This is a genomic window from Peribacillus sp. NPDC056705, from assembly GCF_043656335.1.
In genome coordinates this window covers 173,014-230,684 of record NZ_JBHTYI010000004.1, presented here as the reverse complement: position 1 = coordinate 230,684, position 57,671 = coordinate 173,014, and the positions used below count along the sequence as shown (strand labels likewise).

Genomic DNA, 57,671 nt, shown 5'->3' with positions numbered 1-57,671 from the left:
CTAAGACCATCTTTACAACGAACGAAAATCATCGCAACATTCGTTACATCCGCCATAGCCATTGCATCGTGACCAGCACCACTTACAAGGCTGATGACGCTTCCATCTTGTTCGATTATGGATTCTTCGATTACTGTAATCAATTGTTCATCACAGTATACAGGATCGGCTTCCATGACTTGTTCAAAATGAATTTGGAGTCCTCTAGCTTTTGCTACTCTTTCACTTTCAGTTAATATGGCATCAATAGCTTTTTTCTTTCGATCAACATTTAAATCACGGATATCCAGCGTCCCTGTTACAAGGCCAGGTATTACATTACTAGCACCCGGACTTACAGTAAGTTTACCAATTGTCGCTACTAATGGTTCATTTTGGATAGCGATGTTCTCAATGTAGGAAATGAGATCACTAGCTCCTAAAAGTGCATCTTGTCTAAGGGCAACAGGAACTGTCCCTGCATGTCCAGGTTTCCCGATAATTTCAAAATAAAATCTTGTAGCACCAGCAATCCCACGAACTATTCCGACAGGTTCATTCTCCTTCTCAAGCACAGGCCCCTGTTCGATATGAAGTTCCAAATAAGCGAGAAGTTCTTCTGGAGTACGACTAGCCTTTTTATAAGCATATGGGTCAGCAATACCAATTCCTTTTAACGCTTCAGCAATTGTTATTCCTTGTTCATCTGCCCTTTCTAAATCTTCAGCAGTAAAAGTTCCTGCAATCGCTTTACTACCGAGGAAAGTTGAGTGAAACCTTACTCCTTCCTCATCACAAAAACCTACCACTTCGATTGGATTGTATAATATAATGCCATTATCCTTAAGAGTTTGAACCACTTCTATTCCAGTTATAACTCCTAAAATACCGTCATATTTACCTGCTTCAATCACGCTATCTAAATGTGAACCAATCATTAAAACTGGAGCTGCAGGATCTTTCCCTTCATAACGTCCGATTATATTGTTAAGAGCATCTTTTCTTACCGTCATCCCAGCTGCTTTCATCCACTCTTCAACTAGTATTTCTGCTTTTAAACTTTCCACTGTGAAAGGTAGTCTAGTGACACCAACAGATGTAGATGAACAAGCAGCAAGTTCTTCGGTTCTATTGTTGATTCTTATAGCATCAACATCCTTCTGAAGTTTAACCAATCGATCACTTCCTTGCCAATTAATCTCTTAAAAATTTTTGTTATTTATTACAAATTCCATTTTTTTAATGCAAGGTCATATTAACACCTTATTTAGTTGTTGCTCAATAGGAATTCTGCATGATAAGCTTAATAAATTTTAGATTAAACGGTGACAGGCAAAAGTGCTTGTCACCGTTTAATACATATAGTAAATATATAGGTAGGCTAACTAACTAAACGCCCTTTTTTTGAATGTAATAATGACCATGCATCAATGAGAGTACGTTTTGACTGTGCAATTACAATATCTGATGATTCTGTACCTACAGGTTTCACTTCAAAAGCGACTATATTCTTTATACCTTCACCGATGTAACCAATTTCTAATAGAGATCGTAAATACTCCGCTAATTCAGAAACATCAACTTCACTTCCTGGATACCCGAAACGCGGATGCTGATCTCCGTAAGCAGGATCAGAAGTATCTTTAATATAGCAATTTCCGATATGGGCATGGTTAATATAATCCCGAGCAACCGTCAATGCATCATAAGACGTTTCACGTTGCATTGGTAAATGACTTAAATCAAGCATTAAACCGAAAGTAGGATCTACTTTACGAACTTCTTTTGCAACTTCAACAGCAAGTTTATTCGAGCCGATTAGACATTTCTTATCAGTCTCATCATCAAATGTTTCAAGTGAAAGTACTAAATCACCTTTAGATTTTGCATAATCGCATAATTCTTTGATGGAATTCGTTAGTAATTGTAATGCAACATCTTGTTGAGTATCTGGTTTACCCCCACTTAAGAAACCAAGTTTAGCAGCATTTACTTCGTAAGCTTGGTCAATTCCGCCTTTTACTAAATCGATAGCCCTTCTACGCTCAGCTTCATCAAAAGAATTAAGGTTTCCTTTGTTTCTTAATAGAATCGGTTGTGCACCGAATCCTACAGTCATTCCACCAGATTGTAGAATTTGAGTAGCCTCTTTACGTTCTTCAGGATTGTTAATAGATGTAATTTCAATTCCGGAGAAAAAATCATCTTGTACAATTTTCTTAATTGTTTCAACAGTTGGACCATCTCCACCCATCGTTTCCGGATAAGCCATAAAGTGAACAATTCCGACTTTCATAGAATTATGAAGATTTTCTGACATTGTTTCGCCGATTTTTCGGCTTCCCTCCTTTAATAAACCCATTATTTAAGTACAGTCTATACTACTTTTTATTACTAATATGTTTTTTGAAGCAATAGGTTAATATCCCATTGCTTCAAAAAAATCACTTCCACCGAAGGTAATGATTATTTAGAATAATCAATATCTTTGGAGTATTTGAATCCATTAAGTGCACCGTTGTTAGAGAATTCGCATGCGTTTTTAGGATCTGGATCAACTATAACTTCGATTAAATATGGTTTACCTGAGTCAACTGCACGTTGTAGAGCTGGTTTGATATCATCATAATGTGTAACAAGCTCACCACGAACACCCATACCTTCAGCAGTTTTAACAAAGTCGATTCCTCGCTCTTCATTATCACATAATTCATTTTTGTAAATTAAGTCTGTAGAAATTTGGCGTTCATTATAGAACCAGTTTTGTTGTTGACGAATTAATCCCATTAATGAGTTATTCATACAGAAAATAATTACCGGAATATCATGTTTTGCAGCTGTAGCAATATCTTGCAATGACATACCTAAGCTTCCATCACCAAGGATGTTTACACTTTGTCTTTCAGGGAATGCAAGTTTCGCTGCCATTGCTGCACCAAGCCCCCACCCCATTGTACCCGCACCGCCAGTTAATAAGTATGTTCTTGGTTCATACGTTTCAAATAATTGACTAGACCAGATCTGGCTGATACCACAGTCATGTGATACGAATGCATCGCGATCTAGGAATTCACGAAGTTCTCGCAATGCACGCTCTTGTCTGATTGGAAGTGTTGTGTAATCAGTTTTACGTGCCCATTTCTTACGCTCTTCAGCTAAGTTAACTTTAGTACCTACTTCGGCAGTTGCAGCGACATGAGCGCCAAGTGCTTTATGGGCTTCTGTAAGTTTAATCATGAAAGCTTTAACATCAGAAACGATACCTAAATTAGTTGGTACAACTTTACCAATTTCTTTATTATCAAGGTTTACGTGGACAATTTTCTTACCGTTTTGTGTGAATACCGAAACATTTCCAGTAGAACGATCAGCGAAACGTCCGGCAAGGTTGATTACTAAGTCAGCTTCAACAATTGTTTTGTTACCGAATGGAGTATCAAGCATCGTTCCCATACGTCCAGCGAATAAAGGGTGATCGTTGGGGAATGTATCCATACCCATGCCAGAAGTCACTACAGGGATTTGCAGTTCTTCAGCTAACGCTTTTAATTCAGTAGTAGCGTTTGCAATGTTAACCCCTCCACCAGAAAGTAAGACTGGTCTTTTAGCGTCTTTTAATAATTCTAATGCTTTCTCTATATCAGCATCGGAAGCTTGTGGTAAGTTATCGACTGGAGTAGAAGCGATAAGCTCATCTAAGTCTACTTCTATTTCTACCTTTTGTTGATCAATTGGTAAATCAAGAAGGACTGGACCTTTTCTACCAGTAGTTGCTGTTACCCATGCTTCGTGAATGAATTCAGCGGTTTTCGAGCCGTCAGTTAAACGGTAAGCAGCTTTCGTTACAGGTTTCGCCATTTCAACGATAGGCGCTTCTTGGAATTGCATGGTTCCAATTAGACTATTTTTTTGTTGACCAGTAATTGCTATCATTGGTATGGAATCCATCCATGCACTATAAAGACCTGTTAAGAAGTTAGTTCCACCAGGACCTGATGTGGCAGCACATACACCCACTTCACCAGTTGCTCTTGAATAGCCGTCAGCCATGAAAGCACCAGTTTGCTCGTGACGGACAATATATGATTCAATTTTAGTTAATTCTTTTACTGCATCATAGAATGGTAAAATTGCAGCTCCCGGTATACCATAAACGTGTTTCACTCCTCTTTTTTCTAAATACAAGGCAATTAGCTCAGCAGCTGTCATTTTTTGTTTAGCCATTTATATCTCTCCCTTTTGATCCTTTTTTATATTTTCAAAGATTTGAGCAATCGAATCTTTATCCCCAACGTTGCCTGGAAATACGATATAAGGTGTATCTTTGAACTTAGCTTCACTTCCGGTTAACCATACTGGAACACCGGCGATCGCTTGCCCTAAAACTTTTGCATATTTTATTTCTAAGCCGTCAGTTGCCACATCACTCGAAGTTATACCACCTTTTGCAATGATAAATTTCGGCTTTACTTTTAGTGAGCGAATAACTTTAACTAAAGAACTTGAAACAGTTTGACTAATTTTTAAGTTTTCTTCCTTATCTTTTGCACTAATTAAATCCCTACTTGTATAAACAAGCGTATCGCGATTAGAAGAAATATTACGATCTACTAATTGACATACTCGTGTTAACTCTTCAGTTCTTGTTTCTTTATTCAGAACTTTAGCGACATTAATTTCAATTTGTTCAATCGGGTATTTATTCATTAGTTCCTTAATTTGATCCGTAGTTTTATTCGTGTGAGAACCTACTATAATAAATCCACCATTGTTTTGGTTTTCATCATTTGAAACAATCTCATTAGCTGATAAATATGGACGATCCTGAATTCCCGCAATCGATTTTACAATAGATGCTGCAGTTCTAAACAAGAATTGCTTGCCAGATTCAATTGCTTTAAGGACAGCTAATGATACGATGTCTAAATCATAGTAAGATTTTGCATTTACTATAATAGGAGAATTATTGTTGGCAGATAGTAAAATCTCATAAACTTTATCAATGCCACCATCATGAATATCTTCAAGTGAAATGATCAAAGCTGACTCTGAATTTACGCTTCCATTTGTCTTCTCTTCAATCCATTTCGGCAAATTAGCAGTATTGAACCCGAAAACTGAATCATTCGCAAATTCTGTTTCATTTACTGGGACAAGCTGACCATCCATACCTAAATAATGAGTATTATCCAAGGTGTAACGATGTGCTTCAAAAAAAGCCGGTATGATTAAATGACCTGAAATTTGTACATTAGCAGTTTTTAATAATTCATCTTGGAGCACATTAATTTCAAGTGGATAATGCCCTCTTAATGTTGAGTCACTTCTACTAATAATCGAATAATTAATACCCATTTCCTTAGTAACGTCAACAATGTTTTGGACAATCTCTCTATTGATGTTTTCCGTTTTTTCTGCATTATAACTTCTTGTGTTTGTTAAAATATAAAGTACACTTCTCTCATTAGATAACCCTTTTTTAATCCAATCTTTTCCCCAGTCCGTGATGACAAAAATATCATGTACCGTTTGGACACCAGTTGGATCATCATCTAAAACGATAAACTTATGTTTTGTTTGTTTTAAATGAGCTTTGATTTTAGCACGAAGGCTATCATCCGTTTTAGAGAAGAGAGGATTTTCTAAAGTATCCTTTAAACTTGGATAATGGCTTACGTTTGACAAAAACCCTCCCCCTTTCATTATCTAAAAATGTGATTAGCTAGTTACTCTATGCCCTAATAATTCATTTGCAGTAGAAACAATACGGTGTGCTCTTAATTCAAAGAAATCAAGTAATTCATCCATTTTTCCAGAAACTCCAAAACGGTCATTTGTACCGATTCTTCTTAATTTAGCTGGTTGGCTTTCTGATAATACTTCAGCAACAGCACTACCTAATCCACCTATAATTGAATGCTCTTCAACTGTGATAACATGTTTTGTTTTCGCAGCAGATGCAATAATGGCTTCTTTATCAATTGGTTTAATTGTATGGATGTGTAAAAGTTCAGCGCTTACACCTTGCTTTTCTAATTCACCTACTGCTTTTAGTGATTCATCAAGCATTATCCCAGTACTGATGATTGTAATATCAGATCCTTCACGGTAATTAATTGCTTTACCTATTTTGAATGGTTCTTCCTTTTTTGTAACAATCGGTACTGGTAATTTGCCAACACGCAGGTAAATAGGTCCGTCATGGTAATAAGCAGCTTCTACTGCTTTTTCCATTTCAACCGCATCTGCTGGAACGATTACAGTCATACGTGGAAGTGAGCGCATTAAAGAAATATCTTCAAGCGGTAAATGTGTTGCACCTTCTTGAGCAGCTGAAGTACCAGCGTTATGACCAACAATTTTCACATTGTTATTTGAATAACATACAGAAATTCTCATTTGATCAAATGCGCGCCCAGTCAGGAAGTTTGCATAAGCATTCGCAAATGGTACTTTACCTGCCACTGCCATACCAGCTGCAGTACCCACTAAATCACATTCAGAAATACCGATGTTGAAAAAGCGTTCTGGAAATCTATTTTTATATAGATTTGTCATATTTGATTTTGCGCAGTCCGCGTCAAGTACCACTAAATTGTCATGCTTTTCTCCCAGTCTAATCAGTGCATCAGCAAAACCTTTACGTGGTGCTTCTTGATTTGCCATCTTAAGCCAACTCCTTTAAAGCGATTTCTAATTGCTCATCATTCGGAGCCATTCCATGCCAATCATGTGTATCTTCCATAAATGAAACTCCCTTACCTTTAACCGTATGAGCTAGAATTGCAGTAGGTCTACCTTTAGTGCGTTTAGCTTCTTTATACGCTTCATTAACTGCATTAATATCATGACCATCAATTTCAACAACGTGCCAACCGAAAGCTCTAAATTTATCACCAAGATTTTTTACACCTTTTACATTTTCAACAAAATCATCAAGCTGAATTTTGTTCCAGTCGATAATCGCACAAACGTTATCAAGGTTGTAATGTGCAGTTGTCATTGCCGCTTCCCATACTTGACCTTCTTGTAATTCCCCATCACCAATCATGCAATATGATCTTCTATTGCTACCATCTAGTTTTGCAATTAGTCCAACACCATTAGCTACTGATAATCCTTGACCAAGTGATCCTGAAGATATGTCTACACCTGGAATATGCTCTCCACATGGATGTCCATGTAGCCTACCGTCAACATCCCTGAATGTCATTAACTCTTCAACTGGGAAGAAACCTTTTTCAGCTAATACTGAATAAAATACAGGTGTACAATGACCCTTAGATAGGAAGAAACAATCTCGGTCTTGCCAATCTGGGTTGTTAGGATCAACATTCATGTGCTCAAAAAATAGAACGGACATTAGTTCAGTTGCTGATAAAGAACCACCGGGATGACCACTTCCTGCATGGTTCGTCATCTTAACTATGTGCCGGCGAATTGTTTTCGTTAGATTATTATAAAATTTGCTTTTCTCTTTAGAAAAATCCACTATTACTCCTCCTTTTAGTTTCGTAATAAGCAACGTAGTTTCATTTAATAATTAAAAAAAATAAGCATTCTGTTGCTTATTAACTAACCATGTTTCTTATTTTGATATTATCACCGTTTTTTGAATATTTCAAGTATTTTTGTCAATAATTTTTTTATAAAATTCTTCGAAGGACAAAAGATCAGAGTGCCCATTCGAAGATAAACTTGAATCAATAAATTGCCACAAAAAAAGAATTGGTCTGTTACCAATTCTTTTTTCACATTATTTAATTGTCTGTGTAACCAAGCCTTTTGGAAATCTTTTTACCAATATCCATTATAATTGGTTTAATTTCAGTTAATCTTTCTTCAGTCATTCGGATGCTTGGTCCTGAAATACTAACGGCAGCAGTAATTTTCTTCCGATTATCAAAAATTGGCGCTGCAATACAGGTGATTCCTTGTTCATTTTCTTCAATTTCTCTACCAATACCTTCGTTCCTTATTTTCCCCAATTCTTTAAAAAAAGATTCTTTATCTGTAATCGTTTGTTCAGTATGCTTTGGTAAACCATGCTTGTCAATTATATCTACGATCTCATTTAATGGCAGATGGGCTAAGATTACCTTCCCGACTGCCGTACAATGCATTGGGGCCCGTCTTCCTACTTGTGAATGTGTTCTAAGGGTTTCACTTCCCTCAAGTTTTTCAATATAGATTACCTCTCCTTGATCATATACGGTCAAGTGGATCACTTCATTAATATGTGATTCTAACTCTTCCAGAAAAGGTTTAGCTTGAGTTCTCAAGTCAATAGATTCAAGCAGCATCGAACTTAATTCTAAATATTTATAGCCTAATCTATATTTTTTAGTTTCAGGATTTTGTTCGATGAATCCATGATCTACAAGAGTACTTAATAATCTGAATATGGAGCTTTTATTTAAATCTAGATTGGAGGCAAGCTCAGTAACCCCAATCCCTTCTTTACGCTTGCTTACTAATGAAATAATTGTTAACGCCCTATCCACTGACTTAACCATTTGCATTACCCTCCGATTAAATCCTATATTACTGATCCTGTTTCTTATCTTACCACAATAGCAATCCCCAAACATAATACCATTCAAAAAATAAAACAAAAAGAAGGTATGACGCCATCAAGAGCAACTTAAGTGCCCTTTTAGGTCAACCTTCTTTAGAGAATTTTATGCTTTTACGAAACTACTTTTTGCTGAAATAAACTTCCCGATTGGCTGACCTACAATCCCTTTCTCAAAATCAAATACTAGTTGTCCCCTTACAAACGTTTTCGTCACTCGACAATTAATTTTCCTTCCAACATAAGGGCTTTGTTGATGACGGTAATACAAATCTTCTGGCTTAACGGTGTACGATTTATTTGGATCAAGGAGAATGATATCTGCGTCATAGGAAACTTTAATGCTTCCCTTATTTCTTAAGTTAAATATTTCTGCAGGCTTTGTTGCAATCATCTTTGAAAATTCACTTACAGAAACCCCTCGATTCTTAACAGCCTCGTCAAACATTAAATCAACATTATTTTGGCAGCCACTAATCCCTCCCCACACATCAAACATATTATTTGTGTTGCTCTGCTTCATATCTGGAGGACATGGGGAATGGTCTGATGTCAGGATATCAATTTTCCCCTCCTTAAGAGCTTCCCATAATTTATCTTGTTCTGTATTAGAACGAAGCGGCGGAGCGCATTTCGCAACAGGTCCTATCTTTTCAAAGGTTTCCGTATCTAACATGAAATAGTGAGGACACGATTCTATCGTAACCTCTTGCCCTTGTTTACGTGCTTTAAGGATTTCTTCAACAGCCTCTACACTACTAATATGAACGAAATGTAATGTACATCCAGTCTCTTTACCTAATAACAAAGCACGTTTTACAGCATCAACCTCAGTAAAAATTGGGCGGGACTCGACATAATCTCTTGCTGTTGTCTTCCCTTGTTTTTTCTTTTCAATTGCCAGTTTATCAGTAAGCTCTGCATTCTCGGCATGTATAGATAAAATATGCCCCAATTCCGATAGTTTTTTCATACCTTGATATAGAGTAAAATCATCAACATTTTTAAAATCTCCAATTTCCTCACTACCACATGTTGCCATAAAACATTTGAAGGCCACAACACCTTCGTTAGAAAGGTCCTCTAAATCTTCGAGATTATCAGGAACTAATCCACCATACAAAGCATAATCAACATACGCCTTATTTTCAGCAGATTTTAATTTTAAATGCAGTGAACTCTTTGTAGTCGTTGCCGGCAAAGCGTTTAATGGCATATCAACAAATGATGTTGTCCCCCCTGCAGCTAGTGCTTGAGTTCCTGTTACAAACCCTTCCCACTCCGTTCTTCCTGGCTCGCAAATATGGACATGGGCATCTATCATCCCAGGCATGACATATTGATGAGAAGCATCTATAATTTCAGTAGCTTCCCCGACTATTTCTTTTGAAATTCCTGCAATTTTACCATTAAGTATACCGATATCTAGTTGTTCTACTGTATGTTCAATTACTACATTTCCGTTCTTTATAATTAAATCAAACTTCATTCTTCCAACCCCTTTTTCAAAATTTTCCGTATATTCACATTACTCAACCACCTTGTTTATTTCATCCTCAGATTACATCAATCAAATATAAATAGACAGAGTGAATAACCCCTAGAAACCTAGAAATACAGGTTTACTTTTCAAAAATAGTACCCTTTTTGAATTTTGAATCTTTAAATGCAAATTTCATCAAAAGCAAATATGTAATACCTGCCACAAAAACACCGATAATCCATGCCAGCTCCACTTTCATGAAGGCTGCTCCGGCGCCGATAAGCAATGCAAGCACCGCTGCCGGATTATACCCGGCAAATGGACCGTCTTCCTTATACAAATCTGCAACATTTACTTTTTGCTTTCTTAATATATAATATTCGACTAATAATATAGAAACAATAGGACCTAAAAATGCGGAATATATAAGGATGAAAATACCAAGACCCTTTGCCGAAGAATCCTGTACAAGAACCCAAGGGAATGAGCAAAATGCAAGCAGCCCGGTTATGGTAACTGCAGGTTTATATTTCATTTTTGTAAGCAGGGTAATAACATAGGTTGGCGGAATAATATTGGCAACCATGTTTACTGCAACTGCACCCAAAACAATAAATGCGGATACAAAGAGTGTAATATAAGAGTTATCCACCACTACCGCAAACGCTTTCACAGGGTTGTTGATGCCGGTTGCAGAAGCAAGCATTCCACCGATTGCAAGTGTCAAGCCGTACGCTATAAATATAGGAAGAAAGTACAAAAACCCGCGTTTTGCGTCGCTAATACCAGATTTTAGCTCTCTTGAATAGTCCGCTGCACTTAAAAAGATAGCCGCATAATTCCCCATAAACATCATTATCAATGCAAAGAAAGGTAAGCCCCATGATCCTTCTGCATGAACCCATTTTTCTGCAATAACCTCGCTATGGGAAGTTAGTAGAACGCCAAATACATAGAGAAGAGCTAGTACAATAACAATAGACGCAAGAGTTTCCACCCATTTAATGGCATGGAATCCATACAGCGAAAGCCCAATTTGCACCAACTGTAGCACTACAAAGCAAATGGCAACATTATCAAAGGCGCCGCCCGTAATAATCTTCGCAATTTCATTTAAGGCAGTACCTCCAATCCAACTTTGAAAACCGTACCAAACGATGGCGGGAATACCGCGCATCAGTGATGATATTACGGAACCTTTCAGCCCAAAGGACATTCTAAGCTGTACTACATATGGTATTCCCGTTCTGTATCCGAGCCTGTCATTTAAAGCAAAAACAGTTGAAATGATACCAATTGCCATGATAGCTGCGGCAAATGTCTGAAAGATGTTTAACGTAGCGATTCCCGCTACAATTATACTAGCTCCAAGCGTCATATTACCTAGATTAACACCGTCTCCAACCCACATAAAAATATAGTTTAACGGACTTACCGTCCTACCTTCCTCGGTTTTCGGATTAAGTGATTCATCCACACCCGTATCATGTTGGATCTGCGTTTCTTTTTGAACGTAACTTTTTAAATTTGTAGACATGATACATCCAACCCCTTTTTTATTGTTTTCCGCATTTCTTACATATGCATTGGTTAACAAGTTAGGTCTTAGATGTTTGCCAAGGCTATGATATGATGCAATCTTTCTTCTAAGTGTTCTTTTCTGTTCTTCATTCACAGGAATTAAAATACGAATTTGTTTTGTTAAAAGTACTATTTCCCATCGATCCTCCACCATCTTATTGCGTTTGACTCGAGGTATCGTCGCATATTAAGCAACATCGTTTCTTAAAAATCGAAAAAAAATAACATGACAACTACATTACGTTTGAAAATGATTTCGATGGACTGTATCACCTCCTTAAAAAATTTAATAGTAAGCGCTTTCAATGAATCGTATACCAATTTACAATTAAAGAAATATATCTGACAAGGAAGACGAGATCTGTAATTCCTCATTAAAATGAAGATTCGACTCAATTTCACTAAGATGAATGAGAGATAAGCGTTCTGCAAGATCACCATCCCTTTGCCTAATAGCATTAAAAATTTGCAAATGATCGTGAGAACCACATGTTTCCATTTTACCTCTTCCATAGATTGCTATGATCACATAAGTTAGGGAAATTAAGTCTTCGAGATATTGATAAAAATACGAATTCCCTGCGATTTCAGCTATTTTCAAATGAAAATCCCCAGATATTTTTAAAGATTCATAAAAATCTAGACTACCATAAATATGTCGTTCTTCTTCAACCAGAGTCTCTAGCTCTTGTAATTGTTCCTCGTTAAAGAGTCTGCAAGCTCTTCGCACTGCCTCCCCTTCTAAAATTCTCCTCATTTCAAATACTTCTTTTGCTTCTTCAATTGTTGAACAGGATACAAAGGTACCTTTATGCTCTTTAATTTTCACTAATTTTTCATATTCCAATCTGCGCAGAACATTTCGAACAGGGGTACGGCTTACCCCAAACGATTCAGCAAGATCCTTTTCTATTAGCTGCATATTTGGCCGAAGCTTTTGCTGGATAATAGCTTTCTTGATTTTATTATAGATATCCATTTCTAAACTATTCAACACTTTATACCTCCCCTCAATGAAGAATTCAAAATTGAATGCAGTATTGTATACAATATTGGGTAAAAAAATATTTAAAATTGGAAATGATAGAATCCAAATTTTATACAACCTGGTCATTTAGATTAAGTTCTTTAACATACTTCAATCTATCCGTTTTCAAATATCATTGCCAAAATTTAAAAGTCTAGCCGCCCCTTTCCGTCCCTTAATAAACAACAACGTTTCGTTAAATGAGTATAATATAGCATTTATTTCTATATTTAGTAAATTCTTTGCATTTTTATACTATCACCACTATCTTAGTTTTTCAACAAAAAATCACAAAATTCAGAATACTACCTACTCCTTTTTAACAAAAATTAATTTAAACTTTAACCCTATTCCTTTAAGGTAATAATAACTTTTTTGTCTCAATGTTTGTACCTCACCACCCCATTAATAAAACCATTAGTAGAAGAGGCTGACCTTTTGTGAGGCAGCCTTTCTATTTTGGGATTAGAATAAAATAAACTGAGAAAAAAAGATTTTAATGCAATAAACATTTTACTTCTTAGGATTAATGAAAAATAATATATGTCCTTTAAGCATAGTGTATATTGCTTACTTATATCACTTTTTAACTTTTATCAATGACTTAATTGCTTCTATAGCTGCTTCATACTTTGGATGTTCCGTAATTTCCGGAACGTATTCAACATACTGTACGACATCCTTTTCATCTACAACGAATACTGCACGGCATTCTAAACGATGTTCCTTTATATATGTGCCATAAGCTGTTCCAAATGACATCTTAAAATGATCTGAAAGGGTTTGGGCTTGTTCTATTCCTGCTGCTCCACACCATCTTTTTTGTGCAAATGGAAGATCCGCACTAATTGTTAACACTTCTACATCATTTCCTAGATTGCTAGCTAATTGGTTAAATTTCCGTGTTTGTGCGTCACATACTCCTGTATCAAGAGAGGGAACACATGAAATAAGGCGGACTTTCCCTTTTGAATCTTCAAGTGTAACTTTTGAGAGATCGTTTGCTAATATTTCAAAATTTGGCGCTTTATCACCAACACGAATTTCACTCCCAATCAACGTAACTGGATTACCTGCAAAGGTTACTAAACTAGACCTTTCTATAGACATTTTATTTTTCCTCCTATTACCTTAGCAATTCTTCTAAAAAGTTATCTTCGACGATAATTAGTATAACCATCCATTATGTGGTTAAAGAGTTTATCTTATGTGACTAAAATAAGGGGGGTATAGTTCAAAGTTAGTATAATATTACTTCTTAAACATAATAAGAAGCGCTATCGCTACTTATCAAAAAGTTTTCAATTTTTTCTTTTACTACGTTCTGAACTGCGTTTTGGACTAAAGTTAATGTTTCAGTTGGCAGTTCCGACCACTCTTTTTCTGTAACATAATTTTCTCGATTAAGGGTTTTTATCATCATATGTTCTATATCTGTTGCAATATTCACTTTACTAATTCCACCATTAGGAATTTGAATTGCATTCCTAATCATCTCTGAAGGAGTGCCTGAACCGCCATGTAACACTAAAGGTACAGATGTTAATGCACGAATTTCTATTAAACGTTCAATATCAATTCTTGGATTTTTAACAAGATAAACACCATGTGAAGTTCCGACAGAAACCGCCAATGCATCAATACCTGTCTCCTCAACAAACTGTTTTGCTTCTTTAGGCTCTGTAAATAGCTCTTCATCAACGTCGGTTTCAATAAAGTCGGTTGTCCCTATCTTGCCTAATTCAGCTTCAACAGTTACGCCTCTTGAATGTGCATACTCAACAACCTTTTTTGTTATCTCAATATTTTTCTTGAATGGTTGCTCTGATGCATCAATCATAACAGATGTAAAACCAACTTCGATGGCTTCAGAAATTACATTGAAATCCTTCGTATGATCTAAATGTAAAACGGCAGGGATCGTAATATTCTCCTCTTGGATCACACGATAAAACTCTCGGCTAAATTCCGCTAAACTAATTCCGTATCGTTCCTGCTCTCTCTCAGAAGTTTGAACAATAACCGCAGATTTCTTTTCTTGGGCCGCTCTAAGTATAGGAGTTACCATCTTTGTAGCTCTAGGAGTAAACGAACCGACAGCAAATTGATTTTGCGTAGCTACTGCAAGTACCTTTGTTAATGAACTAACATTGCTTGGTTTTAAATTTACTTTCATTCATTCAAACTCCCTTTAAAATGATTTAATTTATTTCGTTTATTCACACCCTTTCTGTTACTTAATAAGCAACGGTGTTCCTTTTTAATTTTAATTACTTTTCTGAAAATTACAATACTTTTCTTCCTCTTTCTTACCCAATATCTGAAAAAAAGCGTCTGCATTGTGTAGATTATACAATTTTCAGTCATGATTTCACTGAAATTAAAAAGCGCCTGCCATCTGACAGCCGCTTATCAAGGGTTTTGTAAATATACTGCTATTACCATTTTAAAAAACATCATTTTTATTATATTGCCATTCTCAGCATAGATGAATGAACCCATTTACTTACTGATGAATTTGCAATTCAAATTAAGCTTCTACTATTGTTTCTGAATTCAATGAATTTTCTTTTTCGGTATTATTGCCAATCGTAAGGGCAATAATTGCTGCTACAATAATTGCTGCAATCATTAATATGAAAGATGAATTGTAAGAACCACCGCTGCTTTCAATCATATATCCCATTAAAAACGGGGCGATAAATCCTGCAATTGATCCGAAACAGTTAACAGTAGATGAGCCTGCAGCCATTATTTTCGCAGGAAGTGTGTCAACGACCAGACCCCAGAATGCTCCTTGAGCTAAGAACATGAAGAATGCTGCAACACATTGATATGTAATGACCATTGCAGTGGAAGAAGCTTGAAGCATCAATAATAATGCTAAACCACCAATTACAGCATTAGGGATAAACACCCATTTTCTTTTTCCTTTTACTTTATCTGACAAGTACCCACCAAGAACAATTGAGACTGTACCAACTAGATACGGTAAGGCACTGAAAATACCAGTATCCATTAAAGAAAGTCCTCTAACATTTATCAGATAAGATGGAAGCCAAGAAGTAAATCCCCAGAAAGTAATATCAAAGAAGAACCAAATAAGCGCCATTTGCCATAAAATAGGCTTTCTTAAAAGTTCCTTAAAGGAAACTCCAGATTTCTTTTCTTCTTTCGAATTTTCTGTCTCACTGTCTTCTTCTAATTCTGCAAGCTCTTCTTTCGTCATTTTAGGATGATCTTTCGGATTATCTTTGAATTTAAACCAAATATACAGACCGATTATAGTGCCTGGAATACCCATTACGATAAACACTGTACGCCATCCAAATGCCGCAATAATTGCTGCCGCAGCAATAGCAGCAAGCGCCGGTCCTAACGTATTAACCGTTGACTGAATTCCTGTGGCCGTCCCGCGTTGCTTACTAGGAAAGTAATTAGCTATTCCTTTGTAAGCAGCACCTGGTAAACATGCCTCACCTAAACCGAATACGAATCGAATAATTAACATAAGTGGATAAGAAAAAATTAAGCCAGTCAAAGATGTAAATATTGACCACCATACAATCGCAATGCTCATCACACGACGAAAGCCAAATTTATCTGATAACATCCCGCCCGGTATTTGGAACAGTGCATAACCTGCAAAGAAAATACTTAACAATAGCCCTTGAGCTGTCGCTGTTAGATTTAGATCTTCACCAATAAAAGGCAATGCAATAGTGATAACCATTCGATCAAGGAAAGAAAACAGCCAACATAACCATAATACAAATAAGACAGTATAACGAACTTTCCATTTAAATTTCTTATTCATCTGAAGTTGTTTGTTCATTAATCAAAAACCTCCTGAATGATTTCATTTATATGGCTAAATACACTGGACATTACCCACTGAACTTTCATACAAGCGCTTACAATTCCACCACCCAAAAAATAAATCATTAGCATATTTACATCGACATAACTTTTATTTGTGCTGTTAAGCTGATTTTAGATATTATTTTCCGTTAAATTTTCTATAGTTCGATATCGATGAAGCGCTTTCAAATTATCTCTCACCCCTTCATAAATAGATTTGAATAATATTAAAACTGAAGAAGTAACCAATGGTCATTGTTTCACAATAAGCAACGACGTTTCCTTTTATTGCCGAAAAATCTTTTATAAAAAGAATTATTAGCTAAGTCGTTATGCATAACAATCATTGTGCTGATTTTTGATGTTTTAAGGTAGATAGTATGACTGGATGCTTGGATGATGTAAATAGAGGAGATATTTTTGCTTTTAAATAAGGAATCGTTTATTTTTTACCAATTCCCGTAGACTTTATTTCCTATATAGATTCTCTTCAATCCTTCCTTATTGTTTTGTTGCTTATTAAGAAACGAAGTTTCACCACAATTCCAATATTATTTTATTTATAATATTCTTACCTGAAATGAATTCTAACATGTGCAGGGATTAATTTCAAGAAAATTCTGAATTTTATGTTCTTACCTACTAAAGTTTAATACACAGCTTTTTTCCTTCATAATAATGTAATAGTAAATGATATTTTATTGTTTTGATTTTACAAGAAAATTGCGGTAATCCAAAAAGATTGATCTTACTTCCTATCATTTTCGTTAGTCAAATTATCCTACTAATTAAAAATAGCCTCTTAAAACACATGACAAAACCCCACCTGTTCCCAATGGCAACTAGTGGGGTTTCTAACTGGCTTCCACATCTACATCAACCGGGAGATCCATCTTGTGCAATCAAGTCCTTTCATTTAAACGGCTAATTTACTGTATTCATCCAACTGATCTTTGGTTAAATTTTTGATGAAGTGATCAAAGTTTATCGACTCGATTTGGTACCTTTCACAAATCTTTAAATAACTTTCATAGGCTTTATCCTGAATGTTCATCATCTTGACTCCTCCCACTGTTATATAACAATAAATTTAACTTATTAATAATATATAACAACTGCAATTTCCCGTCAATATATTTTTCTGAAAATTCGGTAACATTTTCATTCTCTTAGTATTTCCCACATTGTTCTTCTCTAACCGTCTCACTTAACAAAAAGTAGTACGTTAGGTGTTAAATACCTCCTCCTTTTATTTCTGCTTTTTTGCTCAAAAAAAGAAGCTGCCTTAAAGACAGCTCCGATCTAAATTAACCTTATGGAAGTCAAAACTATACAACATTGGCCAAGTATACCCGACTTTGAGAAGAAAGATACTGCCTTATTTACGATATGGTAAGCGTAAAATAAGACAGCAATCCCTACATTGAAAACAAATTTAGCTTGATGGATATATGATGTACCTGATAAGGAAAAACACCTGCTTTATTATTTATTGATTAACTGAACAGTGCTTTGTTCGCTCCCTTTTTTGAAGGAGATGGGGTTTTGAAGTATTTCTTTTTGTAAAATAGGGCCGTATGTATCGACACGACGGTCTCTAAAGAATTGCAGCATTTTTCTAGTCTCTTCTATCTCTTTTAAATCAATTTCCTGCACAATAATTCCTTCTTCATCATCAAGTGAAGCTAAAATATTCCCTAATGTATCGCTAATGAATGAACCACCGTAAAAATTCATGTCCTTTTCCTGGCCCACACGATTTGTTGCAGCAACAAATACACCATTCGAAATGCCATGAGCGGAAATTGCCTTTTCCCAGGATGATCTTGTCGATATCTCGGGATGATCTGGCTCTGAACCAATAGCGGAAGGATAGAATAATATCTCTGCACCTTGTAAGCTCAAAATTCGCGCAACTTCTGGATACCACTCGTCCCAACAAATCCCGACTCCTATTTTTCCATAAGCCGTTTCATAGATAGGATACCCAGTATTGCCTGGAACGAAATAATATTTTTCATGATACTGGGGACCATCCGGAATATGATTTTTTCTTGTAATCCCTAAACATTCTCCATCAGCATCAAATACAGCTGCACTATTAAAATAAATACCAGCACCTGCTCTTTCGTAAAAAGGTACAATCAAGACAATTGCTAATTCCTTTGCTAATTCACCCATTTCGGCTAATGTACCGCTATCTACATCTTCAGCTAAATCATAATTTTTCACACTGACCGTTTGCGGAAAATATTGCGAAGAAAATAATTCCTGTAAACAAACGATTTGTGCACCTTTATTTACTGTTTCTTTTATTTTCTCTATCGTTTTTTGAATATTTTGCTCAATGAATTCTCCGCAATGAATTTGGACAAGACCAACTTTTACTTTTGACATCTTCTCACTTCCTCACTTTTATTTTTTTATCTTATACAGTTTGGACGACCGGGTTTTCATATACGATCTTTCCATCCATGATCGTCATCTTCACTTCTGTTTCAAGAATTTCCTCTGTTGATATGCTAAATAAATTTTTATTCAATACAGCGATATCCGCTATCTTCCCTGCTTCCAATGTGCCTAATTCATTTTCTCTAAATGACCCGTATGCCGGTATGGCCGTGTAGTATTTTAAAGCTTGTGCCAATGTTACTCCTTCCGACTCTTGCCACGCCTCCCCTGTTAAATCTTTTCTCGTGATTGCCTGATAAATGCCCATCATGGGATTTAGGGGCACTACAGGAAAATCTGTACCAAAGGCAATTTTAGCACCAGTATCCACTAGTGTTTTGATCGGATAATAGAGAGGTTGCTGTGTTTCACTGATTCTGGCTGTATATGCCTCACTTTCCATTAATTCAATGTGTTTAGGTTGAAAGGAAGCAATTACATCCAATTCCTTAAAGCGATGAACATCATCCGGATGCAATACCTCCACATGTTCAATGACATGTCTAGCATCTCTTTCTCCATTTACGTTTCTCGCTTCTTCAAATGCATCCAATGCTAAACGGACTGCACCGTTACCAATAGCATGGAAACGAATTTGAAAATTTTCCTTATCTGCCTTTTTTACTAATTGTTTAATTGTTTCAGCTGGATAAGTGGTTCCGCCTTTTGTATCTGGACGGTCTTTGTAAGGTTCCAATAAAAAAGCAGTATGACTTGTCACAACACCATCTATAAATTGTTTTAATCCAGAAAAGGTGAGCTTGTCTGACTGATAATTTGTTTGTAATTCCTTTGCTGCAGCTAAATCCATTTTTAACTCCGGCGAAAAGTGAATTCTGGTTGTAAGTAACCCTTCTCTCTCAAATTCCTTAAAAATTTCAAGATCATCTAATGGATTTGGCGCAATTTTAGCTCCATATAAATCATTAACAGATGTGATTCCCAATCTTTTTGTTTCATTAAGGAAACCTTGGAATAGGCTTACACGTTTATCTTTCGGTAATTTGTATGCATGTTCCGATGCATACCCAATTGCCTGTTCAAATAGAAGGCCTGTCAGTTCCCCATTTTCATCTTTTCCAATTTCCCCATATTCCGGATCTGGGGTATCCTTCGTTAATTGAATCATTTCCATCGCTTTACTATTGATCCATGCGTAATGCACTTCTGCATTGAATAATAAAACAGGGCGATCACTAATATATTTATCTAGTGTTGTCCTATGTGGCAGTACTTTGTTCTTCCAATTGGTATGATCCCAACCCACGCCGAATATCCACTCATCATTTGGTCTCGTTTCTGCAAATTCACCTACTATTTTGGCTGTATCCTCTTCTGAAGCTGCAACAAATAATTTGGCACTGTCCTTTTGTAAAATGCTTCCCATCATAATGTGCATATGAAAATCATGAAATCCCGGAATAATTAGTCCGTCTTCCATGTCATACACTTTCGTTTCACTTCCAAGGAATGACATTATATCTTCTTTAGAACTGATTTTAATAATTTTATTACCTTTAATAGCGATAGCTGCTTTTATTGGCTCATCTTGTAACCCAGTGAATACATGTTGACCAGAAAGAATGATGTCTGCACTTACCATTTTTGTCCTCCTTAATGAATATAGCTTTTATGCTTGAATTTCTTTTTCAATCGCACTATCAATAGAAAGCTCTGGTGGCCGCTTACTAAACATTTTCGTATTAGAAAGGAGCATGATGAAACCAATTCCTAACCATCCCAGTCCGAGTAAAAGCGCCTTTGAATCAAGACTGGTCCATAACCAAATTGTGAAACCAGTACCAATCAGCGGCAATATCAGGTACTTTAGTGTGTTAATCCCGCTTCGCTGTTTTTCTTTAATGAAATAATGGGAAATAACCGAAAGATTAACAAATGTAAAGGCAACGAGGGCCCCAAAGTTAATAAACGATGAGGCAGTTACTAAATCAATAAATAACGCAGATAAAGCAAAAATGCCCACTAAGATGATGTTGTGTGTTGGAGTTTGAAATTTTGGATGAATATGACCAAAAATTCTCTTTGGAAGAACTCCATCTCTCCCCATCGCATACAAAAGTCGCGAAACACTTGCATGAGCTGATAAACCAGACGCCAGCCCCCCGGTAATATAACCTGCTAGAAAAATAGATTGAAATAAATTACCCCCGATATACATAGCAATTTCCAAGGAAGCGGAATCTGGATCTTTAAAGGCTTGGAAATTTGGGTAAATAAGGTGACTGATGTATGAGATGGTGACAAACAGACCACCCCCTATTAATGCGACGAGGAAAATAGCCTTTGGTATTATTTTTTTCGGATTAATGGTTTCCTCTGAAAATGTGGTAACAGCATCAAATCCTAAAAAAGATAAACACAAAATGGAAGATCCTGCCAATACTAAAGATAGTGGTATATCTCCATTCACAAATGGAGAACTCATGAATAATGTTCCTGAGCCCATTCCGTTAAGTAACCCTTTAATCGAGAGGAATGTAAAAATAACTATTATTAAGAATTGACAGGCAACTAATAAAAGATTTATTTTTGTTGCTATTTTCACTCCAATTATATTTACAGTGGTGATTAAAATGACAAAGGTAATTAACCAGAAGGAAAAAGGAACGGAAGGAAAATATGCGTTTAAGTAAATGGCGATCAGTAATCCATTAATCATTGGCAAAAATAAATAGTCCAATAGGATAACCCAGCCTACCAAAAACCCAAGGTGATGATTAAAAGCCTTTTGAGTGAATGTATATGCAGAACCGGCAACAGGGTAGGCCTTAACCATTTGACCATAACTATAGGCTGTAAATAACATACCAACTAAAGCTATGATATAAGCAGCAGGCACCATCCCTTTCGTTATTTCCGCAACAACCCCATAAGTAGAAAAAACTGTTGTAGGTGCCATATAAGCCAATCCAAATAGCACTAAAGGAAACACTGTTAACGAACGTCTTAATTTTGCATTCTCCATGTATCACTCCACCCTTATTCGTGATTAATTAACTAATATGCAAATACCATACCAAGTGGGGATTGATTATTTGGCGATTTAATTATCGATATATTCCCAATAATTACAACATACAGATTATTAATTAGATTACTAGTGTTATGCAATATTACATAAATTATTTATAATTGCATAGGTAGTCGTTAGCTACCGAAGATGTCTCACCGTGTATTTTCTTGGTTGTTTCGAATAAGGTTCAAAAAAAGCTACGTGCCGTAATACAATAAAGGTTCGCTGTTAAGCTGTTAAATTGTTTCTTGAAATCTTGAATAGCTGCCCTTACCGGCGTTCTTGAAGTATTTAAGCCTTCCGCTAATTGAACTTTTGTAAATACTTCATCACCGGTAATGCCACCAAATAAAATCGCTTTTTTAATTTGCTTATAAACTATCTGCGTGGTTCTTTCCTTTTCGATTGGTAAATGTCCCGACCATTTATATAACAGAATAATCAAGAACATGATAAAACAGACCATTATGTTATCAATTCAATTAACCTCTTTGTTAGCAATAAATTTCCAAACGGTTAATACTACAAAATACATTAAGGGGAACCTGATGCTTTGCTTAAACATAATATCGCCGACTTCATTCAGATTTTTTCTACAATTATCTGTTATTCATCTATCCTGCCCCTCGAGTTCCATAAGAAATGAGCTGCTGATCAGCTCCTGATAATGAAGTAAAGCACCCATTACTTGAATTAGAAATTTAATTAGCTTTTCTTGGTCTTCTTAAACAATAAAAAACCTTCAACACCTAAAATAGAATCTATACCTCCGAAAACAATAACTTGATATATCATATCCCCTAACCTTACCTGTTCCCCTATTCAAAAATACATTCCCTTATCCATATACAAGATTTTTCAAAAAAAGGGTTCAACTGATAGTTTTATAAGAAAAAGAGCTGCCAATTTCGATAATATAAGATTTATTAGGAAAACTTGGAATTTAAGTTGTTGTATATTAAGATAGTATATGATGAAAATTTTCCCATATATAGGAGGAGACATATGAAAAAGAAAATTCTACATACGGTACTTTCGATTGCAGTAGGAGCAGGGATATTGTCCGTTGGCGGTGTTCCTATCCAAGCTAAGAGTCAAAATCAAGAGATGAAAAACACATACGCAATAGCTTTTAAAAGTGGATTACCAGAGAATTATCAAGAGGTAATACGGAAAGCTGGTGGTAAAATAACCAAAGTTCTTCCCGAAATTGGAGGAATAGAAGCTCAATCTGACGAGCCTTCTTTTCTTAAAAACCTAAAAGGTAATTCTTTAATAGAAGCTGCTAACAGAGAAATTCCCCTAACCATAGACAAAACAGAAGTCAGCCCTTTTAACCATGAGTCTAGCATCATCAGCCAGCAAGATTCAGAAAGTTATTGGGACTCCCAATGGGATATCCAAAGGGTTACCAACGAAGGGAAATCATATGATTTAGAAACAGGCGGATATAAAAATAAAGATGGTAGTATTACTCATAAAGCAGTGGTTGGAGTGATTGATACTGGAATTGATGAGTCTCACCCAGACTTAAAGAATAATATAATAGGTGGTCGTAATCTTGTTCCTGCTGGAATGGATGAATCTGAAACAGGTGATCCTACCGATATAAAAGATCGCAATGGGCATGGTACTCACGTTGCCGGGATCATTGGAGCAAATGGTAAAGTAAAAGGTGTAGGACCAGATTTAGGAATCCGATCCTATCGCGTATTATACTCAGAGCAAGCCCTTGGATTACCAGCTTGGATTATAGATGGAATTATTGCAGCAACAAATGACAAGGTGGATGTTATTAATATGTCTCTTCGTTTCTACAATAATACCAAAATGACAATTGAGGGAGAAAGTTATAAATCAGTCGCTGAAACGTTACTTTGGAAGAGAGCTATTCAATATGCAGTAAAGAATGGAGTAACTGTAGTAGCCGGTAGTGGTAATGAAAGTTTAAATTTAGATGACAAGAAGGAAGTAAACGAATTTTTAAATAAATTGTATGAACCATATGGAATGAGCGTGAAAGGTCCTGCAACTGTAGTACCAGCTCAAATGCCAGGAGTCATTAATGTGTCTGCCTCCACAAGCTGGTCAACTCAACAGCTTGCTTTCTACTCTAATTATGGAAACAGTGCTATTGACGTGGCAGCTCCCGGAGGAGATTATGGGCCTAAATATGCAGAAACCAATGATCCTGCGGCGGCTGATCCAAGTAACTTAATCCTAAGTACATGGCCTACCTATTTAGGTACTTCATATGAGTTTAATGCTGGTACTTCCATGGCCACTCCTCAAGTAGCTGGAATTGCAGGAGTTATTAAGGCAGCCCACCCGGAGTATAAACCTGCCCAAGTAACAGCACGTGTTAAGCAAACAGCTCTTGACTATGGAAAGAAAGGACAAGATGCTTTATTTGGTTCAGGAGAAGCAAATGCTTATAGAGCATTAGAAAATATAAAGAAGTAGCTTATGTTTCTAAATAAGATGAAATATTAAAACTACAAGAAAAGGAAATCATCTTTTCAAAAGGCTCTTTTCGTAAAGATTGTAGTTTTTAAAACCAAACGATTTAACGTTGAGTGGAGCGCAAGTGCGAGACTCCTGCGGGAGCAGCGGGACAGGTGAGACCCCACAGGCGTTTACGCCGAGGAGGCTCACCGCCCGCCCCGCGGAAAGCGAGCATCTGGAGGGGAAATCAACACACCGCTTTACTTGGTAAATAGCAACAAAGTATGCGAAAACAGCTTTTCAAAATAAATAAAGAGGCCACTGATTAGGTGAGTGGCCTCCATCTTTAACTCTTGCGCCCGTTAGTTCTATAAATTCAACAAACATTATACATTTCTCCGCGATACGCTTCCCACTCCCTCCCAATCTGGGCAAGGTGTTCTCGAACATGCTCAACACGGAATTCCAGCAATTGCTTAAATGTTTACCGCTCTGCATCGTCATCCCCCCATCCGCCCACTTTGTTCATTTGTCAGATGGTCCAGAATGGGCTGTATACTGGAACGCAGCAATTGGAACAGGAGCAAATACTGTTCAAGGTCCATCGGATCATCCCCCAAGCCATTCGCCCCTCCATCTTGGTCAAACGAAAGCAGAAGTGGCTCGTGCTCTGCCATGACTTTTTTCAGCCGATGTGTAGACAAGACCTCAGCACCCGTCACTTGGATGGGAATTTGATGGATGCTCCACTTGTCCGGTGCGGGCTTGAACGAAGCTCCTCCTTCGCTAATCATTCGATTGCTTTCCGGATCATTGCGTATCCACGACCATACTCTTCAATTAACGCTTCCATTTTTGTCCCACCTTTTCTTATTCAACTTATCTGTCCCAATAGTTCTATAAGATTTATCATGTTTATAACCGGTTAAACATTTCTGATTGGATGTTGTCAGGCGCGGATTCCTACTATTGCTGTACTAATTCTAAAATGTTTTCTATATTTTTAGCTGTAGTAACAAAGGAAAAGTTTTAAAACCAAAAACCTTCTTATAAGTACTATCGTCTATATATTTAGGGAAGGAAGTGTGAACTGTTTTGGAGGAGTTTGTGTTGAAATGGCATCAAATGAAAGATGACGAATTCTTACTGGATGAAATTATGTCCCTTTATGGCCAGGATATTCTGCAATTAGTCTATTCCTATGTAAAAGATCCAGTTGTGGCAGAGGATCTGACACAGGAAATTTTTATCAAATGCTATAAGTCGCTTTCCACGTATAACCAGCAATCAAATATTAGGACGTGGCTTTGGAGGATTGCAATTAACCATTGTAAGGATTATAGGAAAAGCTGGTATTTCCGAAAAGTTTCGACTGCGGAAGAGGAGCATGAATGGACTTCTACCGATGATGTGGAAGAAAAGGTCATTCAGCATGATGAAGACAGGCAGCTAGCAGTTGCCGTTATGGAGCTGCCTATCCAGTATCGCGAGCTTATTTACCTTCATTATTTTCAGGAAATGAAGCTCAAGGAGATTTCTGAAATTACTGGGGTCAAACTTGGAACGGTGAAGACCAGGATGCGCCAGGCGAAAAGACGGTTAAAAACCTATTGGGAGGAATCCACCGATGGAAGATAAATTATCACGCTTGAAATCGGCTATGGAAAAGCATACATTTCTTGATTTGAAATTCACGGAAAAACATAGAAACTCCATCCATACTGCCATCGAAAAGCAGGATGTAAGTAAGGAAGACATTTTGATTGGTATTTTCAGATCTTTGGATAAGGAAAAAAGTGGTTATCAAATTAATGAATCTCTTTACCAGAAAGGCATCCGGAAATTTGAAAATAACGAAGGCTCCTTGTATGCTGCGTTGCATGAGCTTGAAAAGGAAGGCTGGCTCCAGTCTTTTTGGGAAACGGAAGAAAGGAAGCTCTATTCCTTGGATGAACGTGCGAAAAAGTGGCTTAAGAAAAAGGAATCCAAAAGCGGTTCCGCTTCTGCTAGTTGGCGGACAGCGTTTGAAGGAGGAAGAGCCGATTGAGAAGCAATCATTTTTTAAATGAAGTTTCGTCGTATATCCGATCAAAAGAAGCAAAAAAATATATAGAAGCTGAATTAAAAGCCCATCTGCATCAAGCTAAAACTGAACTGGTCAAAAAAGGATATACAGAGGCTGAAGCAGAGGAACTCGCTGTCCGGAATATGGGAAGCCCCTCTGACATTGGGCAGAAGATGGACAAGCTGCACAGGCCGAAGATTGATTGGAAGCTAATGAGCATGTTTCTGTTCATGTCAGCTACGGGCCTGTTTTTGTTTTGGTTCTTGTTTAAGGATGGTAATTCATTTTCAGTGCTGAAGCAGGTATATTCTGTCATAGGAAGTGTAATTTTGGCCTGTGTCCTTCTTTTTTTCGATTATCGGAAATTTCAGAGATGGGGCTGGTTTTTCTTTACGATAGGATGTCTGATTCTTTTTCAGTTCCAATTTTCCAATGTATTTGTGAACGGCAGTCCTCGAATTAATATTACGGGTTTATTGTCGGTCGATTCTATTGTGGTTCTGCCACTTTTTCTGCTTGCCTGGGCCGGAATGCTTCAATCAAGAAAGATGAATGTTTATTTGGCTGCCATTTTATACGTTTGTTCTGCCTTCCTGTTTCTGAATACAGTCAACTTACAGGCGTCAATGCTTTATTCATTGATGGTTGCTGTTATGGTCTGGAAGAGCGGCCTAAATAAAAGGAAAATCCTTGTCACTGCAGCGGTCCTGCTTACTGCATGTGTTTCACTTCTGCTTATATCCTTGAAAGATATAAGGGCCTATCAATTAGAAAGACTTTTTGCGTTCGTTACCCCTGAAAAATTCAGTGAGACATCGGGGTATATGTATTTGGAACTGGAAAAGCTAATTGAGGATGCCGGATGGTTTGGCCATTTTAATTCCCTCGGGGAGTTTTATTATTCAAATGAAATGATGACGGATTTCATCTTTGTAACGATTACCTATACGCTTGGCTGGGCCGGGTCCTTGCTCATTGGTCTGCTGTTTTTATGGATGATCTGGCGAATTTCCCGTATATTCCAAACTGTGAAAGACCCATTTGGGAAAATGCTCGTTTCCGGCAGTTTTGCCATATTCACTGCACAGGTAACTGTCAGCATCGGAATGTCTTTCGGCTTATTACCAATAACAAGCGTATCCCTGCCATTTATGAGTTATGGTGCTTTATCAGCTATGATTAACGCCTGCTTGTTTGGTCTGGTTTTAAGTGTATATCACAAAAAAGATATTATACTGATGAAGAAAATATGAGGTACTGTAGCTCATATTCTCTTTTCTGAAGAAATTTGGAATGGGCAAACCAGAACCCCCACAGCGTAAATAAAAAGAATCATTTTGAAAATAGATTGATTGAAATGGATTATTTTCTTGCGATACAGTATACAGTTTTTATAAAATAGTTTGATTATTTTTAGTAATCGTTAAAAAACTAACGCATAGCTTAAGCATTACATTGTATAAAATGTTTATAGATTGAAGAAAAATCAACTTACCGGAAGTTCAAGCATTAGCAAAAAGGTAATTCTGCTGAATTACCTTTTTTAAGTTTCGTTGTTCACTTTCCGGTAGTCGAGCTAATAAACCCTTTATAACCTCTTCACTAGATATTTACGTTGTTCCATGGATTATATCCCCCATTCCCCCTCGATCATGAAGTGCGAATAATAAGAGAACTATTAAATTAAAAGAAATGAATAAAACGGAATTAGAACATACCATAAAGGCTGTTGGTCAATATTGAATGGGAAAATCGTGCTTAATGGTGAATAATTTGGTACACCTAGCACACAATCACAATTAACGGCAAAAAAAGAGTGCCGGCTGCCATGCGTTTGGCATTCACGAAATAAGGTTCGCGAATATTCCAATATGACTTTTCTTTGTTATCATGAACTGTGACAAGGTGTTTTTTGTTTGGAAGGAATTTGTAACTTTTAAGAATAATTATGAAGATGATCAGATAATAAATTTTTACACATAAGGAGATAAAACTATGGCAAAAAACAAATTACTAAGAATGGACAATGTCGGCATCGTTGTAGAATCCCTGGATGACGCAATCTCTTTCTTCGAGGAGATTGGCTTGACCCTCGAAGGGCGAGCCACTGTCGAAGGTGAATGGGCTGGCCGCGTAACCGGACTGGGTTCTCAGTGCGTAGAGATTGCTGTGATGGTTACCCCAGATGGCCACAGCCGACTTGAACTTTCGCGATTTCTCACCCCACCTACTATAGCAGATCACCGGACTGCTCCTGTAAACGCCCTCGGTTATCTACGCGTCATGTTCACCGTTGAAGACATTGACGAAATGGTATCCAGACTCACTAAGTATGGTGCTCAGCTCGTTGGCGAAGTGGTTCAGTACGAAGACTCGTATCGGCTCTGCTACATTCGTGGAACCGAAGGACTTCTAATCGGTTTGGCGGAACAAATCGGTAACAAATAGGTAAGTGACGTTTTATAAAAAGCCTTTACTGAAATAAAAATTGAAACAGAAAAGCAGTGTGAAAGTAACTCGAAGAAGTCGGGTATGTCATATAACACAGCATTCACGCTGCAGGACTCCCCGAGCCACTGGTAGCCAGGAGAAGAAGCAGGGAAGAGATTCAGGCGACACCCCTGCGAGCCTAAGAACTTCGTTCCAAGGCTCGCAGGGTTCGTGATTGAGAAAACGTTATATGCCAATCCGTCTCGATTTGAAGAAAATTCTTATTCAATAAAAGGGCGCGATTGCGGAAAAAGTAGTACAGAGTGATACATATTATACATGACTAATATGTATCACTCTGTATTTTTTTATGACATTTTACGATTTAGGTCTTGATAAATACAAGACGGTACGATTTTATTTTATAACTACAGAGATTTTCTAAAACAAAAAGATTGATGGCTTAATAGTCGAGTAGTCTGTATTCACGGAACATAATTTCTACCGTTACTTAATCATTTTTTCTATCTTATCAGTGTCAGAATCAAGAATACCATAAACAACTCCTGGCATATTATAAAGATAACTTTCATTATCAAAAGTATATGAAAGGATAGGTGAAACAGTCATAAAATCAAATTCCTTTTTACCTTGATAAAAGGTATTAATTTTATGGAGATAAAGAAAGAATCAATAAAGATAAGGAGATTTTAAAAAATAACCATAGGACCAACAGCAGCAAGGCTTTAATCACATTAACTCATTCCATAAGTAAACAATCCAAGTCCAAGTATTTTAATAAATAAATGCGAGTCCAAAGTCAAACTGACACCGATCAATGTAATTATTAGGCTAAAAGAATAATATTTTTTGCTTACCGTGTGGAATTCCCTTTACTCCCATAAGAAAGGAGCTGCTAGTCAGCTCCTGAAGAAAAGTACCCTTTAGCTAAATATCGGTTATTTATACAAGATATCATCTCTTAATGAAGCACTTTAGTTAAAGCTGTATCTATGTCAGCTTCATTCACTCCAAAGTGAGCAAGTGCATCGTTTAGATGTTTTACAATGGTATCAAAATGGGCTGGTTGCAGATTCAATCCTTGGTTAGCATTTGCCATGGATTGTTCAGAGTATTGTTTTGGACCAACCTAATGCAAAACTAATAAATTTCGTCTGATGACGGCGTTGTTTTTCCATATCCGTCTTTTCAAAAAAATGATTAACTGTATCATCCTTAAGAACCAACTCGGAGTAAAAGTAGTCCACAACTTTTGCTATCGCTTCTTCTCCGCCGACTTTTTCGTAAAGTGTCTGTTCCATATTTTCACTCCTATTTTGTAGTTAATAGCAGTATTTTCTGTAGATAGACTCGTTTTTGTTCCTTATCTTTCAATTAAATCCACTTAAAAGATAAACTGCTCCGGGACCTTTCGATCTTATGCAACTATCCTTTCCCTTTAGCTCCATAATGTGCTGCCAAAGCAACCTCCGATAATGAAGCAAAGAACCCGTAGTTCATTAGCCCTTTGGTATCCTGCTGTTTGAGAACAAACTCGAAAAATAAGGATAGGTCATCATCCATTAGAGGTTATTGAATTCCACAAAAAAATAAGTATGGACTAACACTATAATCGCTACTCTCTCCTCTTCTACGCAAAGAATCATAACTTGAACGGTAAATATTAATTTTAAGATAAAAAAGTCACCAGCTTGGTCAATAAATAAGTATAAGAATGTAATAGATTGGATAAACTAATAAAAAAGGAGTGGGAGATTATGGAGACAAAAATTAAAGAAGGCACAAAAGAAATGTGGAGCGAAATTAATGAATGTATAACTAGGAAAATTAATGAAAAACATGATTTATCCTTTCAAAAGAAAAGTAATGATAATTATATGAATCTATATATTCAAACAGCAGTATTACACACCCTATTTGAACTATCAGATGAGTTCAGGAAAATCGAACGAAAATATAACCGATTGTGATGCTTCTGGAAAGGCCATGCACTAAAAAAACCAACTTAATGGTGGATTAGGATTAAACTCTTCAAGGGAGCCTTTTTAATCCTAATCCACGTTTTTTCTTTCATCATTACCGCTGCCGACATTTGACTAACACCTTTACTGTACCACCTGCTTCCCTTCCCTATAAAGCCCTCTTTTCATTCAAACTGGAATCCATTTTTCTTACCTTACGTTAAAACAAAAGCAAAGATCATCCGACAATCAAGACAGTATACTAAAGCTTAAAACATGGCCCCCCACCTTTTCCTATTACAACCGGTGGGGTTTCTAGTTGTGGTTTCTACATCTACGTAAACCGGGAGGCCCCTCTTTTGCAACCACGCCGGATAAATTGGCTTCAATGTGTAAAGTAGTTTTTAATGGCAGATTTCCAAGGGAGTTGTTTTTTTGTTGTTTTATAAATACCTAAAATCTTGTATATTTAATATAACTTACTGATTATTGAATCAAATGATCCGTTACAACAGAATAGTTTTATAACTAACTAAAATCATTGAAACTAATATTTTTGAAAGAGAGCTGAAAGCTGATGTTGTGGTCACCGCTATTCGAAAATGATGTACCTGCAGTTATTCTTCCTTAACGGTAGAAAATTGCATCTCCGTTAGGGACTGGAAATGTTTAGTTAAAACGGAGGGTACAAAATGAAAAACACTATATTAGGTTCTTTATATTTATCACTCGCTGCTAGCATTTGGGGCGGGATGTATGTTGTGGTAAAAGTTGTGGTAGACGTTGTTCCACCACTTGAATTAGTATTATTACGATATGTGATTGCGATTTTAGCATTGCTGACAATTGGTTTTATAACAAAACAATCTTGGCGGATTGAAAGACGAGACTGGCTTTTGGTTTTCATTATAGGACTTGTTGGAAACACAATTTCTATCGTAACCCAGGAAGTCGGTACGCTTCTATCCACTGCACAAATGGGAGCCATCATTACTTCGACAACACCTGCTTTTATGGTGATATTTGCACGTATCGTTTTAAAAGAAAAGATCACTTTAAAAAAATCAATTTCTGTTATTTTAGCGACGATCGGTGTCTGCATCATTGTCGGAAATGCCCATATCGGCTCATCTCACCAACTTGGGGGCGTATCGCTGCTGATTGCTGCATTAACCTGGGCACTTATGTCAGTTCTAATTAAACGGATTCCTGGGCAATATTCACAAATTGTTATAACGACCTATGCAGTGCTTGTGGCAATTGTCTGTTTAACACCCATTACGATTAGTCGATTAGATGAGCTTGACTTTCAAGCAATCATGCATCCATCCATATGGGGCGGCCTTTTATACTTGGGCGTTATTTCCACAGCATGTGCCTTTTTATTGTGGAATCGCGGACTGCAAATGCTTACCGCATCAAGTGGCGGATTATTTTTCTTTTTACAACCTATAGTGGGTACTTTTTTAGGTTGGTTAATACTAGGTGAACAAATCGGCTTGTCTTTTTGGATCGGTACAATATTAATTTTTATAGGTGTGTTATTAGTCATTCGGGAAGAATAACCCACATTAAAAAGTTTATTAAAGTTATATATTTTAAAAAGTACTCTATAGAGCAGTCACTTTAAAAAGGTCTGCCTATAGGGTACTTTTTGTATTTTTACCTGTTTGTTTTTCTTGCGCAATCCAATTTTTATTTCTTAACACAAAAAGAAGTTTTTTTATTTACTTCAACCTATTGCATGGAAAAATACCTTTTATACATTCATTACGTAATTATCATCATGATTTCATGTACATTTCGAAAGCATTTTTGTTATCATTAATTCATAATCATGGAAAAGAATTCTAAAACCAAGGAGGAATGTTCTTGAAAAATCCATATACGGAATTGACGTTCGGGATGATGAGAACGGGGATTTTAGGTTTCGGCGGCGGGCCATCTGTCATCCCGCTCATCCGCCACGAAGCAGTTTCCCGTTATCACTGGCTCGACGATGATGAATTCGGGGACACTTTGGCGATTGCCAATACACTCCCAGGACCTATTGCCACTAAGATGGCAGCATATCTTGGTTATAAATTAAAAGGCTGGCCAGGAGCCTTCGTCAGCGTGGCCGCTCACGTTTTACCTTCATGCATTGCGATGGTTTTCTTGATTGCATTCATTAATGTTTTAAGTAATTCGGCCATGATCAGTAATATGATCGCTGCTGTCATGCCGGTTGTTGCTGTCATGCTTGGTCAAATGGCTTATGAGTTTGGCGAAAAGGCGGTGAAAGGGTTAGGAAAGGTGCTCGGAATCACCTTTTTTGCGATTTCCTTTTTGCTTCTGCAAGTCATTTCCCTGCATCCTGGTATCGTCATTATGATTTTCCTTCTATATGGGGCGTTCCATTTTAAATTAAAGGAAAGATTGAATAATAAAAAGGTGAATAGGAAGGAGGAATCCGGTTAATGGGTCTTATTATCCCAATAGGTGTTGCTGTTTTTCTAGCGTTTTTCATTGCCAATATTCTTGGTTATGGCGGAGGTCCAGCCTCGATTCCGCTTATGTATGATCAAATCGTCACCCGTTATGGCTGGCTTGATAATGCCGAATTCTCACAAATGCTTGCGTTAGGAAATTCACTTCCAGGACCTATCGCCACGAAAATAGCCGCATATGTCGGATATGATGTATATGGCTGGCCAGGATTTCTAGTTGCATTGGCAGGCACGATCATCCCTTCAGCCGTAGCTTTGATATATTTATTAAAAATCCTGCGAAAATACAAGCATTCGCCTATCGTAAAAGGCATGTCCCTGCTTGTACAGCCCGTGATTGCAATCATGATGTTATTGCTCACCTGGAATATGGCCGAGGATGCCGTCGGTTCCATCGGCTACATCCATTCAATCGTCATCGCTGGATTGGCCTTTTTGGCCCTAGGTAAATTCAAGATCCACCCTGCCTTCGTAATCATTCTTGCTTTTGCGTACGGCGGCTTTATCATCCCGCACACCTAATAATAAAAAATCCACCTATATAGGGGGATTTTTTCATTTAAAGTTTCATGCCCATCCGGCTTTTATAACGTTTAATGAGAATTTGGCAATCAACGCTGACAACACCGACGACGGCATACAGCTTCTCATTGAGAAATCGTTCCATCTCCTGGTTATCAGTAAAGATTCCGTGCATATGGAGTTTACTCGGACCGGTCATATGATATAAACTCGTTACTGCCGGTTCACTTTCTAATTGCTGTGCGACCGATTCCAGATATTTAGGCTCAACCTCAACGTTAAAGAATGCCGAAACATGGATGCCGACCTTGGCTGGATTTATGACCGCAGTGAACCTCTCGATCACACCGTTTTCAACAAGATGATTGATTCTCATCTGAACCGCAACCCTGGAGAGCTCCACTTTCTTCGCTAAGTCGGTATACGAAATCCGCGCATCTTCATGTAAAACCGATATGATTTTCTTATCGATCTCATCAACTTTCAAGCTAGGAATCTTAAAGTCCTCTGCCATCCTGCGTAACCCCTTTTCAATTTCTTTATTCCATTATCGCAGAGAACACCATCGGATCACAACGATCTTCCTTTTCACTTTTGAACCTCCATTAAAAACGGCGGAAATTAACCGATAGCCAAAAAATAAGGCCTGCCCATTTTCAATAATCACCCTCCAATTTGCACATGATCGTCCACCATATATGTAGTTTTTAAAAACTTAGGATACATCATTTCGTCCAGCTGTATGGCTAAAAACGAAGCAATCAAACAGATGAAAAATCCGATGGGAATCAGAGCGGAGCAAATTGATAACACCGGCGACACACCCTTAGGAGACAGTATGGGAAACCATCCTCCTCCGTAATTAGTGGGAGCAAATGAGTTCCTGCCAGTCTGCAACTCCCCCTCCTCATTCGAAAAATTGAAAGGCGGGGGTTTTACAGACCTATTAATGCAGGATGAAAGTTTATGAATAGACCCAATGGACACTTCCTCAATCCTTTGTTTGAAAAGTCTTTGCGATGTTTTTATATTCCTCATCATTGAGAATGCCCATTTTTTTGAATAATGCGGAATAAGCGATTATTTTTTTCTGCGTACGGTTTGTACAATTCATATGGTTCAACTCCTTTTTTACATAGTATTCACTTACGATAAAATGTTTCCTTAATGCAAAATATTTTGAATGGACTAAATAAAAAGAACTGCCCATTTTCCTGAAAATCCCATATAGTTATAGGTGATTAAAATATGACCAGCATATTTAAAGTTCAAGTGATGAATAATCATCTTTTTTTAAGCTCTTTTCGTAAAGATGTTGTTTTTAAAACGAAACTATATAAGGTTGATTGGAGCGGAAGTGCGAGACTCCTGCGGGAGCAGCGGGACAGGTGAGACCCCACAGGCGTTCACGCCGGAGGGAGCTCACCGCCCGCCCCGCGGAAAGCGGGCAATGGAGGGGAAATCAACCGCACCGCATTACTCGGTATAGCAACAAAGTATGCGAAAACAGCCTTTTTTTAATAACAACGGGATGCAATCCGAAACATCTTGTAGTGGTTGGCAGTTTTCATATGTTTACTAACACGCAACCCCTCCCTCCAACATCAAACTGATGACCTCGGCAATTTATTGGCTTGTTCCGTTTGAAAACCGTATTATTGTTTAAGAAGAAGCGCAGAAATTGAAAAAACTGCATACTTTCTTCATATTTTTTCGCTAAACTGACTTTATTCTATAAGAAGGTGAATGCTCCTGAAAATCTCACTTAAGCTCGGACTATCTATATTTGTTTGCATTTTTTTGTTGGAAACCGTTTCCATGGTTTACTTGCATAATAAAGTGATACATTCGCGTGTCAATCAGGAATTGGAGTCACTGAAGGCCCGTGGCAATAGTCATCGTGATGTGTTGGAAATTACATATTCTGGCTCAACCCTTCAGCATATCGGCCTGATGGAATCACATACCGATACGGATGTTGTGATTACGGATACAAGAGGAGCTATTCTGATCTCTTCCGAAAAGGTAAATGGGGGAATGAAAAAAATTTTAGCTAAAAACCTCCCGTATGTCCCCCGAAAAGGTCTGATCATCCAATCGAGTTGGAAGGATGAAAGATATATAGCCACCGTTACGCCATTTATCAGCGATGAAGAAAACAAAGGCTATGTTTATATGTTTAAGGATACAAGAGAAGTGGAGGATTTAATCGCACAATTGAATAGGCATTTCCTTCTTGCGACTGCTTTGCTCCTTTTCTTCATGCTTGTCATCATTTATTTTCTATCAAAGGCTTTGACCAGGCCACTGATATCGATGAAGGAAGCGACAACCAAGCTCAGCAAAGGGAATTTTTCTGTGGCTGTGCCCGTACGATCTCATGATGAACTTGGGGAGCTTGCCCAATCCATTCAAAGCTTGGCTGATGAATTGAACTATTTAAAGAAGGAACGCAATGAATTTTTGGCAAGTATTTCTCATGAACTGCGAACGCCGCTAACTTATATAAAGGGATATGCCGATGTTGCCCGACGGAAAGATCTGGATGATTCCGAACGGTCACGATACCTAGAGATCATTCATGATGAATCCGAACGATTAAACAGATTATTGGACGAACTCTTCAATATGGCGAGAATGGATCTAAATACATTCACGATATCAAAAGAAACCGTCCAGCTCTCCTCATTCCTGCGAAACATTCACGAAAAAGTTTTACCGGCTTTCACAAATGAAAGAATTCAATTGAATCTGGAATGTAAGGATGATTTATTTATCGAAATAGATCCTTCACGGTTTGAGCAAGTCATTCTTAACCTGCTGGATAATGCGCTGAAGTACTCGAACGAATATACAGTCAGCACCATCAAAGCCACTGAATGCCTTGGCAGGATTTCCATCTCCATAATCGATCAAGGGGTTGGCATTCCCCCTGAAGATATCCCCCATATCTTTGATCGTTTATATCGTGTCGAGAAATCACGCGCCAGAGATACCGGTGGATTCGGATTGGGACTCTCCATCGTCAAGCAATTAGTGGAGATACAAGGAGGAACCATTTCGGTTAAAAGCAACTTGAAGCAAGGAACGTGCTTCACCATCACATTTAAGGAGATAACAAATGAAGACAGTAGTTCTGGTTGATGATGAACAGAGAATGCTTGATCTATTAGAGCTATACATGAAACCTCACGGATATACATGCATGAAGATTAAATCTGGATATGAAGCCATACAGTTCTTAAGGCATAAACATGCGGACATAGTACTTCTAGATGTAATGATGCCTGAGATGGATGGGTGGGAAACGTGCGAAAGGATCCGTGCGTTTTCCAATATTCCCATAATCATGCTCACAGCCCGGGATGCTGCACAAGAAATGGTGAAAGGGTTGAAAAAGGGCGCAGACGATTATATTACGAAACCCTTTAATGGAGATGTTTTACTTGCCAGAATCGAAGCGGTCACGCGGCGAGTGCATAAACAGGATGATCATGTGATCTTTAGGGGGCTAAAATTAAATGAATCCGCTTATGAAGCACATTATGATACCAAAACAATCCCATTAACACCAAAAGAGTTCTCACTGTTGTGCTTGTTTTTAAAATCCTCAGATCAGGTGTATTCCAGAGACCACCTCCTTTCGACCATATGGGGATATAAAACGGATACGGAAGATCGGACAATCGATTCCCATATTCGAAATATTAGAGAGAAACTGCGTCATGCCGGTTTTCCAGCAGATCAACATTTGAAAACGGTCTGGGGCATCGGATATAAATGGAGTTCCGTGGATTGATATGAATTTCATTTCTGAGGCATTACTATCCAGCGGACCTTTTTCCATTGCTGTAAGTTTAGCATTCAATATATTGATTAGTGTGCTTGGTTTCATTCCAAGCGTATTCATCACGGCTGCCAATATCACCGTGTTTGGATTTGAAAAGGGATTGATCCTTTCTTACGTGGGGGAAATTGGCGGAGCAGTGGTCAGCTTTTGGTTATATCGAAAGGCTTTCAAACATTCAAACCCAAGTTCATGAAGAACCGCTGGGTCATGCTGCTGCATAAGTCACAAGGCTATCATGCATTTTGGATGATCCTGATGCTTAGGCTCCTTCCTTTTATTCCATCCGGCGTGATCAACCTTACAGCAGCATTAAGCAAGACGGGAATGCTGCTTTTCTTTCTCGCGACATCCATCGGAAAACTGCCTGCCCTCCTTGTCGAAGCGTATTCGGTATCACAAGTATTGAAGGCATCAGGCGATGTAAGAATTGTTTTGGTACTGCTGATTCTGGTAATCGCAATCGTTTATTACTTTAATAGAAACAAGAAAAAAGGAATGTAGTAAAAAGGCTTCTCTACTTTTAGGGTAAATTGGCAGGGATTATCTTTTCTACCCTATAATAGGAGCCGCCCCCCTTGGTCTCCAATGGTTAACGACCAGATCCAGAAGGCAGATGCGACCTTTTCTTTCCATGAAGGCATTACCATCCCATTATATCGGGATAAGATATTATGAGTTCGTTGTTTAATAGATCCCTGTGCTGCGATCGGTTTCTAAACCTTTTTTCTGCGCCGCCTTTTCATTAAAATAACAAAAGAAAGACGCCACGATGGATGGGTCGAAATGCTTTCCTTTTTGTTCGTTTATGAATGATAAGGCCCGCTCCACTGACCAGGAATCTTTATACGGCCTTCTGCTGGTCAATGCATCGAACACATCCACAATGGCAACTATTCTAGCTTCCAATGGGATGTCCTCACCTTTCAAACGATGTGGGTATCCAGTTCCATCCCATTTTTCATGATGATGGAGGATGATGTTTTCAGCCACTTCCAGGCTGCTGATTACATCATGGTTTATTTCCCTTGAAATCTTATTCAATATATCGGATCCCATTAATGGATGCATCTCGATGATTTTTCGTTCATATGGAGATAACGGGCCAGGTTTGTATAATATCCCCTCAGGAATTTCCGCTTTCCCGATATCATGCAGAATACTTGAATGAACGATATGATTCATATAGCTTTTAGATAGTTCCAGCTGGCATCTTCGATTATGAACCATGACTAGCTGCTCGGTTAGGTTTTGAACTCTCAATAAATGCTCTTCAATGCCTGGATCACGGATTTCGCATGAAATGGCGAGAACCTTTAACAATTCCCTTTGGGTCTCTGCCCTTTTCTTTTCCGAAAGGTAAATCCCTTCTTTCAATTGTTCCAGTTCACGGAATATCCCGACAAAATACCACTGCCCTCCTAGTTGAATAGGAGTAATCGTAATCGAGGAGTGCCAAATGTCACCCGATTTCTTTCGGTTGGTGAAGACCCCTGACCAAGGATTTCCCTTCTTTAACTCGTTTTTCAGGGATGTATATGTAAACAAAGGTGTTATCCCTGACTTTAGGAATCCAGCTTTGAACCCAATGATACTGTTCCTTGAATACCCTGTCGTCCTTTCATAATAAGCATTAATATCAAGTATGCGATGATCTTGATCCGTAATGATGACGGCATCCCCCAACTTTAAATACGCTGCCAATTCAGATGGCAGCCTTGTTTTCCCTTTCAATATCTATACCTCCAATAGCTGGATTTCCAATCCTGTCTCTTCATTTTTCTCATTTTCACGGCTCACTCCGTTCATGATTAAAAATCTCAACATATAGGCTAAATGAACTACATTCGGATGATAAAGTATATAATACCATACAAGTTTTAGATACAATAGTTACTAAGCAATGTTTTGTGTGTAAGTGATGAACTACAAGTTTCTGTCTGCACCACGTATCAGCCTTCGAATTCCTTTTAAGCTTATTTCATGACGAAGGGTAAATTGGTTCATTTCCGCAAATGTTACACTTATATAATGAGCTAATGCCTATACTATCCTCCTGTTTTCTGGAAAAAAGAATGAAAATATTGTGTTTTAATGGGAAATTCCTTTATAATGCGCATTAGATGATTTTTTAGCATTGAATACGAAAGGAGACTGAAATATGAAGAAATTATTATACCCAATCATCATTGGATTATTGGCAGTTGTTCTGACGGCTTGTGGTTCGAACGATGAAGCTGATAAGAAAAATGACGACAAAGAGACTAAAACAACTGAGAAAGAAACGGCTAAAGCAACTGAAGAACAGCAAAAACAGATGGAAGAAATGCAGAAGAAACTAGACAAGCAAAAGGTGGATGAAAAGAAAACGGTGGCCATCGTCAATGACGAAAAAATTTCGGGTGCGGAATATAATACCGTGTTGTCTACCACACAAATGCAGATGCAGCAATTCGGACAAGATCCAACAACCAAGGAGGGAGCCAAACAAATTAAAGAGCAAACGCTCAACTCTTTAGTTGGGCAGACTTTGCTGCTTCAAGCAGCAGATAAAAAGGGCTACACAGCTTCCAAAGCCGAAATTGAAAAGCAACTTGCCGAAATCAAAAAGCCATATGAGAGTGAAGAGAAATTCAAGGAAGCGATGAAGCAAGCAGGCCTGAATTCAAAAATGCTGAATGCTCAGATCGCAGAGAATATCCCATATACGAAGTATGTTGAAAAAGAGATTAAAGTGGAAGAAGTAACTGATGAAGAAATCCAAAAGTATTATGACCAGGTTGCAGAGCAAGCTAAAACAAGCGGACAGAAGGTACAGAAACTCGAAGAAATGAAGCCGCAAATCAAGAAACAATTAGAGCAGCAAAAGAAACAGGAAAAGCTTGTTAAGCATGTGGAAGAACTTCAGAAAAATGCTAAGGTCGACATTAAGATTTAATGATGAAAAGAGCTGCCAAAAATCGGCAGCTCTTTCTTTATGGTCTTCGGTCCCCTTACTAACACTAACGGCTTTTTCAAGTTTATTTATTCACCCGTTTTCGAGAAACGTTCAATTCTTTCTCCAATTTCATCACGAACACGTTGGAAGGCAGCCCATATTTCTTCATAAGTTCCTTCTGCTTTTGCCGGGTCTTCAAAGCCCCAATGTTCACGTTTAACTTGCGGTGGCGTCATTGGACATTTGTCTGCCGCATCGCCACATAATGTGACCACAAAATCGGCATTATTCAATATGTCAGGGTCAATGATATCGGAAGTTTGATTGGAGATGTCCAATCCAACTTCATTCATTGCTTTTACAGCTTTGGGATTCAATCCATGGGCCTCGATTCCTGCACTAAGCACTTGCCATTCGTTACCTAAATATTTCTTCCCCCACGCCTCTGCCATTTGACTTCTGCAAGAGTTACCTGTGCATAGGAAGTAAAGTGTTTTTTTAGCCATATAGTTTTCTCTCCTTTATGAGTAAAATGATGTGTTTAGTGAATAATGTTCAACCATATATATAGGCCGACTAATGTGATGAACAATGTTGGGATGGTTAGGATGATACCCGTTTTGAAGTAGGTTCCCCATGAGATTTTCACACCTTTTAATGAAAGGACATGCAGCCATAATAATGTAGCCAAAGAACCGATCGGTGTAATTTTCGGTCCCAAATCCGAACCAATGACATTTGCATAAATAAGAGCCTCCCTAATCGCTCCCGTTGTATTCGTATCGGAAATGGCAAGAGCGTCTATCATGACCGTCGGCATGTTATTCATAAGGGATGAAAGAATAGCTGCGATGAATCCCATCCCGACAGTAGCAGCGAATAATCCTTGATCAGCAGTCACTTGAATAAGGTCAGCTAAAATATTCGTCAATCCAACGTTTCTTAATCCATACACCACGACATACATTCCAATGGAGAAGAACACAATCGCCCATGGTGCGCCTTTTACAACGGTCTTGGTATTAACAGCTGGGCTTCGTCTTGCCATAAACAAGAAGAAAATGGCGATAACACCTGCAATGATGGATACAGGAATGTTGAAAAATTCACTGATAAAATAGCCTACCAACAGAACCCCTAAAACAATCCCAGACAGGCGAAACATTTTTATATCACGAATGGCATCAACTGGCTTCTTTAATTGAGCCATATCATAATACTTCGGAATGCTCTTTCTGAAGTACAAATATAATACCAGGATGCTAGCCGCTAATGAAAACAGGTTGGGAACGATCATTCTAGATGCGAACTCAATAAACCCGATATCAAAAAAGTCAGCAGAAACAATGTTGACCAAATTACTTACGACAAGAGGTAAGGATGTAGTGTCCGCAATAAACCCACTCGCAATGATAAATGGGAAGATCATTCTCTCTTCCAACTTCAGGTTTCGAACCATCGCCAAAACAATCGGAGTTAAAATGAGCGCGGCTCCATCATTTGCGAAGAATGCAGCGACTAGAGCTCCGAGAATGCTCACATACACAAACATCCTTACTCCATTTCCCTTGGCCGCTCTCGCCATATGCAAGGCAGCCCATTCAAAGAAACCAATTTCATCTAAAATTAAAGAAATAATGATAATAGCAATGAACGCCAACGTCGCGTTCCATACAATACTTGTAACGGCAATTACATCATTGAAGTCAACAACCCCAACGAGTAAGGCAAGTACCGCACCCCCGCATGCTGACCAGCCGATTGACAATCCCTTGGGTTGCCAAATGACGAGTGTCAATGTCAGCAAAAAGATGATACTCGCTAATATAACTGTACCCACTGATGTTCTCCTCCTCGTTAGTCACAACAAATTCGTTTTCCTTGTGCTGTTAATTCTTCTACTTTAAATGCTTGACTCGGCAAATCCTTGATAACCGTTTGAATAAATGAGTGAAACGCGGATGTTTGGTTTAACGAGTAAAATATCCATTGTCCCCTTCTCGCTTCATTCACGATTCCGCTATCTTTCAACTTTCGTAAATGTTGGCTAATAGCAGGTTGGCTCATATCAAACAGGTCTACAAATTCACAGACACAGCATTCATGTTCAGACATAATTTTCACCATCGTCAAACGTGTTTTATCACCTAAAAGTTTAAGAACATTTGCCGTAGCCTCTATATCCAACGCTTCATTCGTTTGCATGTTATCCCTCCTAGCCTAATCGAATATATAATCAAATGCTTATGTTGTTATCCAATATCATTGTATAAGCATATTCTTATTTAATCAAGACTTAAATATTCAACAAAATAATTTTTAATTTTTGTCTGCTTAAAAGATGGTTTCACTTTGAACTAACGGGTCAGGATAATTCAGTAACGTCGCTAAGACATATAGTGAACAATCAATAAAAGACAGTGTACCACTGTCTCTTTTTGTATGGATTAAAGAAAAGAAGAATTATTTCATCTTAATCTAGTGAAATTATTCTATGTTTTAATTCTGAATTCATATCTAAAACACCTATCACAATTTGATTATCTTCCGTCAAAGTTATGTATCTGAAATAATCATCATCGGAAATCAACAAATCGGTGTCATTCGTCGTTTTTTCCATTTTGGCAAATACATCTACTGTGTACTCAAGGTGAAAAAAATCATCAAATCCCTTACTTGAGCTACCTACCCAGGTATACGGAAAATCTTTCAGTGTGATTTGTTCAATTCCCGATAATTGTTTCTTAAATTTTAACTTATCTACTGTTACGCTTAAATTCCAGGAATAATCTTTTTCATATTTATTTTGTTAAAATATACGGAAGAGGAACATCTTAAGGAAGTTAAGAAGTGGAAATGGATTAGAAATGATACCTATGCTACTTGGGCAGAACAGGATATGATTCTTTTTCACAAAATAGCAAGTAAATCCTACATTATAGCGAAAATAATTCTTATACTGTTATCCATCATTCCAGTTGTAATAGGTGCCTTCGCTTTATGGGTCTTTTTATCGTAAATTGACTCCTTATTCATCTAACAGGTGCGTTAGCTCCATAGGGCAAAAGAAGTCACAATAAGTGATCCGACTATCCAAAAATAATTTAATATTGCAGCTCGAAATAAAAAGTATCATACCAAAAGACCAGCCTGATTTCAGACTGGTCTTCTGTTTTACTCACAACAAGAATTTTTTTTAATTTCCAATCTCGCTAAAACGGGACTGCCACAGCAAGAATTATCCTTTGTTTCAGTTGCTGGAATATCTGAATCGCAGCAACTGGAAGCGAGATTCACACTGCACACTCCTGTTTCAGGGAGTTCCAAATGCACTTCTTTTGCCCCCTCTACATCTCCTGTCAGATATGCCACCACGGAACGGACTTGTTCATAACCTGTCGCCAGTAAGAAGGTTGGTGCTCTTCCGTAACTCTTCATGCCAACAATGTAGAAGTTCTTTTCAGGGTGCCGTAATTCTTGTTCACCATGCGGCCGCACGGTTCCACAACTATGAATATTGGGATCAATTAACGGAGCAAGCGCTTCTATGCTTTCCACGGCTGAATCAAGGTTTATCCTTATTTCATTTAAAAAGGAAGTATCAGGTCTGAAGCCCGTACTCACAACGATTTCATCGATATCACCGAGTTTGAAGTTTTCTCCGTTTAGTTCTCCGACTACCGTGATTTTACCGTTTGTTGGAGTAACTCCGTTAATATGAAAGGGAGTAAGAATATGGATTCGTCCAGATTCCACTAATTGCTGAATTCTTATCCCCAGTTCTCCACGAGCCGCCAACCCGTCATTTTCTTGTCCGCCGTACACTTCATGGATCTGTTTTTTACGAAGAACCCAGTAGATCTTTGTATCCGTAAACTTTTGCTGTAAGGTGGCCAGATCCAATAGGGCATTGATGGCAGAATGGCCGCTTCCAATCACCACGGTCGTTTTATTTTGATATCTATTTTCTAGTTGTTCGACGTTTGGAATGCCATAGTGGATTTGATTGTGTAATTGTCTCTCCATATTCGTCCAGATACCATTTGATAGGATGGGGTTTGGATTTGTCCAAGTACCTGATGAATCAATGACAGCTTTCGCTTCAATTACTGTTGTGTCACCATTCACTTCTACATACAGGTGAAAGGGAGCAGTGTCCCGTTTTCCTGTTTTTAATTTATCGTGAGCCTTTTTGGCAACACCGACTACTTTTGCTTGTAACATAATCTGTTCTTTTATTTCTGGAAGGTTACTTAGCGGCAAAAGGTATTCTTCTACCAATTCGTGACCTGTCGGCAAAGCTTTCTCGTCAGGTGACGTCCATCCAGCGTTCTCCAGTAATTCCTTTGCTGCTTGATCGATGTTATACTGCCAAGGAGAAAACATTCGAACGTGTCCCCACTCCAGCATACTTGAACCCACCGATTCCCCTGCTTCCAATACGATAAACTTTTCCCCTTTTTTTAGTAAATGAGCGGCCGCGGCCAGCCCCACAGGACCTCCTCCTATAATTGCTACGGGTAATGCGCTTTTATCAAATTGACTCATCCTGATTCCCTCCTATATTTTTATTTTTTTAAAAAAAAGGTTGTATTTTGCAAGTATTCTCGAAAAATTATACTACCCCCATGGAGTAGTACAACATACCGAAGACTTCAGCATTCGATCATTAAGCAGTTGTAGAGAACGCACGACTGATTCCTTTTCAAATTCATTCATCGTCTTGAAAATCTCATTCAAGTAATCATTCATTTGCTGATCGATGGTTTGGTTGACTTTCACACCTTCATCGGTCAGAGAAAGGATAGAAATTCTCCTATCTTCCGCATCGGGAGTTTTTGTGACTAAATTTAATTTTATAAGGGATTGGATTTGTCGACTGAACGTCGTGATATCCGTTCCCAGGGTTTCTGCAATTTGCTGGATCGAAGCGTGGTTTTGTCGGTTTATTTCATACAGGATATGGCTTTGAACAAGGGATATCTCAATTCCATCTGCGCTGCAACAATTTTTATTCAATAATCCAAAACGTCTAGTTAAGAGTTGGAAGAGACCTCTAAGGTTTTCATTTTCCATTACTGTCACCTCACTTTTATTTATACGCTGATTATTTGCATTTTGCAACTATTTAATTCAACTATTTTTTATTTATCCTTTTAGTTTATTAAAAGCCGTCATGAAATTTCGGTGAGCTTGCTCGCCATAATAACACGCTTCGCCTTTAAAAAAATTGGTTTCAATGAATTCTTTTGCCTTTTCCACCACAGGTTCACGAGAAGCCAAAACCAGCTTGAAATAGGCATCAAAATAACCAACAGAAATACGCTTGAATGGTTCACTGTCATAATCCTCCTCCCCCCTAATTTTTATTTAAAGTAATTTCTCCATAGCCATCACATCGACAAATTCCCCGTCTAAAATTCCCTGGTTCTTAAACACTCCTACTTCGCGATACCCCCGTTTTTTGTACAATCCTTGACCCATCTGGTTAAAGGGAAAAGTGAATAACACAATTTTATTGAAATCATTTTCTTTTGCGAGCTTTTCGATGGATTGCAGCAATAAACCGCCAATCCCTTTTCCTCGGTGATCTCTTGAGATATAAACGGATAAATCCGCAACCCCTTTATAAGCATCGCGGCTGTTATATGGGTTTAAAGAAGACCATCCAACAATCTGCCCTTCATGCTCAGCGACAATGACCTTATATCGTCCCATGTGTTTGGCAAACCATTCCTCCATGTAGGTTTGGTCCTTCGTTTCAGTTTCTAACGTGGCAACCCGATCCTCAATCCCTTGATTGTAAGTTTCTTTGATGGAAACTATGTCCGTTTCCATCGCTTCACGAATGATCATACTTTTCCCCTCCGTTTGCTAAATGAGTTTTTTCAAAATTCTATAATCGGTTTATAACATTAATAGTTGCATATTACAAGTATAATTGATTCTTTATGCAAAGTAGCTCTTAACGAGTAATAGAGCTTGAAACAAGAAAACTGCCGAGTGATCGGCAGTTTTTTCTGCTTTATAAATATTTCCGGTGAATACCTTTTCCATCATAGGAAAACAGGACTTCTTTTCCTTCTATGACTGATTCCATATGAACGGAGCGGCCCCAGAGCTGATGGATATATGGCATGACTTTTTCGAGGTACTTCAGATCCAGTTCAATATCTTCATACCAATGCTTTAGATACAGTTCCCCATTGCGCATGAAGTCCCCATCATTTACTGTGATATACGGGAAACCGCCGTTAACCCTCATACTCACGAGTTGATCACGAACATGTTCCCATGCCTTATCGACGATTTTATAATCCTTGCCCTGCTTTTGGAATAAGTACATATCCTCCCGCATGACTAGATCTTTCGTCAAATAATTGCGGAGAAAGGAAATATCCGATTCGATTTCCCTGACTTCGAACATCTTTTCCCGGCCAGATCCAGGCTTGACACCCAGCTTGATCATTTCTTCAGTTGGATTATCATAGCGTTCTTCAATATCTTCAAGCACTTTCAATCCAAGATAATAAGGATTGATGCTGGTCCGTGATGGCTGAACGACGCCTGCGTTCAGTTTTGCGAATTCAATGGCTTCCCCTGAGGATAGATCCAATTCACGGATTATGCGCTGATGCCAGTAGGATGCCCAGCCTTCGTTCATGATTTTCGTTTCCAGCTGCGGCCAGAAATACAGCATCTCTTCCCTGATCATCGTCATGATATCCCGTTGCCAATCGGTTAAATCCCTGCTGTACTGTTCTATGAAAAGCATAATATCCTTTTCAGGCCTTGGCGGGAATTTTTTTCTCTTTTTAACGTTCGATTGCTTCGGTTTATCCTTTTTATCAAGGTTCCATAAATCATCGTATTGTGTGGCTGTCGGTTTTACTTCCTCTTCTTCTTCCTCATCTTCCATCGTCCAGGCAAGTTTCGGTCTCATCAGCGACGGATCGATATGTTCTTCAATGGCTAAAAGTGCATCGAGGAAGGTTTCCACTTCCTTTTTGCCATGCAGGATTTCATATTCACGGATTCTTTCTGCCGTTGCCGACATACTTTCTACCATATCCCTCTTAGTATTATTGAAACGGATATTATTCTTAAAGAAGTCACAATGCGCCAAAACGTGCGCAACAATCAATTTATTTTGTACAAGTGAATTGGAGTCCAGCAGAAAAGCGTAACAAGGATCAGAGTTAATGACCAGTTCATAGATCTTACTTAATCCAAAGTCGTACTGCAGCTTCATTTTATGAAATTGCTTCCCAAAGCTCCAATGAGAAAAACGGGTCGGCATCCCATAGGCACCAAATGTATAAATGATTTCTGAAGGGCAAATTTCATAACGCATCGGGTAAAAATCCAACCCGAACCCAGTTGCTATTTCTGTAATTTCACTAATGGCATATTCCAGAGCCTTTTGCTCCGCTTCATTCATCCGATATCCCCCTTGTCTTCCGCCTTTAAACTAATGTATGAAAAAAAGGAGGAAAAATGCCGTGATCATGAGTAAAGGTCCTCGATAACAGAAAAAAAACACCTCCATAAAAGAAGATGTCAGGCCAAATGTTTCATGCAGTTCTGCACTCAAACTTATGGATATTAAAATTTCACTAATTCCGTATTCACAGCCTCTTTTTTCGTTTTTGAACGGACCCAGGAAATGATGAGCGCTGCTATGATTACAAAACCTAAGTACCCTGTGATTGGGTATACCGTCCCAACCAATTCAATAAAGCCAACGAAACTTGCAAGGAACGCGAGGACCCCGACCATGATCACGGATATTTTAAAGCGTTTCGTTTCAGCAGGCACCAACCTGGCGGTGAATGCATACAGCATCCCGACAGCTGTATTATAAATCATTCCTAAAAGGATGATTGATAGGAGATATCCCAACCATGGAGAAATCTGATTTGCTAAATGAAGGGTAGGCATACCTGAGCTTTCTATGCCCTTCAAGTCGGACATCATCCCCAAATTGATCAAGAATAGCAAAATCCCCAATCCGATACCTCCTAGAACCCCTCCCATACCAGCCTCTTTCTTATTCTTGAGGGTCCCTCCCATTACGGCTAGCATGGCAATTCCGGCAGTCATATTATATGAAACATAAAGTAATGACCCCATCATCCAATTTCCGGTTGCTGCCGTCCCTTTACTTGAAGATGAAATGATTTGATTGAAACTTAGATCGGATGTAAAAAATGAATAACCTGAAATAATGATCATTATAACAAATAAAAACGGGGTTACGGCACTTATGATGGACATTATTTTGTTAACATTTAGTAAAAGAGTACCAATCGTGAGCACCGTCATGACGATTGCACCAACTATACCTGGAATCCCGAATTGTTCTTCAAAAATCGTTCCGGAACCGGCAATCATGATGACTGTAACGCCAAACAAGAAAAATGTAATAATAATATCGACCACCCTGCCTATATAGCGGCCACAAATATGATCGATGATGCTTTTATGGGAGCGTGTTTGGAAAGTGCTCCCCAATTGAGTAACTTGCATGCCTAAAAACGCGAATAAAGCTGTTGCCACCAAAATTCCCAATACACTGTAGATTCCAAAACTCGTGAAGAACTGTAATACTTCTTGTCCTGAAGCGAAACCTGCTCCAATGATGATTCCAATATAGGCACCTGCAAGATTTACACTGTTTTTCATATCACATACCACCTTAATTATATGATTATTCTGACAATTTAAGGTAAAAGAAATATCTTCCCTTTCATCATTATCCAGTTCTTTCAATCTCCTCCCTGCTTCAAGTTAACGGACCGAAGCCCATGAAGCTGGGAGGCTCTTTTATATTCAACTCTTATACATTTATCATTTGGTATATCTTTTACTATAGGAAGTGAATTCATCGACCGCAGCGTAATCGACTTCATAGCCAATGCCTGCCGCCTTTGGAACCGATATGACTCCACCTTCCACTGTAACCTCCGGTTGGATGATGTCTTTATGCCAATAATTCGTTGATGCTGCCGTATCACCAGGCATCGTGAAGTTATCAAGTGTTGTCAATGCGATATTATGGGCACGCCCCACACCAGATTCCAACATGCCTCCGCACCAAACCGGTACATTCCTTTCTTTACATAATTCATGTATTTTCATCGCTTCCGTTAAACCGCCAACCCTGCCGATCTTAATATTAATGATTTTACAGCTTCCCAATTCAAGGGCTTTTCTTGCATCTTCCACGGAATGTATGCTTTCATCCAAGCAAATCGGTGTTTTGATTTCCGCTTGTAATGTGGCATGATCGACAATATCATCTGATGACAAAGGCTGCTCGATCATCATTAAATCAAAAAGATCAAGCTGTTTCAGTAATTCGATGTCTTTCAGGCGGTAAGCGGAGTTTGCATCTGCCATGATCGGGACATCGGGATATCGGTTGCGCACTTCCCTGATTACATCTACATCCCAGCCTGGTTGGATTTTCATTTTTATTCTTTTATACCCATCCTTCAATCCAGCTTCTATCTTCGCCAGTAATTCAGGTACCGTTTTTTGGATGCCGATACTGATCCCAACATCGATTTTTTCCAGTTCCCCGCCTAAAGCCATGCTTAATGGGATATTATTTTCTTTTGCGTATAAATCCCAGATGGCTCCCTCGATTGCCGATTTCGCCATATTATTCTTACGAATATGCGAGAACATATCCGATACATCACGGGGATGCTCTATTTCTTTATCCAATACAAGCGGTATCAGGAAATCCTCCAGCATGGTCCAATTGGTTTTTATGGTTTCTTCGTTATACCAAGGTGCTGAAAACGCCACAGATTCAGCCCAACCTGAAAGCCCCTCTCCATTTTTCACTTCCACAAGAATGAACTCCTTATCCACAAACGTTCCAAAGCTTGTTGTAAAGGGAGCTACCAAATCCATATTTAAATGACGTAAACGCACTTCTGTTATTTTCATCCCGATTCCCCTCTTATTCTTGTTTTTTTAATAAATAGTTTTGAATAATTTCACCTTGTTCCCGTTCAATCCCGGCTGCAACATATCCTTTGGCAAAAAGCTTTTTGAATAATTCACCGGTTTTTAACCGCCAATCAATCGCAAGGCTGAGATCAGTCTTTTTGATTTGTTGAATATCTGTCGGAATGGGTATGGCGATCACCTCTGAATTGCTTTCAAAATGATAATCCTTGATGTAAGGAAAGCCTTGGTCATTCATTCCTGTCGTTACGATGTGTGTGGCTTTATCTGGAAGCGGAGTATCTTCCTTTGCTTCCTGGCGTATATTCCATTCCACCATGAATCGATCAGTGGACAATCCTTCATTTAGGGTATCATTCATATTTCCATAACAATCATCCATATAGGTAGAGCAAACAGCTTTTAGCTTACCGATGTTCAAGTTTGCATTCACACTTTCCAATGGATCATACGTCCATGTGATCAAGTCGTAACCTTTTTTCAGTGCTTCTTCTTTTTGCGCAAGTTTAAGTAATCTGCCGTAGCCCTTCTTTTGATGGGCCGGATGGATTGCTAACATATGTGAACAAAGATATGACCTTCCATCCTTGAAACCCGGAAAACTGTATTGAAACCCGACTAACTGGCCATTGATGTAGCCGCCTAAAACAAGCCCGCCGTTTTTGACTGCCGTAATCGTCTGATGGATGGGAACGCAATCCATGCCCCATACAAGGACTTCCAGTCGCTGCACTTCTTGTAAATCCTCAAGTGTTGATAGTGATTTAATGATTAGTTCATCAGTCATGTAAGTGTCCCCCCTCCCCATATTTCTCAAAAGTCAGTATGATGGCTTTGGCCAGGATTTCAATCCCCGATAACAAAGCATCTTTGTTGAACGTCATGTTCGGATGATGGAGCCCTGGTGCCAAATCACAGCCCAATCCAAGCATCGTCGCTTTCAGTTCAGGTCTTTTCAACGTATAAAAATGAAAATCCTCTCCTCCTGTCGTAATGACAGGCGCTACCAGATTTTCTTCCCCGATTGTATCGGCTATCGCTTCAGACATTATGTCCCGGGCTTGATCGTTCACGGTTGCTGCGGCAACATTGGTTCCCGGTTCGAGTTTCACTTCGACTCCATGGACAATCGCCAAAGATTCTGCAACCTTCTCCACCTTCTTGGTGAGCTCTTCCATCATTGCATTATCCTGTGCCCGTAAATCCAATGAGAAAGTGGCTCTCCCAGGGATGATATTTGAGCTTTCCCCTCCAGCAAAAAACTGGGTCATTTTTGCCGAATAAGGGATGGATGGATTGAGATGGATACCATTCAACAAAGTGATGAAGGCTGCTCCTATCTCGATGGCATTTTGCCCTTGATGCGGTCTGGCCCCATGTGCATCAGTCCCCGCTATTTCTCCTTTAATGAACTGAGCGGCACCATGGACAATGGCTGGTGCCGCTTGCCCATCCTTCACTTCCTCAACCGGTCTTAAGTGCACCCCATAAAGGAAATCGACATCATCCAATACTTTTTCTTCAATCATCTTCAAGGCGCCCGTACCTTTTTCTTCAGCAGGCTGAAAAATGAATTTAAGTTTGCCTCTTGGATGGAAGTCCATTTCTTTCAATACCAGGAATACTCCAAGTGCCAAGGTCATATGCCCATCGTGTCCACAGGAATGATTGGCTTGAAACGTCCCATCCACCTCCTGCCAAAGTGCATCGATATCCGATCGTAACCCTACCGTGAAATCCCCATCCCCGATTTCCCCAATCACTCCTGTACAGTCCTTGAATGTTTTCACCGCACACTGATTTTCCGTTAAAATATTTGAAATGAAAGCTGTCGTATTCACTTCATTCCAACTCGTTTCAGGATGCGCGTGTAAATGCTCAAAGATATCGAGTATACGAGGCCTTAATTTTTCGATAGATTGTGTGATATCCATTTCTGTCTCCCCCTTGTATCCCGGTTTAATCGGCTTGTTCACCGAACTGATGGAAATTTAATCTCTCAAAAGAAAAATTCGTCTTGATTGAACGCATCATATATAGCTTTTCTTTCTTTGAAACCCTGTTCGTCCTTAATCGATACACCAGCTACTAAACTATTCAATAATGAGAATAACACCGGTGCCGTATCGATAGTGGAAGTCCTGGGTGTTGAAATGGGCAATAATATGTCAGCGTATTCAGCAATTGGAGCCAATTCAGAATCTGTAACACCAATTACAAATGCACCCGCTTTTTTTGCCATTTCCGTGATTTTCACAGTCTCTTTAACATAACGGTGAAAAGAAATGGATACGAAAACGGAATTTTCAGTCATTTTATTCAACAGTAAAAATATATCATCTGTATCAGGCCTATATAAATGGACCTCTTCCCTAACAAGCCTCAGCGTAAAGGTTAACCAATGTGCTGCCGAAAATGATAACCGGTGTCCGGATATCAAAACATTGTCAGCTGCCGCCAATTTATCAACTGTTTTGGAGAAATCTTCATTTGATAAATTATTCATTGTCTTTTCAATGCTGATGATATCTTGCCCCATCACCTGAGCCATGAAGTTTGGCTGATTCGCGGCTTCAAGTTTTGAAGAATGATATTCATTCAAACTGCTGCTCTCGTATATCAATTGATTGCGAATAAGTTTTTGAAGTTCCGCATATCCACTTAACCCCAATGAATAGCAAAAGCGGATGATGGTCGTTTCACTCACCCCTATATCCTTACCGAGCTCTTGAGCTGAAGTGACTGCAAATGTATGTGAATGCACTAACAAGTATTTTGCTACCTTTTTTTGACCAGTGGATAAACTAGGGAATACTTCTTTAACCTTTTGCTGTAAATCCATAAAACATCCCCTCTGAAGCAAGATATGAATCCAATACTTTTTATATGACAATATGAAGTTATTACTTCATCAATAATAGTGAGTATTTTATCACGGGACTTCCAATAAAACAATAATATTCTGAATTTTTAATAAAAAATAAGGAGCAATATCATTCAATCACACAAAAAACCACGAAGATGGACTCCGTGGTTTTTCTTAATCTTATTTTTTATGGCGCTTTGCATAGCCACAGCGTTTACATAATTCTTCAACTGCACATCTTCTTGAAAAACCATCGTACATATTTTTCGCCCGTTCACCATTTAAAATGTCTTCAAGTGATGTTTCGAATATATTTCCAAGCGGTATTTTCCCTTCACTATCCAAGCAACAAGGTACCACTGTACCATCCACCAAGATGCCTAACTGATCTCTAAGGGCATAGCAGAAAATATTTTCATCGATAATGTCACGGTCCAATTCCGGCCACTCGAATTTTTCGGCCATGTTTATATAAACCCGGTCCTTCAACTTAATATTATTCTTTTGCTGAAGAGCTTCACTTAAGCGAATGTCCAATGAAAGCTTCTCCTCCAGCATGCTAAGAATATCGTCGTTCAGGCCATTACTCGCTTTTAATTCAGCCGTATCCATATTCCATAAACGAATGGCACAAATCACTTCGCTTTTTTCATTTGCTTCATTTATGAAATCGGCAATATTACTGACATAAGAATCTAGACTATTGCTCGTATCGTTTGCCTCAAAGCTATGAAGTGAAATATTCACCTGCCGAAGGGCTTTTTTGGAGAGCAGCTTGTCTTTGACCTTTTGAATCAAAGTACCGTTCGTTGTAATATTAACCTTCAGGTCATTTTCAGCACTGATATCCAGGAATGTACCCAAATTTTTATTTAAAAATGGTTCACCCATCAGATGAAAATAAATATGATCGGTGTGTGGTTTGATTTTCTTGATTACATCCGTAAACCCTTCAGGATCCATGAATTTCAGGGTCCTTTGCAAGCTGGAACTTGGACAAAAATTACACTTCAAATTACATATATTCGTAATTTCCACATAAACTTTCTTAAACCTTCTCATTTTCTAATACCCCTACAATCAAGCTTATTGTTTCAATCTGATACTAACTATACTGGTTAGCTGCTCATAAATGCAATGAAAACTTCATGGCAGCTGAACGGATGTGAATCACTTTCAATTAACAACTAATCCGGTATTCACCATTTTCCAGACAACCTATAAAAGAAATCAGAAAAAAACATCTTCTCGAGGTGAAGATGTCCCGTAAGATGCCTACCTTGAATTTTCCGTTTGTTCTGACCTCACTTCTCTTTTTGCTCCGTGACCTTCAAACTAAGTAATTTTTCATTTTTCAAATCATGTTGTACGGTCACGATGACATTGAACTTCTGACCTTTATCATCGACCAAAAATCTGAAAACGTCTTCGACGAGATTTTTCGATACAGTTTTTCTGCCCTTATATTCGTAATCATTAATCTCAACTTCAGGATAATCTGCCTGCACAACTGTGATTGCAATCTTTCCGTATTTTTCGTAATCTGGTTTTTGGGCATGTGCTGAAATGGCACCTGCTTGCATGATTAAAAAAATTCCCATTAGCAACACGCTGACTTTTTTCAAAATCTTTTCCTCCTTATACTTTCCGCTTACTATTATTATGTAAAATTGTTCAGTTGTTATGCAGCTGCTCCGCTTCTTTTACAAGCATGATTCCAACCAATCGATTCCTCTTCCACTCCTCAGGAAACACAGCCAACGGCGGATTGGTTTCATCCACTAAATAACTAAGCTCGATCGTCATTCCCGGGCGGCGGAATTCAGTGATGAACCAATCCGTAAATCCGCTTCCTACCGCTTCTTTTTCCGGAAAGGTCAGTTCATATCCAGTCAATTCGGCAGTTTTTTTTGCAATCCCATAATCCCTCGCCATATTTTTCCGTTTGTTTTTGTAATGCCAAAAGATTTCCCTTCCTGAGGTATGGTAGGAAACAGCAATAAGGGGATCGATCTCCTTCGTGAAGTCCGTAAGCGCTTTTACTTCAGCTGCTTCTAATGGTTTTCCGCCTTTATAAAATTGATACGTTGGTTTTGTTTCATCACTCATGACTTCTTGCCATCCAGCCGGATACTGCCTATTTAAATCAATGCCTTTAGCGTTGGCTTTCCACCTGGACCAATTCCTGCTAAATCGGTTCATTTTCCATACTGCAGCCTTTTCAAAAACATTTAAGTTGGAGAGATCTCCTTGCTGGATGCTTACTCCATCTGGATTCAGCATCGGAATGAACCAGATGCTCACTTCATCTAATGATTCCGTCCGGTATTCTCCAACTGGTTTGCCCGCTTGATAGGCGGCTGCATACTCTTCAAGCATGCGCATTAAAAGTATGGAACTGAGCCATTCCCTTCCATGATGTGATCCCACCAGCAAAATCGATCTTTTTCCTTTTCCTAATTTGACTGCCTTTATATTTTTCCCTTTTTCAGTTTGTCCAATTATTTTAACGTTAACTTCATACTGCTTTTGGATTCCCTGCAGATCCATTTCCATCTGTTCAGGGGAATACACTTTTGCCGCCAGCTTTGGTTCAGGAAAAAAAAGCAGCACCAACATTCCTATTACCAGTATTTTCCTCATGCACTCACCTTTTATTTTTATTCAGGAAAAAAGCAACAACCGCGGTCCAAATACATCGCCACTTATTGTAAGGAAATGTTCTTTCATATCTGAACAAAATACAAATAGCTCCTTATTAAGGGGGAGAAGAACATGAGGATTGCTGATTATGATCAGGCATTGTTTCACACACACCGTTCTGATTGGGACAGCTTGTTAGTATTGATGGTTCGAACGAAAGATCACTTTCTTTCGAAAAAAATAGAACATTTTTTGCATGCTTACAGGTTTGAGCATGATTATCAAATCATTCAATCCCAGCTGTATGCACTGCTTCGCTATCTGGATCATGCGGCAGAACAAACAAGTGATTATTTAAGTGAACTTCCAAGCTAAAATCAACTATAGTTTTTGCAAAACGGGAAAATTTATACAAGAGGATTAATTATCGGGGATATAACTTTGGCTGGTGAAACCCTATAAACAAGGAAGGGTCAGGTATTTAAATACCTGACCCCCATTTTCATCATTTTTTCATTGCAGTATATGAAGTTGCATACATTTTAAGCTCTTCAATCATACCTTCTACAAGTACGGCAGATTCTTCAAATAAACCATCATTTTCGTAATCGAAGCAATGTGGATCAAGCACCAATTGTTTAGCGATCACATTTGCATAAAGGCTTCGACCCACTGTCCTCATGGAATTCAAGGCGTTGATTCCACCTTTACCTCCGCCGGAGACAGCCAAAAGTGCAACTGGTTTATGCGTGAATTGCTCACTGCTTAGAAAATCCAAGGCATTTTTCAAGGCTCCGCTCATGGAACCATGATATTCCGGAGTGGTCAGGATTACGCCATCCGCTTCCTCGATGCTTTTCCGAAGACCTTGAATCACATCCAATTGATATTGCTCACCTTCACCTGAATATAAAGGGATTTCACTATTGCTTAAATCAATAAGTTCCGCTCCGTATTTCTTGGATATGTAGCGTGAGGCTATCCCCGTACGCCCTTGTTTACGTGGTGAACCGTTAATTATTACTAATTTCATGAATTTATACCTCCATTATTCCCGATGTTTTCCGAGATCAGTCGCCAATACAGTATACCAAACCGGAAACGGAATTTCCTAGAGTTTTGATCATTCATGCTGCTGAAAATTTCCTATCACAAAAAACGAAAGACCGAAAAGGGTCCTTCGTTTAGCTTTCATATATTTAAACCAACGCCTCAATCTTGCTCATGAAATCTTCCATGACTCCCGATAACTTGGACTCAGCTTCTGGCATTGATTTACCTTGGACACCGAAATAGAATTTAATTTTCGGTTCAGTGCCAGAAGGACGGAGGCAAACCCATGTACCATCTTCAAGGAAATACTTCAATACATTTGATTTCGGAAGCTCGATCAAATCTTCATCATTCGAAAGTAATGTACGCTTTTTGCTGCGTTGATAGTCTTCTTCAGCAACTACCGGAATGCCAGCTAT

The 57,671-nt window shown here is 38.4% G+C and carries 56 protein-coding genes and 1 pseudogene (2 of these 57 only partly in view); 15 read left to right on the top strand and 42 right to left on the bottom strand.

All coding sequences use genetic code 11. The features are described 5' to 3' along the window. The 18 genes from ACFRAK_RS07790 to ACFRAK_RS07705 all read right to left on the bottom strand — a co-directional run. Positions 1-1,154 carry the 5' portion of an allantoate amidohydrolase gene (locus ACFRAK_RS07790; protein WP_394571533.1) on the bottom strand. 97 nt of this gene lie to the left of the window's left edge, so only the first 1,154 of its 1,251 coding nucleotides appear in the window; the start codon lies at positions 1,152-1,154; its stop codon lies off the left edge, out of view. Between the two features lie 206 nt (positions 1,155-1,360). Next, positions 1,361-2,299 (bottom strand): sugar phosphate isomerase/epimerase family protein, encoded by a 939-nt coding sequence (locus ACFRAK_RS07785; RefSeq protein WP_394571531.1) that lies wholly within the window; start codon positions 2,297-2,299, stop codon positions 1,361-1,363. 146 nt (positions 2,300-2,445) lie between these two features. Beyond that, entirely contained in the window at positions 2,446-4,203 is a 1,758-nt protein-coding gene (locus ACFRAK_RS07780) for a thiamine pyrophosphate-binding protein (RefSeq protein ID WP_394571530.1), read from the bottom strand. Then, positions 4,204-5,664 (bottom strand): four-carbon acid sugar kinase family protein, encoded by a 1,461-nt coding sequence (locus tag ACFRAK_RS07775; protein WP_394571529.1) that lies wholly within the window; start codon positions 5,662-5,664, stop codon positions 4,204-4,206. Between the two features lie 33 nt (positions 5,665-5,697). Beyond that, complete coding sequence (locus ACFRAK_RS07770; RefSeq protein ID WP_394571528.1) at positions 5,698-6,645, bottom strand: transketolase family protein; 948 nt, start codon at positions 6,643-6,645, stop codon at positions 5,698-5,700. 1 nt (position 6,646) lies between these two features. Further along, complete coding sequence (locus ACFRAK_RS07765; protein ID WP_076367514.1) at positions 6,647-7,471, bottom strand: transketolase; 825 nt, start codon at positions 7,469-7,471, stop codon at positions 6,647-6,649. A gap of 268 nt (positions 7,472-7,739) precedes the next feature. Then, positions 7,740-8,495, bottom strand: coding sequence for an IclR family transcriptional regulator (locus ACFRAK_RS07760; protein ID WP_053533978.1), 756 nt, complete (start codon positions 8,493-8,495; stop codon positions 7,740-7,742). A gap of 165 nt (positions 8,496-8,660) precedes the next feature. Beyond that, positions 8,661-10,043 (bottom strand): allantoinase AllB, encoded by a 1,383-nt coding sequence (gene allB, locus ACFRAK_RS07755; RefSeq protein WP_394571526.1) that lies wholly within the window; start codon positions 10,041-10,043, stop codon positions 8,661-8,663. 133 nt (positions 10,044-10,176) lie between these two features. Beyond that, on the bottom strand, positions 10,177-11,574 hold the full coding sequence (locus ACFRAK_RS07750) for an NCS1 family transporter (protein WP_394571593.1): 1,398 nt from the start codon (positions 11,572-11,574) through the stop codon (positions 10,177-10,179). Between the two features lie 372 nt (positions 11,575-11,946). After that, positions 11,947-12,612, bottom strand: a complete 666-nt coding sequence (locus ACFRAK_RS07745; RefSeq protein ID WP_394571524.1) for a GntR family transcriptional regulator — start codon at positions 12,610-12,612, stop codon at positions 11,947-11,949. Between the two features lie 612 nt (positions 12,613-13,224). Next, complete coding sequence (gene tpx / locus ACFRAK_RS07740; RefSeq protein WP_394571523.1) at positions 13,225-13,755, bottom strand: thiol peroxidase; 531 nt, start codon at positions 13,753-13,755, stop codon at positions 13,225-13,227. Positions 13,756-13,903: 148 nt separating this feature from the next. Further along, the gene (locus tag ACFRAK_RS07735) at positions 13,904-14,821 is read right to left on the bottom strand and encodes a class II fructose-bisphosphate aldolase (RefSeq protein WP_394571521.1); all 918 of its coding nucleotides are present in this window, start codon (positions 14,819-14,821) and stop codon (positions 13,904-13,906) included. 354 nt (positions 14,822-15,175) lie between these two features. Then, entirely contained in the window at positions 15,176-16,480 is a 1,305-nt protein-coding gene (locus ACFRAK_RS07730) for an MFS transporter (protein ID WP_394571519.1), read from the bottom strand. A gap of 942 nt (positions 16,481-17,422) precedes the next feature. Then, the gene (locus tag ACFRAK_RS07725; protein ID WP_387596696.1) at positions 17,423-17,563 is read right to left on the bottom strand and encodes a hypothetical protein; all 141 of its coding nucleotides are present in this window, start codon (positions 17,561-17,563) and stop codon (positions 17,423-17,425) included. A 428-nt stretch (positions 17,564-17,991) separates the two neighbouring features. After that, entirely contained in the window at positions 17,992-18,903 is a 912-nt protein-coding gene (locus ACFRAK_RS07720; RefSeq protein WP_387596699.1) for a carbon-nitrogen hydrolase, read from the bottom strand. A 31-nt stretch (positions 18,904-18,934) separates the two neighbouring features. Further along, positions 18,935-20,560, bottom strand: coding sequence for an amidohydrolase (locus ACFRAK_RS07715; protein ID WP_394571517.1), 1,626 nt, complete (start codon positions 20,558-20,560; stop codon positions 18,935-18,937). Positions 20,561-20,587: 27 nt separating this feature from the next. Beyond that, complete coding sequence (locus tag ACFRAK_RS07710) at positions 20,588-21,943, bottom strand: APC family permease (RefSeq protein WP_394571515.1); 1,356 nt, start codon at positions 21,941-21,943, stop codon at positions 20,588-20,590. Positions 21,944-22,178: 235 nt separating this feature from the next. Continuing rightward, entirely contained in the window at positions 22,179-22,442 is a 264-nt protein-coding gene (locus ACFRAK_RS07705) for a GntR family transcriptional regulator (RefSeq protein WP_394571514.1), read from the bottom strand. A gap of 554 nt (positions 22,443-22,996) precedes the next feature. Between ACFRAK_RS07705 and ACFRAK_RS07700 the strand changes: the two genes are divergently transcribed. After that, on the top strand, positions 22,997-24,454 hold the full coding sequence (locus ACFRAK_RS07700; RefSeq protein ID WP_387596711.1) for a S8 family serine peptidase: 1,458 nt from the start codon (positions 22,997-22,999) through the stop codon (positions 24,452-24,454). 482 nt (positions 24,455-24,936) lie between these two features. Here ACFRAK_RS07700 and ACFRAK_RS07695 read toward each other — a convergent pair whose 3' ends face one another. Then, complete coding sequence (locus ACFRAK_RS07695; protein WP_394571513.1) at positions 24,937-25,230, bottom strand: hypothetical protein; 294 nt, start codon at positions 25,228-25,230, stop codon at positions 24,937-24,939. Between the two features lie 301 nt (positions 25,231-25,531). On the opposite strand from ACFRAK_RS07695, the gene ACFRAK_RS07690 reads away from it, so the two are divergent. From ACFRAK_RS07690 to ACFRAK_RS07675, 4 genes are all read left to right on the top strand, one after another. Continuing rightward, positions 25,532-26,074, top strand: coding sequence for a sigma-70 family RNA polymerase sigma factor (locus ACFRAK_RS07690; protein ID WP_387596717.1), 543 nt, complete (start codon positions 25,532-25,534; stop codon positions 26,072-26,074). Further along, positions 26,064-26,483 (top strand): PadR family transcriptional regulator, encoded by a 420-nt coding sequence (locus ACFRAK_RS07685; RefSeq protein WP_387596720.1) that lies wholly within the window; start codon positions 26,064-26,066, stop codon positions 26,481-26,483. The genes ACFRAK_RS07690 and ACFRAK_RS07685 overlap by 11 nt, the downstream gene beginning before the upstream one ends. Beyond that, positions 26,480-27,754 carry an FtsW/RodA/SpoVE family cell cycle protein gene (locus tag ACFRAK_RS07680; RefSeq protein ID WP_387707209.1) on the top strand — a complete coding sequence of 425 codons (1,275 nt, stop codon included), beginning with the start codon at positions 26,480-26,482 and terminating at the stop codon, positions 27,752-27,754. Before ACFRAK_RS07685 ends, ACFRAK_RS07680 begins: the two co-directional genes overlap by 4 nt. A 742-nt stretch (positions 27,755-28,496) precedes the next feature. Continuing rightward, on the top strand, positions 28,497-28,949 hold the full coding sequence (locus ACFRAK_RS07675) for a VOC family protein (protein WP_387596725.1): 453 nt from the start codon (positions 28,497-28,499) through the stop codon (positions 28,947-28,949). A 941-nt stretch (positions 28,950-29,890) separates the two neighbouring features. Here the strand turns inward: ACFRAK_RS07675 and ACFRAK_RS07670 are convergent. After that, positions 29,891-30,253: pseudogene (locus tag ACFRAK_RS07670) on the bottom strand (group I truncated hemoglobin). Positions 30,254-30,709: 456 nt separating this feature from the next. On the opposite strand from ACFRAK_RS07670, the gene ACFRAK_RS07665 reads away from it, so the two are divergent. The 4 genes from ACFRAK_RS07665 (at position 30,710) to chrA (ending at position 33,924) form a co-directional block, all read left to right on the top strand. Continuing rightward, positions 30,710-30,922 (top strand): hypothetical protein, encoded by a 213-nt coding sequence (locus ACFRAK_RS07665; RefSeq protein ID WP_061461893.1) that lies wholly within the window; start codon positions 30,710-30,712, stop codon positions 30,920-30,922. 683 nt (positions 30,923-31,605) lie between these two features. Further along, the gene (locus ACFRAK_RS07660) at positions 31,606-32,478 is read left to right on the top strand and encodes a DMT family transporter (RefSeq protein WP_387596729.1); all 873 of its coding nucleotides are present in this window, start codon (positions 31,606-31,608) and stop codon (positions 32,476-32,478) included. Positions 32,479-32,785: 307 nt separating this feature from the next. After that, on the top strand, positions 32,786-33,373 hold the full coding sequence (gene chrB / locus ACFRAK_RS07655; protein ID WP_387596732.1) for a chromate efflux transporter ChrB: 588 nt from the start codon (positions 32,786-32,788) through the stop codon (positions 33,371-33,373). Next, positions 33,373-33,924 carry a chromate efflux transporter ChrA gene (gene chrA, locus ACFRAK_RS07650; RefSeq protein WP_394571512.1) on the top strand — a complete coding sequence of 184 codons (552 nt, stop codon included), beginning with the start codon at positions 33,373-33,375 and terminating at the stop codon, positions 33,922-33,924. The genes chrB and chrA overlap by 1 nt, the downstream gene beginning before the upstream one ends. Positions 33,925-33,961: 37 nt before the next feature. Here the strand turns inward: chrA and chrS are convergent, their stop codons facing one another. The 3 genes from chrS to ACFRAK_RS07635 all read right to left on the bottom strand — a co-directional run bounded on the left by chrS (position 33,962) and on the right by ACFRAK_RS07635 (position 35,038). Then, the gene (chrS, locus tag ACFRAK_RS07645) at positions 33,962-34,438 is read right to left on the bottom strand and encodes a chromate efflux transcriptional regulator ChrS (protein ID WP_034315019.1); all 477 of its coding nucleotides are present in this window, start codon (positions 34,436-34,438) and stop codon (positions 33,962-33,964) included. 149 nt (positions 34,439-34,587) lie between these two features. After that, entirely contained in the window at positions 34,588-34,737 is a 150-nt protein-coding gene (locus ACFRAK_RS07640) for a hypothetical protein (RefSeq protein ID WP_394571511.1), read from the bottom strand. 178 nt (positions 34,738-34,915) lie between these two features. After that, positions 34,916-35,038, bottom strand: coding sequence for a hypothetical protein (locus ACFRAK_RS07635; RefSeq protein ID WP_260284425.1), 123 nt, complete (start codon positions 35,036-35,038; stop codon positions 34,916-34,918). A gap of 704 nt (positions 35,039-35,742) precedes the next feature. On the opposite strand from ACFRAK_RS07635, the gene ACFRAK_RS07630 reads away from it, so the two are divergent. Genes ACFRAK_RS07630 through ACFRAK_RS07615 form a run of 4 tightly spaced genes read left to right on the top strand, consistent with a single transcriptional unit; the run spans position 35,743 to position 38,275 of the window. Next, positions 35,743-37,068, top strand: a complete 1,326-nt coding sequence (locus tag ACFRAK_RS07630) for a HAMP domain-containing sensor histidine kinase (RefSeq protein ID WP_394571510.1) — start codon at positions 35,743-35,745, stop codon at positions 37,066-37,068. After that, entirely contained in the window at positions 37,046-37,723 is a 678-nt protein-coding gene (locus ACFRAK_RS07625) for a response regulator transcription factor (protein ID WP_387596741.1), read from the top strand. The genes ACFRAK_RS07630 and ACFRAK_RS07625 overlap by 23 nt, the downstream gene beginning before the upstream one ends. A gap of 1 nt (position 37,724) precedes the next feature. Next, entirely contained in the window at positions 37,725-37,967 is a 243-nt protein-coding gene (locus ACFRAK_RS07620; RefSeq protein WP_394571508.1) for a TVP38/TMEM64 family protein, read from the top strand. Beyond that, positions 37,922-38,275 carry a VTT domain-containing protein gene (locus tag ACFRAK_RS07615; RefSeq protein WP_394571507.1) on the top strand — a complete coding sequence of 118 codons (354 nt, stop codon included), beginning with the start codon at positions 37,922-37,924 and terminating at the stop codon, positions 38,273-38,275. Before ACFRAK_RS07620 ends, ACFRAK_RS07615 begins: the two co-directional genes overlap by 46 nt. Before the next feature lie 183 nt (positions 38,276-38,458). On the opposite strand, the gene ACFRAK_RS07610 is transcribed toward ACFRAK_RS07615, so the two are convergent. Further along, a complete protein-coding gene (locus ACFRAK_RS07610; RefSeq protein WP_387596747.1) occupies positions 38,459-39,505 on the bottom strand; it encodes an HD domain-containing phosphohydrolase in 1,047 nt (348 codons plus the stop codon). A 427-nt stretch (positions 39,506-39,932) separates the two neighbouring features. Here ACFRAK_RS07610 and ACFRAK_RS07605 point away from each other — a divergent pair, with 427 nt between their 5' ends. Beyond that, entirely contained in the window at positions 39,933-40,709 is a 777-nt protein-coding gene (locus tag ACFRAK_RS07605) for a SurA N-terminal domain-containing protein (RefSeq protein WP_387596749.1), read from the top strand. An 86-nt stretch (positions 40,710-40,795) separates the two neighbouring features. Here the strand turns inward: ACFRAK_RS07605 and arsC are convergent, their stop codons facing one another. The 16 genes from arsC to ACFRAK_RS07525 all read right to left on the bottom strand — a co-directional run bounded on the left by arsC (position 40,796) and on the right by ACFRAK_RS07525 (position 56,199). After that, complete coding sequence (arsC, locus tag ACFRAK_RS07600; RefSeq protein ID WP_387596752.1) at positions 40,796-41,215, bottom strand: arsenate reductase (thioredoxin); 420 nt, start codon at positions 41,213-41,215, stop codon at positions 40,796-40,798. A gap of 35 nt (positions 41,216-41,250) precedes the next feature. Continuing rightward, complete coding sequence (locus ACFRAK_RS07595) at positions 41,251-42,549, bottom strand: arsenic transporter (protein WP_394571506.1); 1,299 nt, start codon at positions 42,547-42,549, stop codon at positions 41,251-41,253. 17 nt (positions 42,550-42,566) lie between these two features. Continuing rightward, a complete protein-coding gene (locus ACFRAK_RS07590; protein WP_387596758.1) occupies positions 42,567-42,914 on the bottom strand; it encodes an ArsR/SmtB family transcription factor in 348 nt (115 codons plus the stop codon). A gap of 969 nt (positions 42,915-43,883) precedes the next feature. Then, positions 43,884-45,257, bottom strand: a complete 1,374-nt coding sequence (locus tag ACFRAK_RS07585; protein ID WP_394571505.1) for an FAD-dependent oxidoreductase — start codon at positions 45,255-45,257, stop codon at positions 43,884-43,886. Between the two features lie 72 nt (positions 45,258-45,329). Next, entirely contained in the window at positions 45,330-45,785 is a 456-nt protein-coding gene (locus tag ACFRAK_RS07580; protein ID WP_387596764.1) for a MarR family winged helix-turn-helix transcriptional regulator, read from the bottom strand. A 98-nt stretch (positions 45,786-45,883) separates the two neighbouring features. Beyond that, positions 45,884-46,054: a hypothetical protein gene (locus ACFRAK_RS07575; protein ID WP_394571504.1), complete on the bottom strand. Its 171-nt coding sequence runs from the start codon at positions 46,052-46,054 to the stop codon at positions 45,884-45,886. Between the two features lie 25 nt (positions 46,055-46,079). Beyond that, a complete protein-coding gene (locus ACFRAK_RS07570; RefSeq protein WP_387596767.1) occupies positions 46,080-46,565 on the bottom strand; it encodes an arsinothricin resistance N-acetyltransferase ArsN1 family A in 486 nt (161 codons plus the stop codon). A 169-nt stretch (positions 46,566-46,734) separates the two neighbouring features. Beyond that, on the bottom strand, positions 46,735-48,150 hold the full coding sequence (locus ACFRAK_RS07565) for a SpoVR family protein (RefSeq protein ID WP_387596770.1): 1,416 nt from the start codon (positions 48,148-48,150) through the stop codon (positions 46,735-46,737). A gap of 164 nt (positions 48,151-48,314) precedes the next feature. Further along, positions 48,315-49,394, bottom strand: coding sequence for a YkvI family membrane protein (locus tag ACFRAK_RS07560; protein ID WP_387596773.1), 1,080 nt, complete (start codon positions 49,392-49,394; stop codon positions 48,315-48,317). Positions 49,395-49,559: 165 nt separating this feature from the next. Next, positions 49,560-50,669 (bottom strand): o-succinylbenzoate synthase, encoded by a 1,110-nt coding sequence (gene menC, locus ACFRAK_RS07555; protein WP_387706551.1) that lies wholly within the window; start codon positions 50,667-50,669, stop codon positions 49,560-49,562. Positions 50,670-50,682: 13 nt separating this feature from the next. Next, complete coding sequence (locus ACFRAK_RS07550) at positions 50,683-51,477, bottom strand: GNAT family N-acetyltransferase (RefSeq protein WP_387596779.1); 795 nt, start codon at positions 51,475-51,477, stop codon at positions 50,683-50,685. Beyond that, a complete protein-coding gene (locus ACFRAK_RS07545; protein WP_394571503.1) occupies positions 51,470-52,624 on the bottom strand; it encodes a M20 peptidase aminoacylase family protein in 1,155 nt (384 codons plus the stop codon). Before ACFRAK_RS07545 ends, ACFRAK_RS07550 begins: the two co-directional genes overlap by 8 nt. 65 nt (positions 52,625-52,689) lie before the next feature. Then, positions 52,690-53,532: a MurR/RpiR family transcriptional regulator gene (locus ACFRAK_RS07540; protein WP_260284408.1), complete on the bottom strand. Its 843-nt coding sequence runs from the start codon at positions 53,530-53,532 to the stop codon at positions 52,690-52,692. A gap of 204 nt (positions 53,533-53,736) precedes the next feature. Further along, on the bottom strand, positions 53,737-54,618 hold the full coding sequence (locus ACFRAK_RS07535; protein WP_192203482.1) for a radical SAM/SPASM domain-containing protein: 882 nt from the start codon (positions 54,616-54,618) through the stop codon (positions 53,737-53,739). Positions 54,619-54,860: 242 nt separating this feature from the next. Continuing rightward, positions 54,861-55,181 (bottom strand): DUF3889 domain-containing protein, encoded by a 321-nt coding sequence (locus ACFRAK_RS07530; RefSeq protein WP_394571502.1) that lies wholly within the window; start codon positions 55,179-55,181, stop codon positions 54,861-54,863. 49 nt (positions 55,182-55,230) lie between these two features. Continuing rightward, entirely contained in the window at positions 55,231-56,199 is a 969-nt protein-coding gene (locus ACFRAK_RS07525) for a M14 family zinc carboxypeptidase (RefSeq protein WP_394571501.1), read from the bottom strand. A gap of 132 nt (positions 56,200-56,331) precedes the next feature. Between ACFRAK_RS07525 and ACFRAK_RS07520 the strand changes: the two genes are divergently transcribed. Further along, positions 56,332-56,574 (top strand): YhdB family protein, encoded by a 243-nt coding sequence (locus ACFRAK_RS07520; protein WP_260284405.1) that lies wholly within the window; start codon positions 56,332-56,334, stop codon positions 56,572-56,574. 130 nt (positions 56,575-56,704) lie between these two features. On the opposite strand, the gene ACFRAK_RS07515 is transcribed toward ACFRAK_RS07520, so the two are convergent. Together ACFRAK_RS07515 and ACFRAK_RS07510 are read right to left on the bottom strand one after the other, a co-directional pair. Further along, on the bottom strand, positions 56,705-57,232 hold the full coding sequence (locus tag ACFRAK_RS07515) for an NADPH-dependent FMN reductase (protein ID WP_387596796.1): 528 nt from the start codon (positions 57,230-57,232) through the stop codon (positions 56,705-56,707). Positions 57,233-57,398: 166 nt separating this feature from the next. After that, positions 57,399-57,671, bottom strand: the final stretch of a protein-coding gene (locus tag ACFRAK_RS07510; protein WP_394571500.1) for a phospho-sugar mutase. It continues 1,458 nt past the right edge of the window; 273 of the gene's 1,731 nt are visible here — the last part of the coding sequence; the start codon falls outside the window, past its right edge; the stop codon is at positions 57,399-57,401.

Excerpts from the sequence above, each read along its gene's own strand:
- ACFRAK_RS07550 (WP_387596779.1), bottom strand. The coding sequence starts at position 51,477 with ATGACTGATGAACTAATCATTAAATCACTATCAACACTTGAGGATTTA.
- arsC (WP_387596752.1), bottom strand. The coding sequence starts at position 41,215 with ATGGCTAAAAAAACACTTTACTTCCTATGCACAGGTAACTCTTGCAGA.
- ACFRAK_RS07520 (WP_260284405.1), top strand. The coding sequence starts at position 56,332 with ATGAGGATTGCTGATTATGATCAGGCATTGTTTCACACACACCGTTCT.
- ACFRAK_RS07540 (WP_260284408.1), bottom strand. The coding sequence starts at position 53,532 with ATGGATTTACAGCAAAAGGTTAAAGAAGTATTCCCTAGTTTATCCACT.
- ACFRAK_RS07575 (WP_394571504.1), bottom strand. The coding sequence starts at position 46,054 with ATGACAGTGAACCATTCAAGCGTATTTCTGTTGGTTATTTTGATGCCT.
- ACFRAK_RS07580 (WP_387596764.1), bottom strand. The coding sequence starts at position 45,785 with ATGGAAAATGAAAACCTTAGAGGTCTCTTCCAACTCTTAACTAGACGT.
- ACFRAK_RS07700 (WP_387596711.1), top strand. The coding sequence starts at position 22,997 with ATGAAAAAGAAAATTCTACATACGGTACTTTCGATTGCAGTAGGAGCA.
- ACFRAK_RS07725 (WP_387596696.1), bottom strand. The coding sequence starts at position 17,563 with ATGATGAACATTCAGGATAAAGCCTATGAAAGTTATTTAAAGATTTGT.
- chrS (WP_034315019.1), bottom strand. The coding sequence starts at position 34,438 with ATGGCAGAGGACTTTAAGATTCCTAGCTTGAAAGTTGATGAGATCGAT.
- menC (WP_387706551.1), bottom strand. The coding sequence starts at position 50,669 with ATGAAAATAACAGAAGTGCGTTTACGTCATTTAAATATGGATTTGGTA.
- ACFRAK_RS07760 (WP_053533978.1), bottom strand. The coding sequence starts at position 8,495 with ATGGTTAAGTCAGTGGATAGGGCGTTAACAATTATTTCATTAGTAAGC.
- allB (WP_394571526.1), bottom strand. The coding sequence starts at position 10,043 with ATGAAGTTTGATTTAATTATAAAGAACGGAAATGTAGTAATTGAACAT.
- ACFRAK_RS07685 (WP_387596720.1), top strand. The coding sequence starts at position 26,064 with ATGGAAGATAAATTATCACGCTTGAAATCGGCTATGGAAAAGCATACA.
- ACFRAK_RS07710 (WP_394571515.1), bottom strand. The coding sequence starts at position 21,943 with ATGGAGAATGCAAAATTAAGACGTTCGTTAACAGTGTTTCCTTTAGTG.
- ACFRAK_RS07770 (WP_394571528.1), bottom strand. The coding sequence starts at position 6,645 with ATGGCAAATCAAGAAGCACCACGTAAAGGTTTTGCTGATGCACTGATT.
- ACFRAK_RS07565 (WP_387596770.1), bottom strand. The coding sequence starts at position 48,150 with ATGAATGAAGCGGAGCAAAAGGCTCTGGAATATGCCATTAGTGAAATT.
- ACFRAK_RS07675 (WP_387596725.1), top strand. The coding sequence starts at position 28,497 with ATGGCAAAAAACAAATTACTAAGAATGGACAATGTCGGCATCGTTGTA.
- ACFRAK_RS07585 (WP_394571505.1), bottom strand. The coding sequence starts at position 45,257 with ATGAGTCAATTTGATAAAAGCGCATTACCCGTAGCAATTATAGGAGGA.
- ACFRAK_RS07590 (WP_387596758.1), bottom strand. The coding sequence starts at position 42,914 with ATGCAAACGAATGAAGCGTTGGATATAGAGGCTACGGCAAATGTTCTT.
- ACFRAK_RS07660 (WP_387596729.1), top strand. The coding sequence starts at position 31,606 with ATGAAAAACACTATATTAGGTTCTTTATATTTATCACTCGCTGCTAGC.
- ACFRAK_RS07605 (WP_387596749.1), top strand. The coding sequence starts at position 39,933 with ATGAAGAAATTATTATACCCAATCATCATTGGATTATTGGCAGTTGTT.
- ACFRAK_RS07535 (WP_192203482.1), bottom strand. The coding sequence starts at position 54,618 with ATGAGAAGGTTTAAGAAAGTTTATGTGGAAATTACGAATATATGTAAT.
- ACFRAK_RS07545 (WP_394571503.1), bottom strand. The coding sequence starts at position 52,624 with ATGGATATCACACAATCTATCGAAAAATTAAGGCCTCGTATACTCGAT.
- ACFRAK_RS07625 (WP_387596741.1), top strand. The coding sequence starts at position 37,046 with ATGAAGACAGTAGTTCTGGTTGATGATGAACAGAGAATGCTTGATCTA.
- ACFRAK_RS07780 (WP_394571530.1), bottom strand. The coding sequence starts at position 4,203 with ATGGCTAAACAAAAAATGACAGCTGCTGAGCTAATTGCCTTGTATTTA.
- ACFRAK_RS07785 (WP_394571531.1), bottom strand. The coding sequence starts at position 2,299 with ATGTCAGAAAATCTTCATAATTCTATGAAAGTCGGAATTGTTCACTTT.
- ACFRAK_RS07715 (WP_394571517.1), bottom strand. The coding sequence starts at position 20,560 with ATGGTAAGTGCAGACATCATTCTTTCTGGTCAACATGTATTCACTGGG.
- ACFRAK_RS07515 (WP_387596796.1), bottom strand. The coding sequence starts at position 57,232 with ATGAAATTAGTAATAATTAACGGTTCACCACGTAAACAAGGGCGTACG.
- ACFRAK_RS07525 (WP_394571501.1), bottom strand. The coding sequence starts at position 56,199 with ATGAGGAAAATACTGGTAATAGGAATGTTGGTGCTGCTTTTTTTTCCT.
- ACFRAK_RS07735 (WP_394571521.1), bottom strand. The coding sequence starts at position 14,821 with ATGAAAGTAAATTTAAAACCAAGCAATGTTAGTTCATTAACAAAGGTA.
- ACFRAK_RS07630 (WP_394571510.1), top strand. The coding sequence starts at position 35,743 with ATGGTTTACTTGCATAATAAAGTGATACATTCGCGTGTCAATCAGGAA.
- ACFRAK_RS07620 (WP_394571508.1), top strand. The coding sequence starts at position 37,725 with ATGAATTTCATTTCTGAGGCATTACTATCCAGCGGACCTTTTTCCATT.
- ACFRAK_RS07635 (WP_260284425.1), bottom strand. The coding sequence starts at position 35,038 with ATGAATTGTACAAACCGTACGCAGAAAAAAATAATCGCTTATTCCGCA.
- ACFRAK_RS07695 (WP_394571513.1), bottom strand. The coding sequence starts at position 25,230 with ATGATTAGCGAAGGAGGAGCTTCGTTCAAGCCCGCACCGGACAAGTGG.
- tpx (WP_394571523.1), bottom strand. The coding sequence starts at position 13,755 with ATGTCTATAGAAAGGTCTAGTTTAGTAACCTTTGCAGGTAATCCAGTT.
- ACFRAK_RS07730 (WP_394571519.1), bottom strand. The coding sequence starts at position 16,480 with ATGAACAAACAACTTCAGATGAATAAGAAATTTAAATGGAAAGTTCGT.
- ACFRAK_RS07705 (WP_394571514.1), bottom strand. The coding sequence starts at position 22,442 with ATGTTCTTGATTATTCTGTTATATAAATGGTCGGGACATTTACCAATC.
- ACFRAK_RS07665 (WP_061461893.1), top strand. The coding sequence starts at position 30,710 with ATGGAGACAAAAATTAAAGAAGGCACAAAAGAAATGTGGAGCGAAATT.
- ACFRAK_RS07720 (WP_387596699.1), bottom strand. The coding sequence starts at position 18,903 with ATGTCAAAAGTAAAAGTTGGTCTTGTCCAAATTCATTGCGGAGAATTC.
- chrA (WP_394571512.1), top strand. The coding sequence starts at position 33,373 with ATGGGTCTTATTATCCCAATAGGTGTTGCTGTTTTTCTAGCGTTTTTC.
- ACFRAK_RS07570 (WP_387596767.1), bottom strand. The coding sequence starts at position 46,565 with ATGATCATTCGTGAAGCGATGGAAACGGACATAGTTTCCATCAAAGAA.
- ACFRAK_RS07560 (WP_387596773.1), bottom strand. The coding sequence starts at position 49,394 with ATGAAAAACAGTGTAAATCTTGCAGGTGCCTATATTGGAATCATCATT.
- ACFRAK_RS07750 (WP_394571593.1), bottom strand. The coding sequence starts at position 11,574 with ATGTCTACAAATTTAAAAAGTTACGTTCAAAAAGAAACGCAGATCCAA.